The organism is Salinadaptatus halalkaliphilus, from assembly GCF_006543045.1.
In the GTDB taxonomy this organism is placed as follows: domain Archaea; phylum Halobacteriota; class Halobacteria; order Halobacteriales; family Natrialbaceae; genus Salinadaptatus; species Salinadaptatus halalkaliphilus.
In genome coordinates this window covers 1-56,065 of record NZ_RBZW01000055.1, presented here as the reverse complement: position 1 = coordinate 56,065, position 56,065 = coordinate 1, and the positions used below count along the sequence as shown (strand labels likewise).

Here is a 56,065-nt window from a genome sequence, read left to right as displayed (position 1 = left end):
GTGGCGAGCGCCTGATCATGACGATCCTCGGCCTCGAGAACATTCGCGAAGCTGTACTCTTCCCGCGAGATCGGCAGCGTCTGAGTCCGTAAGGCGAGGGCGTAATCGTTCCGTTCCGAGTTGGTGACGGAGAGGCTACCCGACTCTCGAGTGTCGAATCGCCCGTTCGATGGTTCAAAGCTGCTCGAGTCGGTCGTCACCGAGACCATTATCGGGGCCATCGTCGTCATCGTCGCCGTTCTCGATCGCGCTGGCGAGGTCGTCGCCGACGAGACTATCGCCGAGGAACTCGAAGTAGTCGCCGACGCTGTCGGTGACGTCGATGTCGATGTAGCCGTCGGGACCACTGTGCCGTCGCCGAACCGGGGCCCGCAGCGAGTCCAGCGCCTGCAATCATCGTCGTGCCCGCAGCCTCGAGCATCGTTCGCCGCATCGTACTCGATTCGTCCGATTCACCAGCGTCGCCTGATTGCCGCGTCCCGTTGTCTGCCATGTTGCATGCTAGTCGTCGGCCGAACTGGATAAACCGATATTTATTCTAGAGTGGATGATTTCATATTCTCATAGATAAAAGTGAAATTAAGATGCTTAACGTCATCCAACCATTCCAATAATCTCATACAGGAACCCTATACGTCTACATTACGGCCGATCGATCGTTCCTCGAGCCCCACCGTCGCCACGGTGTGATCGTCCGGTATCCGATGACGGTCGTCGATTCCGAGCGGTCGTCGCTTCGCGTGACCGTGATCGGTCCGGACGAGGATGTCCAGGAGCACGTCACCGAAACGCGATCACTCGGCGAGCTCACCGTCGAAACCGTGATGTCGTACTATCCGTCGACTACGCACCGGTTCGACGAGCTAACCGATCGCCAGCAGGAGGTGTTGGTGACGGCGTACGAGCAGGGGTATTACGACATTCCACGAAACGCGACGTACGAAGATATCGCCGCCGAGTTGGATTGTTCCGCGAGTTCGGTCGGCCAGATCCTTCGGCGGACCGAAGCCACGCTCGTCACTGCGACCGTCCTTGATCGGCGACTCGACTCCTGACGGCGAGCAGCGGGACGGAGTCGATCTCGCGTTGTGAACGGATCGTCGTCGCTACCACCAGCCGCCGCCGTTCTCGGGCGCTTCGCCGTGGTCTGCACCCTCGCCGTCGACGATAGCTGCGGCCAGGTCCTCACCGACGAGGTCGTCACCGAGGAACGCGAAGTGATTGCCGACGCTGTCGGTCACGTCGATGTCCGCGTAGGTATCGGCGACCTCGTCCGGGCAGTCCGAGCCGTCGGCACCGAGCGCATTGCCAGTGAGTCCGCCGTAGGCGGCACCGACCGTCGAGTCGTTCTCGGAGTGGTAGTTGCGTACTTCCCCGGCGTTGTCGGCGATACCGTCGTACCAGCTGTCGGCGAAGGTCCCGTCGACATCACAGACCATATCGCCGTTGGCAGCGGCTCCCAGCGGGGCGACCGTTTCGATTTCGTAGCCGTCCTCGAGCGCGTTGATCGTCTCGAGAACGGCACGGCCGCCCAGCGAGTGACCGACCAGCCGGATGTTGCCGCCGCCGCCGTCGTAGAAGTCCTCCGCGAGGCCTGCGACGATTTCGCCCACATTTTCGGTTTCTGCCGTCGCGCCGATGAAGTTGATCGTGGTCGCGTCCCACTGGATGCCGATGTACTCGTCCGGCTCGTAGCCGCCGTCCTCGAGCGCCTCGGCGACGTCTGCAGCCTGGCTGCGGACGGTCGAATCGCCGAACCAGCCGTGGATGAAGACGAACAGTTCGTCGACGACCGGGAGCGGATCGGGGCCGCTCCAGCCGCTGTCGATCTCTCGAACCTCGACATCGAACGTGGAGACGGCAGCCGCGGAGCCGGTACTGGCGGTGAGTCCAGCGCCGGCGGCGAGTGCTGTGCCGCCGGCCTTGAGCATCGTTCGTCGATCCGTCGTCGTTTCGTCGACTGGTTGTGTTCGTTCGTCCGGCTCGTTCGAGCGTTCGTTAGTACGGTTGGTATCCGACATGTGTCCTTCAATAGGTACCACAGCAAGTTAATTCTACTTGTTCAAAAGAGAATTAATTTATAACACGATCAGTATCGGGGGTTTCTGACTATCGACGAGAACCGGTCACGTGCTGATGAACTCGACAGTGAGATGACCGTTCTCGGCTCGAGATCGCGCCGAATCTTCAACGTTATACCGGTGCAGTGGTAACCCCGGCCAATGCGCGACGAGGCGACGGCGTTCGTCCCCGGACACATCACTGGCTTCTTCAGCGCCCACCCGGACGAGGATCCGACGAAAGCGGGTTCTCGAGGGGCAGGGGTGACGCTCACCGACGGGGTCGACGTAACGGTCGAACCGACAGCGAACTCCGACTCGACGGTCGTCCTCGACGGGGTCGAGATCGAGGTCGACCCGGTCACGACGGTGCTGGACACGCTCGAGGTCGACGCTCGTGTTCGGGCCGAATCCGACGTTCCCATCGGTGCCGGATTCGGCGTTTCGGGTGCGTTAGCGCTCGGCACGGCGCTCGCGGCGAATCACGTCTTCGAGCGGACGCTGTCGTACAACGAACTCGTGACGATCGCTCACGGGGCGGAGGTCCAGGCCGGCACCGGTCTCGGTGATGTCGTCGCCCAGGCCCACGGCGGCGTCCCGATCCGCCTCGAGCCCGGCGGGCCACACGCGAACGAGCTGGATGCGATCCCCGCTCGAGCGCGCGTCGAGTACGTCTCCTTCGGCGAACTCTCGACGGCGGACGTGCTCTCGGGTGACACCGAAGCGTTGACCGCGGCCGGCAAACAGGCGCTTTCGAGAGTCGTCGGGGAGCCGACCCTACTCTCGTTCATGTACGCCTCCCGCGAGTTCGCTTGCGAGGCCGGACTGGTGACCGATCGGATTGCCGAGACGATCGACGACGTGGCCGACGCGGACGGCCAGGCCTCGATGGCGATGCTCGGCGAGACCGTCTTCGCGCTCGGGACAGGGCTCTCAGATGCGGGCTACGATCCGGCCGTCTGCGGGACCCATCCGGCGGGCGCGATGATGCGGTAGGGCCACCCGTACGGGGGCGAAGTGTTCTCGAGGGAAACCGTGTACAGACGGACGCCGAATCGCGGCGTTCAAACCGCTGGCTCGCCGAGTCGAACGTATGAGCGACGAGCACGAAACCGAACGCGAGACCTTTTCCCACGACCCCGTCGGCCACGCCGAGGTCCGGGCCGGGATGACCGTCGGCGAACTCGCCGACGAGTACGGTAACGCCGGGGTCGGCGCGACGGACCTCCACGAGGCCGTCCGCGTCACCGAATCGATGTTCGACGACGACGTGACGGTCTTCTTCTCGCTGGCCGGTGCGATGGTCCCCGCAGGGATGCGTCGCATCGTTTCGACGTTGATTCGCGACGGTCATATCGACGTGCTGGTGACGACGGGCGCGAACCTCACCCACGATTCGATCGAGGCCATCGGCGGGAAACACCACCACGGCGAGGTGACACCCGAGGGAAAGACCGAACGAGAGCACGACGAGACGCTCCGGGACGAAGGTGTCGATCGGATATACAACGTCTATCTCCCCCAGGAGTTCTTCGCGACGTTCGAGTCCCACCTTCGCGAGGAGGTCTTTCCGCCCCTCGAGGCCGAGTGCGAGGACGAAGGTGCCGTGACGATCGAACGCCTCACTCGCGAACTCGGCAGGGCCAACGCCGCGGTCAACGAACGCGACGATATCGACGAGGAGCCGGGGATCGCCGCGGCGGCGTACGAGTCGGACGTGCCGATCTACTGTCCCGCCGTACAGGATTCCGTGCTCGGGCTGCAGGCCTGGATGTATTCCCAGACATCGCCCTTTTCGCTCGACGCGCTCGCGGACATGACCGGCCTGACCGACATCGCGTTCGACGCCGACGAGGCCGGCGCCTTCGTCGTCGGCGGCGGCGTTCCGAAGAACTTCACCCTCCAGACGATGCTCGTCACGCCCCGAGCCTACGACTACGCCGTCCAGTTGACGATGGATCCGAAACAGACCGGCGGTCTCTCCGGCGCGACCTTAGAGGAAGCCCGCTCGTGGGGCAAACTCGAGAAAGACGCCGACAACGTCTCCGTCTACGGCGACGCGACGATCTCGCTGCCGCTGGTGATCGCGGCGGCTACGGAACGACTCGAGAATCAATAACGGAATCAGTACGTTCGATACGATGTCGAACCGACATCGATACGGACGAGCGTGTTTTCGGCGTAGGCGTCGTGGTCAGCGCCGTACTTTTCGTTGATTTGCTCGCGGACCTGTGCCGTCGCGGCTTCGTCCTCGACGACCGTCGCCGTTCCGAGCAGCGTCACCATCCACTCCGTCTCGCCGGCGTCGTCGGCCTGCACCGAAAGGGCAACGCGCGGATTTTCCCGTACGTTTGCGAGCTTTCGGCCGGACGTGACGACATCGACGACGCTGTCAGCATAGCAATACCAGACTGGTGCGACGTGGGGCCGTCCGTCTGCACACGTGCCGAGATGGGCCATCAGTGGTTCGCTCTCGAGCAATCGTTCCGCTTTGGATGGGACAGTCACGCTCGCACCCAGGGCCGGGACGGGCAAAAGCGAACGCCATGGGGCTGCGACGGGAAACAATGTGACCGCTCTCGGCGAAACCGCACTCGAGATTGTCGTACTGGGTCACAGCGACTCCGGTTCGAGCGCTGTAATACCGCGTCTGAGGACGGCGAGAGCGAGGGCACCACACAGCACGTACAGCGCGAGCAACAGCCAGGTCGTCTCCGTCGGATTGTCGATCGCGAACTTCGCGACGGTGTTTGCGGGGTGTTCGGGCAACAGGGTGGCGACGACTAACGCGGCGACGATCGCGATGGAGTACAGCAACTGGGCCTGCCGGCGATCGGGCGCGTAGAGTGCGACTCCCGAACCGATGGCGACGACGAGTAGCGACAGCGCCGTGACGAGCACAAGCAACGCCGCCGAATTCCCGATTTCCGTCCCGTTTGCCGCGAGTAACGCGAGCCAGGCGACCGCCTGTATCGGCGCCAGTGCCGTCGTCGCGACGAGTTTCGCGTCGACCACGTCGACGAACGACAGCGGCGCCACCCGCAGCAATTCGAGGGTGCCGCGCTCGCGCTCTTCGATCACCGAGTCGACGACGATCGAGCCGCTGATGAACGCCGGTAAGAAGAGCAACAGCGGCACCAAGATGGTGTAGGTGAAGCCGACGTACGGACTGGCCTCGACCGCCGGCGGAATCTCGAGTGGCGTCGCCTCGAGGCGGTCGTCGTTGGCCACGCGTTCGTCGTGTTCGACGGCCTCGAGCGTTTCGCGGAGCTGGACGACCAGCAAGGTGGTCTCGAGACCCTCTTCGGGAAGCGTGGTCCTGACAACGAGCCGGCCGTCGTCGTCTCTGTTCGCATCGAGGACGGCAGTGACGTGACTCGAGCCGGATTCGAAGTCGTCGTAGGCGTCGGCGGGGTCGTCGTAGGTGATCGCCCGGAGTCCCTCCTGCTCGTTGGCCGCGGCGAGTAGGGCGTCCGTATCGTCACCGGTTATCGCGACCTCGGTCTGGTAGCCCTCGACAGAGCCGGGATCGTACATCGAGACCAGCCCGACGACCAGAAACGAGGAGAACGCGGCGATGAACAGCTGGATGGCGATCGCGAGCAGGATCGTCTTCTCGGATCGCAGCGAGCGGAGTTCGCGACGGACGAGCGCCCATCTGGCGTGCCAGACCGATCGCGAACCGAGATCGTCGGATCCGTCGGTCGGAGCCGGGGGATTCGGCCCACGCTGGACGGCCGTCTCTCGCGTGTCAGCCGTCTGCTCGTCCGCGTCACGCGACAAGGGCGATCACCCCCAGGTTGTACAGTGCGTGGACGAGCGTCGCGATCACGAACGCGACGGCGTACGCGTGCCGCCCGCGACTCGCGCCCAGCGAGCCGACGACCGCCGTGACGACGTGCAACACGAGCGGCGCGAAGAAGATGGCCAGGAACACGAGCGGCTCGCTCGAGAGCGCGGGGCCAAAGGCCGCGGCGCCGACGGTGAGATCGGGGAGCCCGACCAGCTGGACGGCGTGGGTGAATTTCTCCGCGAGGAAGAAGCCGGCCCCGGAAAAGACCCCGAGGACGGCCGCGACGCGGAGCGAGGCGTCGAACCGCGAGCGCGCGTAGCCGGCATAGACGTGAACGCTCTTGGCGAACTCTTCGATCGCGGCTGCGAGGACGAACATGACGGGCAATGCGATGGCTTCGGGGACGACAAACAGCAACGCGACCGCGAGCAACTGCGCGGCGAAGACGAACGGAATCGCGAGCATCGAGAGGACGAACGGGCTCGCGTAGGCGTGAACGCGACTCGAGATCGTATCGATCTGGCTCGTGATCGCGTCGACGATCTTGGCCGGGATCGGCTTCTGGGAGAACATATCTTCTTCGCGGTAGACGCCGATACCGACCAGAAAGCAGACGGCTGCGCCGAGGTAGAACGGGCCCGTCGAGAAGAGGAACTCGCCGATCTGGGCCGACTCGTTCTGGAGGTCCATCACGATCAGGGTAAGCGGCGAAATCAGCGCGATCGGCGTCACGTCGGTGAAGATCGCCGGCACGAACGTGTACGTCGTCAACACGACGCTGATCGTCACCGTCACGAACGTGAGTTCCTTGAACGAGCGGGCAAACATCGCGCCGACGAACGTCGCCGCCAGGAAGGCGAGCGCGATCGGCACTGCCGCCGCGATCGATTGGCCGCCGCCACCGATCGCCCGCGCGATGACGACCGTGACTGCAGCGAGACCCAGCAGATACGGCAGCGTCTTGCCGGCGACGATTTCGGGACTCGAGGCCGGCGAGACCAACAGCAGTTCGCCGCGGCGCTTGATCCGCTCGTCCATGATCGTACTGCCGTAGGCCTGGATCACGAAGTTCATCGGCACGATGAACAGAAACGCCAGCACGAGCGCCTCGAAGGGGAACGGTGGCTCGAGCGCGCCCGGCGACGTCGGCGTCGTCTGTTCCGTGACGGCACCGTCCCCGACATCGGGCACCTGGAGTGGCTCGCTCGAGTCTCCGTCGGATGCGACCGCGTCCTGTTCGCCCGTGACCCCGTCGCCGCCAGTGTCGATGCCGTCGTCGGAGTCAGCGTCTTGGCCGGGCGTTTCGGCGCCAGCGCCGTCGTCACTCGAGGCGTCGGCCGCCCCTCCGTCAGGTGTGGCCGCGCCGTCGGCAACGTCCGCAAGCGTGCGCTCCTGGTAGTTGACGGTGACCAGGACGGGATAGGCAGCCGCTTCGTCGGCTTCGTCGGCCATGCGTTGCTCGTTGTAGTCGTCGATGGCATCCCGGAAGGCGTCGTAGGCGGCCTCGCCGTGCTCGCCGGCGACGTATATCTCGCCGTCCCTGGTGAGGATAACATCCGCGTTCACGTCGCCGCCGTCGTCGTCGACCATCGAGAGTGCGATCGGTCGAAACTGCTCGCTCTCGCTGGCCACATCGTGGTATGGATCGTCCTCGTCGACGCCGACCACGTAGATTTCGTCCTCGAGGCCGAGGCCCTCGTCGGCCACCGAGAGCCCGACGACGCCGGCAACGGCGACCACCGCGAGCACGAGCAGGATCGTCTTTCGGTCGATCGTCCCGGCGCTCTTTGTCAGCTCCCAGCGGGCGATTCGCCCCACTCGAGTGGCGCTACCGGCAAGGTGGCTGGCGGCGCTGACGAGTCGGGGAGGCTGGACCGAACGGGTTGGGCCCCGATCGGCCGAGTCGTCGCTCACGGCGTCGCCGCCTCCGCTTCGGACCCGGTGGCGATCTCGAGGAAGATCTCCTCGAGGGTCGGCGTCGTCGTCCGAATGTCGGTAATCTGCCCGCCCGCCGCGTCGACGCGCTCGCGGACCGCCTCGACATCGTCCATCGACTCGACGACGTGGGTGACGGTACCGTTCTCGCGGACGACCTCGACGGCGTCGCTATCGAGGGCGCCACTGGCGTCTGCCGTCGCATCGACGCGGTACTCGGTCGTCCCGTGGGTCTCGCGAATCGCCTCGAGGGTTCCGCGAGCGACGATCTGGCCTTCGTTCATGATTACCAGCCGGTCGCAGATGCTCTCGACGTGAAAGAGGTTGTGCGCGCTGAAGACGATCGTCTTGCCCTCGTCGCTCAACTCGCGGGTAAACTCGAGGATGTAGTTCGTCGTCAGGGGATCGAGTCCGGACGCGGGTTCGTCGAAGATCAACACGTCCGGGTCGTTGACCAGCGCGCGGGCGATCGCGACCTTGCGTTTCATTCCCTTCGAGACGTTGCCGAGTCGGCGGTCGCGGTGCTCGAGGTCGAGTCGATCGAGCGTACGTTCGATCCGGTCGCTGGCGACGTCGCTGGGGACGCCATAGAGGTCGGCGAAGAACGCGAGGTAGCTGCGGGCGGTCATCTCCTCGTACAGCGGCGACGCCTCGGGAAGAAAACCGAGCCGTCGCTGCATCGCCCGTTCGCCGGGTTCGTGGCCGGCGACGACGGCGGTGCCGTCGGTCGGCTCGATGAGCCCGGCGATCATCTTCAGTGTCGTCGTCTTGCCCGCGCCGTTGGGGCCGACGACGCCGAAGACCTCGCCGCGCTCGATCGAGAACGTACTTCCCTCGACCGCGGCGAACTCCCCGTACTCCTTTCGAAGGTCGGTGACGTCGACGATCGGCATTCGTTACTCGAGACTGGCGGTCGCCTCAAAAGTCTAGTGGCAGACGACTGTCGGACACGTAACAACGAGAGAGTTGAGGCCCTTCGGCCCGTCCTCTCGGACGATGACGCGCCTTCGAACGACGCAGACCCCGTCTGGCCTCCGACTCGAGGCCTCCCAAGTTCTCGCGGTCGCCCCTGAAACTGCCTGGGACCCCCTCGTAGATACGACGCGCTGGCCGGAGTGGTCGCCGGTAGTTACGGCGGTCGAGGCCACGGACCGTCGCGTTTGCGAGGGGACGACCGGTCGCGTTCGCACACCTGGCGTCTGGCTTCCTTTTCGAGTGACGACGTGTTCGGAGCGGCGCTGGACCTGGCGGATCGGCGGCGTTCCGAGTTCCGGCCATCGAGTCGACGATCTCGGCCCGCAGCGCTGTCGCGTCGCCTTCGAACTCCCGCTACAGTCGGCCGGCACGGCACCGATCTGTCTCGCAGCGCTCGAGCGCATCGACGAGTTGTTGACGGACGACTGATACGGTTTCCTGTCCGTCAGTTCCGGCCCAACCGCGACCCGGGCGGCGGCTGGGCCGGGACATCGGGACAGTAATCGTCTGATACGGACTGCTGGATGTCGGTACCGGCGCGACCGCGAGCAAATGCGGTCGTCCTGGTGAAACGACACAGCGGTCCGTATGGCTGGCCACACCGCCGGCTTCGGATTGTCGGGAGCGCCGACGACCCCGTCGGTTAGCGCTCGCGTCGCCAGTCGGAATACCCATCGAACCGAGCGATCGAGACGGTATCGTAGTGGCGCGTCGGATCGTCCTCGAGTACCTGTCGAGCGACGATCGAACCGACCGCGGGCCCGAGTTGGATTCCGGCGGGCGTGACCGCCAGCGACAGGCCGTCGATCGAGGTCCAGCCGGCCAGAGGGCGACCGTCGGGCGTTCGCGTGCCGAAACCGAGCCACTCGTCGGTGATCGTCGCCTCCTCGAGGATGGGCACCAATCGCGTCGCTGCCTCCAGTGCACGTTGGCGGTGAGTCTCGGACGGCGTGGGATCGCTCCTCTCGAACGCGTCTCGAGCGGCCGCGTCGTCGGGCGTATACGTCAACAAGATCGTCTCGTCGCGCTTCGGATGGATACCGACGGACGACTCGTGGTGTTTGATGGCCGGCAGCGTGTACGACAGCGGTTGCTCGAGCGTCAGCGCAAACACCGGCGATGGGACGCGGTCGACCGGGAGCTCGAGGCCGGCACCCTCGAGGAGCGGTTCGGTCCACGGCCCCGCCGCACAGATCACCTCGTCAGCGGCGACGAAGCCGTCCTCGGCCGTCTCGATACCGGTCGCACGGCTGCCCTCGGTCCGAACGGCCGTCACGGTCGTCCCCGTCCGGAACGTGACGCCGCCGTCTCTCGCCCGCTCGACGAACTCGAACGCGAGCGCCTGTGGACCGAGTGTGCTGGTCTCACTCGTGACGTAGCCGTACTCGGGTTGATAGAGTGCCCCCTCGACGAGCGCCGTCTCGAGGGGCGGCAGGAGAAACCGGTCGTGTAGCGACTCGCCTGGGACGTATTCCCGAAGGGTGTGTTCGAATCGCGACGGCTGAAGGCCGGCTCGTTCTCCGTCGCCGTCGCGATCGGGGTCGTCCGCGACGAGCCGCTCGAACGCGGCGGCACTGTCCTCGGTAGTCGCGACCCGGAGCCGACCGGTGTGGACGTAGGAGGGGTCCGCCGCCGGATCGGCGAAGAAGTCGTTGTACAACCGAAACCCGTAGGCTTTCAGCCGGCGAACGGGCTCCGGACCCGCCACGCCGATCATCGCGGTGGACTTCGCGGTCGTCGCGGAAGCCAGACCCGCTCGCTCGTAGACCGTGACGTCGTCGGCGCCTCGCTCGCTCAGGTGGTAGGCGACGCTCGCCCCGACGATCCCCCCGCCGACGATCGCGTAGCTGGTTCGAGTCACCGATACGACTACTCGAGACGACGTTCACTAGACTGTGGTGGCGGTCAATCTTGCAGCCATTGGACGCCCTGCTGGGATTCAGTTTCGCCACCACCGCATACCGTTACGGTGTCATCGAGACACAGGTACACCAGTCCGTATACGGGGGTATACGGCGTCGGCTTCCCGGCACCCGCGTGATGAGTGGCGAGCAGGGTGAGCGGTGGTTCGTTTCCGAACTGCTATAGGGCTCGGTCATCTACGATTAAACAGCCAGATGTCATCTCAACAGCCCCGTTCCCGCGCCGAAACTCCTGATGCCTGTCCCGTCATCGCCTCCCTCGAGCAGATCGGTTCCCAGTGGCGACTGGCAGTCCTTCACGAACTCCTTGAGGGCGAGCAACGATTCAACGAACTCAAGCGCTCGACGGGTGCCAACGCCCGGACGCTTTCCCGCGTCCTCGACGATCTGGGCGAGACGGGGTTCGTCGAGCGCCGAATCGAGGAAGACGCCCCTATCGCGACCTACTACAGCCTCACCGACAAGGGCGAATCCCTGGAACCGGTCTTCGACGAAATCGAGTGCTGGGCCGGTAGCTGGCTCGAGGGCGACGCACTCGAGTAAAAGCGAAACCCCCTAACCCGCGCCGGGAGTCCACTCGAGCATGCAGACGGCTCCCGAAGTCGCCGTCCTCCGGCTTGGCCACCGGCCTGGACGCGACGAACGCATGACGACTCACGTCGGGCTGACCGCTCGAGCGCTGGGCGGTGACCGGGTGATCCTCCCCGACAACGCCGGCCAGTCCCAGTCGACGGTCGCGGACATCACCGACCGCTTCGGTGGTCCGTTCGAAGCCGAACTGACCGAGTCGCCGAACGCGGTGATTCGCGAGTGGGAAGGACGCGTCGTCCATCTCACCATGTACGGCGAGCGCGTCCAGGATATCGAGGACGACGTTCGACGCGCTCACCGTGACGACGGCGAAGCGCTCCTCCTCGTCGTCGGCTCGGAAAAGGTTTCCTTCGACGTCTACGAGGCAGCCGACTGGAACGTCGGCGTCACCAACCAACCCCACTCCGAAGTCGCCGGGCTGGCCGTCTTTCTCGACCGCCTGTTCGACGGTCGCGAACTCGAGCGCGAGTGGGAAGACGCCGACCAGCGCGTCGTTCCGACGGCGACGGGCAAACGCGTCGAACCAGCCGACGAGTCGTAACGAACTCCCGCGGCGACTGTGCCATCAATCGCCCGAGGGTGGGCGGAAACTATGTAGAACATGAACGTTTATACCTAATTCACGGTATCGTCCACCATGGAACTCGCGGACATCGATCAGTCGGCCAGATCGGGCAACGTTGCGCGGCTGTTCGACGAGACGGCCGCCCACCACGGCGACGAACAGGCGATGGAACATCATGGCGAACGGACGACTCACGCCGAATTGCGCGAGTGGACCGCAGAATTCGCCGGCGGCCTCCACGATCTCGGGGTAGCGCCCGGCGACCGAATGCTGTTGTTCATGCCAAACAGTCCGGCGTTTCTCGTCGCTTCGCTGGGTGCGTTCCGGGCTGGCGTGGTCATCTCGCCGGTCAACCCACAGTACAAGCGCCGCGAGGTGGCCTACCAGCTCGAGGACACCCAAGCGAAGGCGATCGTCACCCATCCGTCGCTCCGGCCGGTCGTCGATCAGGCGACCGACGACGCCGGGATGGATCCCGCGGTGATGACCGTCGAGAGCAAGTACATGGACCGCGATCTCGAGGACACCTTCTTCGAGGACGTTCGCGGCGAGCCGACGCTGGTCGAGCGCGAGGACGACGACGTGGCGTTGCTTCCCTACACCTCCGGGACGACCGGCGATCCGAAGGGCGTTCGACTCACCCACCGCAACACCCGCGCCCAGCTCTCGTGGACGCTGTCGGCCTCCAACGACTCGATCGAACCCGACGAGGTTCGCAGCCTCATCTGGCTGCCGCTGTACCACATCACCGGCTTTACCCACACCGCACTCCAACCGCTTGCCGGCGGCGGCACCTGTTACTTCCGTAGCGCCCTCGAGTGGGACGCCGAGGACTGTCTGCAACTCATCGAGGACGAAGGGATCACCCACTTCGTCGGCGTGACGACGATGTACGCCGACATGGTCGCGGCCGACACGTTCGGCGAGTACGATCTGACAAGCCTCGAGTCGGCCTCCGAAGGCGGTGCGAAGCTCTCGACCGCGGTTCAGGAGCGCTTCGAGGAGACTGCCGGCGTCGACATCTCGGAGGGGTACGGGCTCACCGAGACCCACGGCGCGACCCACACCCAATCGGGCTCGACGTTCGGCCTGCACCACGGGACGATCGGCCAACCGCTCCGGATGACCGACTGCAAGATCGTCGACGAGAACGGCGACGAGGTCCCGCCGGGAGAGGAGGGGGAACTCCTCGTGCGCGGCCCGCAGGTGATGGACGGCTACCACGACCTCCCAGCGGCGACCGACGAGGCCTTCACCGAACTCGGTTACTTCCGGACCGGTGACGTCGCCCGTCGCGACGGGAACAACTACTACGAGATCGTCGACCGGAAGAAACACGTCATCGTCACCGCCGGCTACAACGTCTACCCAAGCGAACTCGAGAATCTCCTGCTCGAGCACGATGCGATCACCGACGCCGCCGTCGTCGGGATTCCGGACGAACGGCGCAACGAGGTCCCGAAAGCCTTCGTCGTCCCCGCCGCGGACGTCGAGGCGGGGACCGACATCACCGCCGACGATATCCAAGAGTACTGTCTCGATCGTGTCGCCGGCTACAAACACCCTCGAGAAGTCGAATTCGTCGACGACCTGCCCCGGACGACCAGCGGCAAGATCCAGAAGTTCAAACTCGAGGACGACGTCTAGACTTCGTATCGCGCTCGCTCGAGGGCGATTCGACTCGTGACGGTCGAATCGCCAGCAAAACGGACGGCGTGGGTTACTCCATGACGTCCAGATCGCGGAAGTAGGTGACCGGACAGGGTGCCTGGAGGATGATCTCCTGTGAAACCGAGCCGAGGACGGCTTTTTCCGCTGGCGAGCGCCGACGGCCGCCGACGACCATCCGGTCGGCGTCGACATCGATCGCCATGTCGACGACCTTGGTGCTGACTTCGCCCAACTCGCCGCGAATCTCGTAGTCGACGCCTTCCGCCTCGAAGGTCTCGGCGAGGTCGCCGACCGGCGGTCGCTTGGTAGCGACCTCGTCCGGGTCGACGTCGTCGACGCGCGCGTCGAAGCCGAGATCCTCCCGGAACTCCTCGTACTCGTCTTCGGTGAACGCGTGACCGATCACGACCGTCGACTCGAGCGGCCCCGCGATCTCGAGGACTGTCTCGGCCAGTTCGTCGGCCCGAACCGCGTCCATCGGCCCCACCGCCAGCAGTATCGTATCGATCGCCATGCCCCACACTGGCGGTGCAACCCGCTTAAGTATTCCCGTACTTGCAGTATTGCTGGAGTGGTACGGTCGAGCGACCGCGAGACTCCATTCGGCGGCGTCGGGGCTGGTACCGGGTCGCTACTGTTGCACACGTCGATTCCGATCGGCACCGCCGGTTTGGGACAACTGCTGCTGCTGCTGAGTTCGGTGATACCGATAGCAGAGTACGAGTCGACCGAACGCAGGAATTCCTAACAGGGAAACGATGCTGTCCGATCGACCGCCGTTACTCGAGGCCGAGGTCCTGGGACATCGAGTTGCCGGCCCGTGGAACGCCTTTGACGGTGATCGTCTCGCCGTTCATAAAGGAGGCAGCGGGGCTGACGAGGAACTGGACGGCGTCGGCGATCTCCTCGGTGTGGCCGATGCGGCGATCGGTCTTCTCTCGAGCGGGCATGTCTTCGCTATCGATACCCAGCGTGTCGGCGACGCCGGGGGTCTGGATCAGACCGGGTGCGACGCAGTTGACCCGGATGCCGTCGCCGGCCCACTCGGCTGCGATCGTCTCGGTCAGACGGATGATCGCCGCCTTCGAGGCGCCGTAGTGGCTTTCGCCAGGCGCGGCGTGTTGCCCGTTGACCGACGAGAGGTTGACGATGCGTCCGCCCGACCCCTCGCGCATGACCTCGCCGGCGAGTTGCATGCAGTGGACCGTACTGTTGAGATTCAAGTCGATGATCGTCTCCCAGCCATTGGCCGAGATGTCCTCGAAGGGCGCGACGAACTCGCCGCCGGCGTTGTTGACGAGGATGTCGATGTCACCGAACTCGTCGACGGTCTCGTCGACGAACGCTTGAACCTGCTCGCGCTCGCGGACGTTACACTCGACGGCTAGCGCCTCGCCGGCGTCGTCGGCATCGTTGATCTCGTCGGCGACCGGGCCGACGCGCTCGATCGATCGAGAGCAGATCGAGACGTTCGCCCCGCTGGCTGCGAGCGTCTTCGCGATTGCCTCGCCGATTCCCTGACTGGCACCCGTAACGATCGCCGTCTCGCCGGCGACGCTGTAATCCGGTTCGTGCATGCGACTAGGTCGCTCGTCACATGTTCATAATTGTACCGGAAGGATTCGTGCCGTGCCGGAACGTCCGACCGAAGCCGGCCGCTATCGTTGACTCACCGCCGACGGCACTGGCCTAACCCAGAGTGATTGTTGCAGCCCCTTGGCAGCGATCGCCGGCGAATACTTCCGTCGTCCCCGATTACACAGAGACAGCGCGAAAGCCCACGACTGAAGTCGTGAGAGGAGGTCAGTCCTCGAGTCGTCGCTGCAACTCCTGGACCTGCGAGATCAACTCGACGGGTGGCGTCGTGTTCACGTCGATATCGGTGAGATCCGCGAGGACGGCCTTCGCTTCGGGGTCGATCGTCTCTCCGTCGGCCGTCCCGTCGTCCGCGTCACCCGGGTCGCCGCCGTCGGCGTTTGCCGGCCCGCGGAACTGGCCACTCGAGAGGTCGAAGACGGTCTGGACGGGGTCGCTCGAGGCGCCGCCTTTGGCCTCGATGGCTTTCTCCTCGCGTAAGCGTTCTAAGACGTCTCTCGAGCGGTCGACGACGGGCTCGGGGACGCCCGCGAGATCGGCGACGTGGATGCCGTAGGAGCGATCGGTCGGGCCGTCCCGCACCGTTCGTAGGAAGGTCACGTCGCCGTCGCGTTCGTCGGCCGCGACGTGGACGTTCGCGACGCGGGGGAGCTTCTCGGCGAGCCCCGTCAATTCGTGGTAGTGGGTCGCAAAGAGCGTCTTCGCCTGAATCTCGTTGTGCAGATACTCCGTCGCCGCCCAGGCGATGGAGATGCCGTCGTAGGTCGCCGTCCCCCGGCCCACCTCGTCTAAGATGACCAGCGAGTCCTCGGTCGCGGTGTGGAGAATGTTCGAGAGTTCGCTCATCTCGACCATGAACGTCGAACGGCCCTGTGCGAGTTCGTCCAGCGCGCCGACACGGGTGAAGATGCCGTCGACCAGACTGATCTCGGCCGCTTTCGCCGGCACGAAACTACCGATCTGGGCGAGCAAGACGATACACGCGACCTGGCGCATGTAGGTCGACTTGCCCGACATGTTGGGTCCGGTGACGACTAGGAACCCGCGCTCCTCGTCTGCGTGCCCTTCGGCACGGTCCTGGTCGGCAGCCGTAGCCGCCGACCCGAGTGTCACGTCGTTGGGGACGAACTCGGTCGTTTGCTCGACGACGGGGTGGCGTCCCTGCTCGATCTCGAGCCGGTCGCCACGGTGGAGATCGGGTTCGACCCACCGGTTTTCGGCGGCGTGGGTCGCCAGACTCGAGAGGGTATCGATGGTCGCGAGCGCACGGCCGATGTCCTGGAGCAGTTCGGCCTGTGTCGCGACCTCTTCGCGGAGTTCCTCGAAGAGTTCGTACTCGAGGTCGCCACGTTGCTCCTCTAATCGCATGACATCGCGCTCTTTGGCCTCGAGCTCGTCGATCGTAAACCGCTTGGAGTTTTTCAGCGTCTTGATCTCCTCGTAGTGGTCGGGGACGCCGTCGGCCGCGGACTTGCCGACCTGGATGTAGTAGCCGTCGGTCTTGTTGCGATCGACCGTGACGTGTGAAAGGCCGTGCTGGCGTTTCTCGCGGTCGGCCAGCGTCTCGAGCCACGTCTTGATCTCCTCGTGGCGCTCGATCACGTCGTCGAGATTGTTGTCGTACCCGCGCTGGAAGAGCCCGCCCTGGGTGACCGTCGACGGCGGCTCCTCGGCGAGGGCGTCCTCGAGCGTTTCCCGGAGCTTCCCGGCCGCCTCGCGGTCCGGCTGCTCGACGATCTCTGGCAGCGGCGAGTCGGCCAATTCGGGCGTCGACTCGATCGTCTCCGCGATCGCGGGCAAGACCGATAGGGTGTCCCGAACGGCGAGCAGATCCCGAGCGTCGGCACTGCCGTGGGTCGCCTTCGAGGCCAGCCGCTCGAGGTCGTAGGCCTCCCCGAGCGTCTCCTGGAGTCGCTCGCGGGCAAGCGCGGCCGTCGACAGCGCTGCGACCGACTTCTGGCGGCGCTCCAACACCTCCAGCGAGCGACGTGGTCGACAGAGCCACTCCGTGAGACGGCGGCGACCGGCGCTGGTCTCGGTGTGATCGATCGTCGCGAACAGCGAGCCCTCGGTCTCGCCTTGCATGGTTTCGGTCAACTCGAGGTTGCGCTGGGTGGTTCTATCGAGCGTGACGTGGTCCTCACCCTGGTGGGTCTGGATGCGGGTCATCGAGGCGAGCACGCCCGCACCTGTCTCTTCGACGTAGGCCAGGATCGCGCCGGCCGCGGCCAGCGTCGAGTCACCGACCGAGAGCCGCTCGACGGTTTCCTCGCCGAACTGCTCGCGAACCGCGTGGGCGCTTCGTTTCGGGGCGAACGCCTCCGTCTCGTGCAGCGTCAACGTGGCGCCGAGGCGTTCCCGAACCGTCTGGAGCAGGTCGTCGTCGGTGCGAGCCTCGGGACCGGGAAGCACCTCCACGGGACCGAACCGGTAGAGTTCGGTCAGTGCTTCGTCGATGTCCTCGGCGTCGGCGACGAGAAACCGGCCGGTCGTCACGTCGGCAAAGGCGAGGCCGTAGGCAGCCTCGGTACCGCCACCTCGACCGCCAGCAAGCGCCTCGCCGTCGACCACCGCGGCGAGATACTGGGCGTCGGCGTCGGTCGTCTCGAGCAAGGTTCCGGGCGTGACGACGCGGACGATTTCGCGGGCGTGTCCCGACTCGGTTTCGTACTGGTCGGCGACGGCAACCCGATAGCCGCGTTCGACCAGCGCCTTGAGATAGGGCGTCAGGTCGTCGATCGGCACGCCGGCCATCGGATAGGACGAGCCGTGGGAGGACTTCTGGGAGACTTTGAGATCGAGTTCCTCGCTGACCCGCTGTGCATCCTCGCCGAAAAACTCGTAGAAATCGCCACACTGCATCGCCAACAAATCGGCGTCGGTGTCTTCTTTGAGCGAGAAGAACTCACCGACGATCCCCGTCGCCTCGGTCATAGTCGCTCGAGTGTGCTCCGTGGGGTAAAGTGTGGCGGGTTTTCGATCAGACGTCAGTCGCGTCTTCGGTGTCGGCGAGATCGTCGACCGACTCGACGATCTCCGTTACGCGTCGTTTGGCCTCTTTGTTCGCCTCGACGAGATCCTCGGTTTCGTCGGCCACCTCGTCTGCACGCCCCATCACCTCGTCGGCCATACCCGAAATTTCCTCGGTGCTTGCGGCTTGATCGTCGGTCGCCGTCGCGACTTCGTCGATACCAGTTGCGGATTCCTCGATCGCGGTCTCGATCTCGGTTAGGTTCTCGACGGTCTCTTCGACCAGAGTACCGTTCTGTCGGTACAACGATCGGGTGATGGGAACGGCGTCGAAAGCGACGGTTTAACAACCCTGATCGCTCACAGATCACTCAATGGGCCACGGAAGCGACTCGGATTTACGGCGTGACCTCGGCGTCTTTGCGGTGTTTACGATCGCCTCCGGGACGATGATTGGGGCCGGAATCTTCGTCCTCCCGGGACCGGCCGCAGAGGGGGCGGGTCCCGCTTCGGCACTCTCCTTTGGAATTGCAGGTCTGATCGCACTCGTCGCGACGATGTGTGCGGTCGAACTCGCGACGGCGATGCCTCGAGCCGGCGGCCCCTATTTCTTCACGAGCCGTGCGATGGGGCCGCTCGTCGGGACCGTCGTGGGATTCGGTGCCTGGCTCGCGCTGATTTTCAAGGGGTCGTTCGCACTCGTCGGGCTTGGCTGGTACGTCACCGAGTTTTGGGCGGTTCCCGTCCTCGCGGTTGCGGTCGTCGGCGGGCTCTTGCTGACGCTGCTCAACTGGATCGGTGCGGAAGAGTCCGGCAAGCTCCAGAACGCCGTCGTCATCGGTCTCGTCGCAATTCTGGCGGTCTTCGCCGGCGGCGGATTGCTGGCGTCGAATACGGACAACTGGTCGCCGTTCGTTACGACAGGCGTCGACGGCGTGATCACGACGACCGGACTCGTCTTCATCTCCTATCTGGGGATCGTCAAGGCGACCGCGGTCGCCGAGGAGGTCAAGGATCCAGGAACGACGCTGCCGCGGGCACTGTTTGCGGCCGTGATCTTCGTGACGCTGCTGTACGTCGGCGTCATGCTGATCGTCACCGGGGTGATGCCGATCGCGGACATCGCCGATAGCTCGGCCCCGGTGGCCGAGGCTGGCGGGCTCTTCCTCGGCGCGCTCGGCGGTGCAGTCATCGCGCTCGCCGGTATCTTCGCGACGGTTTCGACCGCTAACGCAGCCGTACTCTCCTCCTCACGATTCCCCTTCGCGATGTCGCGGGACGGGCTCGTCACGCCGAAACTCAGCGAGTCGTCGGCTCGCTTTGGAACGCCGACGGTCTCTATCTGGCTGACGGGAGGGATCATGATCGTACTCGCCTTGCTGCTCGACGTCGAAATGCTCGCGAAACTGGGCGGGACCTTCGGTATCCTCGTGTTCGCGTTGCTCAACGTTACCGTCGTCTTGCTTCGCAGTTCCCGGCCGGAGTGGTACGACCCGGACTACGAGGTCCCCTTCTCGCCGATCCTCCCGCTTGCCGGCGCGGCTGCCGCACTCCTGTTGATCCCGTTCATGGGCTTGCTCTCCCAGATCACCGCCATCGGGTTCGTACTGGTTGGCGTCGGTTGGTACTACGTCCAGACTCGAACCGGTCGACCGGTCCAACCCGATCACGACATTCGCGATCAGGTCCTCGGTGCTCAGTACCAGCGCTCTCTCGAGGAAAAGCGGTCCCAGATTGGTAACCTGACCACCGGCGGTCCGCACATCCTCGTCGAGACTGTCGAGGGCGAAACGAATCCACATCTGCTCACGGCGATGCGCTCGTTCGTCGACCGCTTCGACGCCGACCTCGACGTTCTCACCGTCACGGAGGTTCCGTCCCACGTTCCGTTCGCCGAAGCAGAACACGACGTCGACGACGACTGGATGGATCACATCGAACGCGACCTCGCCTTGGACGATCACGTCGTCCTCTTCGATCACGTTCGAACGCGAGATCAGACCGACGCCCTCCTCGAGAGCGTCAACGACCGAACCGAACTGGTGCTGGTCGACTGGCAGGACCCCATCCGAAAACACCACTTACAGGAGAGCCACGTCGACGAGATTCTGCGTTCGAAGTTCCCGGTTCGACTCGCCGTCCTGAAACCGCGAGGGACCGATGAGATCAGTGACATCGTCGTCGCGACCGAGACTGGGCCCTACGATCAGGCCGAAGTCGAACTGGCCGACGCCGTTGCCACTGTAACGGGCGCGAACCTGACGCTGTTGAAGGCAATCCCCGAGGGCGCCTCCGAGGAAGCGGCGACGTCCGCCCAGGCGTACCTCGAGGACCTCACGGATCTGCTCTCGAGTCCCGCCGAGACCGAACTCCTCCACGCGGCGAGCGTCGACGACGCGCTCGTCAGGCGGGCTAATCAGGCTGATCTGCTCGTCATGGGTGCGCCCACTCGTCCCGACCGGATGAGCGAGTTCTTCGGCCAGACGACCGACTACGTCGCCGCCGAGACTGACACCTCGGTCCTCGTCGTGAAGGAACCTGGGGTACAGGTGCCAATGACGCGACGTCTCTGGCGTCGACTCCGCCGATTCGCCGATCGGGATTCGACCTAACCCTGCTTTTCCCGTCGATCACATCCGGCGACGGCCGCCTACTGTCCCGTCTGTCCGATCTCGGCCCGAGACGCACGGACCGCCACCTGCCAGGGGTATTTACCGCGGACCGTTGTAGAGGAACGACCGAGATGTCTTCGACTCGAGAGTACCGCGTGCTCGTCCCGGTCGACGTCCTCGGGGGCGAAACCGTTCCCCAAACGGTAATCGATGCGTTCGCGTCGGTCCCGGTCGTGTTGCTGGCGTATCGAGAGATACCCGACCAGATCGGGACCGATCAGGCACGCGATCAGTACGAACGACGCGCTCGCGCCGAACTCGAGGAACTTCGTGACGTGTTCGAGGACGCGGGCTGTCTCGACGTCACGACGCGACTCGTCTTTACGCACGACCGACTACAGACCTTCGAACGCGTCGCACTCGAGGCGGCGTGTGACGCGGTGGTCGTATTGAACCCCGCGCCGGTTCTCGAGTCGGTGCTCGTCGCCCTCCGCGGCGGGGTCAACCTCGAGTATATCGCCCGGTTCCTCGGCGTGTTGCTCGCCGGCACCGACCTCTCGGTGACGTTCTTTCACGTCGTCTCCGACGAAGACGAGCGCGACCAGCGGGCCGAACTCCTCGAGACTGCAGCAGCGACCCTTGCAGACACCGGCGTCGATCGGCAGCGAATCGACACCTCGCTCGTCGTCGACGGCTCTCCGACGCGGGCGATTCTCGAGGCGGCAGACGATCACGACCTGCTCGTCGTCGGCGAGAGCCGACCGTCAGTGCGTCGGTTCATCTTCAAAGACCGAGCGAAGAGCCTGGCCAAGGGCACTGTCGACCCGGTGTTGGTAATTCGCGGGGAATATCTTGAGGACGAGACGTAGCGCGATACGGACCGAGTCGACTCGTACGGGTTACTGTAGCCAGTACCGGCGCAACCGCCGCCCGGGTCGCGGTTGCGCCGGTAAATCGTTACAGCAATCCGTATCACACAGTTCGACGTACCGCCGGCACATCGGTACAGCAATCCGCATCACGACTCCTCGAGTGATGTAGGTTCCTCGGCAGCGGTGGTTTCGTCGTCCTCACCACGTCGGACGACCAGCACCGGACCGACGGACTCGGCGGCGACGCGTTCGGCCTCCTCACCGAAGACCAGCGTCCGCAACGACGGTGCGCGTTCACCCATGACGATCGCGTCGTGGTCGACTGCCGCATCGACGAGCGCCTCGAGCGGCGGCTCGTCGACCGCGAGTTCAGTTCGAACGTCGATTGCCTGATCCACAAGCGGCGTCGTAGCCGTCTCGAGCAGTTCCCGGCCGCCGGAGGCGTCGTCGGTCGCCAGAAAGAGCGTCACGGCGATATCACGGTCCCCGACGAGTTCCCCGACGAACGAGACGATCCGATCGACGGCGACATCGCCGGTCAGTGCCACGAGGAGCCGTTCGACCGGTCCCGTCGCGCCCGGGATGGCGTAGACGCCCGCGTCAGTCACGTCGGCGACGCGATCGACTGTCTGTTTTCGGTCGTGGGTGAACACGAGCCGATAGTCGGCGGTCCCCGCTTCGGCCCCGAACTCCGCTGCGAGGTCTTCGAGCGCGTCGGTCGCGCGCTCCTCGTACTGCAATCGGGCCTGGTCGGGCGGCGTCTGTTCGGGCAGGACGTGATAGCCCAACACGGTCACGTCCATCGGCTCGAGCAGATCGACGAGTCCAGCCGAGACCGATTCCCCCTCGAGTATCGCCAGTGGAACGAGTATGCGTGTCATAGTGCACCTTTCAGCTCGATGTCGCGGGCGTAGTAGACGTACCAGACGACGGTAAGAAGCATGATTCCAGCGCCGACGTATCGTGAGGCGGGTTGCATGAACGCGATCAGTGCGAAGCTACAGATCGCGCCCAGCGCCGGGACGATGGGGTAGCCGGGGACCCGGAAGTCGGGGTCGTACCACTCCGGTTCGTCGCGGCGCAACGCGATCAGCGCCACGCAGATCAGGCCGTACATGACGAGATGGAGGAACGAGGCGACCTCCGCGAGCAGTTCGACGCGTCCGGTCGCCGTCAGGACGAGGATCGGGCCGCCAGCCATCCCCAGGGCGACGTGTGGGGTGCCATAGCGGAGATTGATGCGACTCGCCCGCTGGGGTAACAACGCGTCCCTCGAGACGGCGTAGATCGACCGGGACGTGCTCAACACGGAGGCGTTGGCGCTCGACATCGTCGCCAGCAGACCACCAAAGACGATCGCAACGGCCCCGACTGGACCGAGGTAGTGGCGGCCGACCTCGACCATCGCCGTCTCCCCGAGGTCGCCAAGCGTGTCGCTCCCGAGCCCGCTGGTCGCAACGAAGATCGTCAGCACGTAGAGGACGCCGACGACGAGCACCGAGCCGACCATCGAAAGCGGCAGGTTCCGGCCCGGATCCTTCATTTCGCCAGCGACGGTCGCCACCTGTGCGAAGCCGAGGTAGGAGGTAAACACGAGCGCGGCGGTCGTGAATATGGGGAAGACTCCATCGGGTGCGAACTGCTCCGGCGTGCTCGATTCGCCCACGATTCCGGCCGCGTCGAGTCCGCCGTAGGTGAGGAAGACGACCAGAATCGAGAGCAACAGCGCGACGATTCCGTTCTGGAGCTTCGCCGCGTTCTCGGTCCCGGTGACGTTGAGGACGGTAAACCCCGCGCCGAACAGCAGGGCGATCGGAATGACCAGTCCCTCCCCGACCGCGATCCCGAGTTCGGCCAGCGTATCGACCGCGTAGTAACCGAAGCCGACGAGATAGAAGGCCGTCGCGAAGACCAGCCCGAACCACAGCGAGAGGCCGACGACGGCCCCAGCGAGCGTTCCCAGCCCGCGCGAGATGAAGTAGTAGCCGCCGCCACTCTTTGGCATCGCCGTCGCCAGTTCCGAGGCCGGCAACGCGACGAGCAGGGCGACGACGGCCCCAATGGCGAACGACGCCGACGCCGCGGGTCCGGCTTGATCCGCCGCCAGGCCGGGAAAGACAAAGATCCCCGCGCCGATCATCGTCCCGATACCGATCGCGAGCCCGCCGGTCAGGCCGAGCGTCCGCTCGAGTTCGCTGTCGTCGGTGATCGTCGCCTCGTCAGTCTCGATCGTCGGTTCGATCTGCGGGGATTCGCCCTCGATGTTGGCCCCCTCGGGCGGCGACGATGTTTCACCCATGTCGACTTCGTTTTTCGCAGAACGTATATTCTTGCTGTTGATTCCCACGCCGCCATCGGTCCGGCCTGTCGAGATCGATCAGAACAACAATCCACCCAGCGGGACCGCCTCGTCGGGTTCGACGAGCACTGGATACTCCTGGTCTCCTGGCACACAGACCGTCAGCGCTTCGGATTTGAAACCCGCGATCCGAACCGATCCCAGGTTCGTCGCACACAACACCTGTCGACCCTCGAGGTCGTCGGGATCGTAGTGGTGATCGAGCTGTGCGGCCGACTGGATCTCACCGTGGTCATCGCCCAGATCGATCCACAATTTCGTCATCTTCGGCTTGTTCGCCTCGGGGAAGGCCTCGGCCTCGAGGACGGATCCAACGCGAATTTCGACGTCGAACGGATTCTCGACCATACAGTAGAACGCACGGGTGTCGATAAAAAATCGACGAACGCGACGATGTGTGATACGGTTTACTGGAACAGACTTCCTGCGTGGAGAATTGGATTCGAGGTTATCTTGTCATCAGTAGCGAACGACCACTCCAGCGACCCAGTGAACGCATCTATCGCACGGAACTTCCCATCCCTACTGCCAAAATAGAGCCGTCCATCGCTGAGTAGTGGCCTGGACGGAATGCGACCGTCAGTGCTGTACTCCCAGCGCAGTCGGTCGTAATCAGGTTCGAACTCGGAGGATTGTTCGTCACTCATCGTCGCACACCCGCTGCTAATGACGGCGGTTGGGATCGTCGACAGCAGCCTGCGTCGGCTCAGCGCGGTGTCGTTGGAACTCATTACGAAGGGCGCTCGAGCGCGTAAATGTAGGTGTCGTTGCTTCCGAAGTAGATGGTGTCGTCGGTGACGACCGGTGTCGAATGGACTGCATTGCCCGTTTTGAACGTCCACTGGAGCTCACCAGTTGCAGCGTCAAACGCCCGGAGATAGCCGTGATTTTCGCCGATATAGACGGTGCCCTCGGTGACCAGGGGATCGGAGTTGATCCCACCACCGACCTCGTCACTCGTCCAGACGAATGCGCCCGTCTCGATGTCCACTGCGTACACCATACTGTTTCGACCGCCGAAATACGCGATTCCGTCGACGATCGCTGGCGCGGAATTGAGTCCACGGTGCGTATCTATCGACCAGATCTCACGTCCGTCGTGACGGTCGATCGCATAAAAATGAGTATCCCTCTCTCCAACCAAATCCTCTGATCCAACCAGAATCCGGTCTTCATAAATGGCTGCTTCTACATCTACGTGTCCGCCGGCCGAAAACTTCCACACCTGTTCGCCCGTGTCGGCCTCGAGTGCGTAAAGTGAATCGTCCCGACTGCCGACGTAGACGATGCCGTCGTGGACGGTTGGACCGGTGAAGACGCCGCCATCGGTCTCGTAGGCCCACTGTTCGGTGCCAGTGTCAGCGGAAACGGCGTAGACGTGCGCATCGGAGCTACCGACGTATACAGTTCCAGTATTGACCGTAGGGTCGCTACTCCAGATGCTATCGCCGGTCTCGAACTCCCATCGTTTCGTTCGGTCAATCTCGAGAGCGTAGAGAGTAGAATCGAGACTGCTAACGTACACAACACCATCGTCGACCGTCGGACTCGACCAGATCCCATCTTCAGCTTCGAATGCCCAATTGAGCGCGCCTGTGGACGGATCGAGAGCACGAAGACGACCATCCATACTCCCAACGAGTAGATGACCATCACTGATCGTTGGCGACGAGGCGACGCGACCATCGGTGCCGTACTCCCAGCGCAATCGGTCGTAATCGGGTTCGAACTCGGAGCTTTGTTCGTCACTCATCGTCGTACACCCGCCGCTGATGACGGCAGCTGGAATCGCCGACAGCAGTTCTCGTCGGGTAGGGTTCATGGCAGTCGTGGAGGTTGAACGCGAGTTCGTGCTGGTAAAATACCTCCGAATAGAAGTGGCACTGTCGTTGTTCTCGTTATTCCTCCCGCTTGATGGCGTAGATGTACGTGTCGTTGCTGCCGACGTAGACGGTGGTATCCGTCACGACTGGTGACGATCCTATTTTATTCGCAGTTTGGAACGCCCAATTCTGATCGCCAGTTTCAGCGTTGAGAACGTGAAGATACCCTCTACTTGCTCCAATATAGACGTAGCCATCCGTAACCGCTGGTCGCGAATCGATATGGCCTTCTATTGCGTCGCTTTTCCAGTATTTATCACCAGTTTTCGCATTGACTGCATAGAACGCTGGAACGTCAGTGGTTCCAAAATACACGGTATCTTCAGAGACGCGTGGTGGTCCGGTGATCGAGTTACCAGTGTTGTACGACCAGACTTCGTATCCATCGCGGCTATCCAAAGCATAAAAATTCCCGTCTCTAGAGCCAAGAAGCACTAAGTCATTTACAATTTCTGCTTTTGTAAATATTGGTCCATTAGTCGAATATTTCCACTCGATACCGCCACTGTTCGCATCAAGCGCATACAATGAACCGTCAGTGCTGCCGATGAAGATGACTCCATTATCTACTGCTGGTTTCGCTATTACACGACCTTGCGTCGGCTGTACCCATTGCTGCGTTCCGGACGTAGCGTCGACCGCATATACATTCTCATCGGAACTCCCAATGTAAACTATCCCGTTATGAATCGTAGGGCTACTAGTGATAGTGTCGTCGGTTTGGAACCGCCACTGTTCTCTACCTGACGTATCGATAGCGTAGAGGTTGTGATCACGACTTCCAATGTAAATTGTATCTTCGGATATTGCCGGATCCGACCAAATCGACCCTCCGACTTCGAATTTCCATTGTAGCGATCCAGTAGCCGCATCCAGTGACCTGAGACACCGATCATGGCTTCCAACGTATAACTGTCCGTCTTTGCTTATCGGTGACGAGGTTACTCGATCATCAGTGCCGTACTCCCAGCGCAATCGGTCGTAATCGGGTTCGAACTCGGAGCTTTGTTCGTCACTCCTCCTAGTACACCCGCCGCTAATGACGGCGGCTGGAATCGTCGATAGCAGGTTGCGTCGGGTCAGCGCAGTATCGTTAGGGCTCATTTCGACGGGTGCTCGATCGCGTAAATGTAGGTGTCGTTACTCCCGAAATAGATGGTGTCGTCGGTGACGACCGGTGACGAATGGACTGCATTTCCTGTTTCGAATTTCCAGTTATGGGTTCCAGATTTGGCATCGAACGCGTGAAGGTATCCGACTCGATCACCGAGATATGCAACTCCGTCTACGATAACTGGATCTGCATTAATCGGGCTGATTGGTGTCTCGTTGGCCCAGTTCACGCCGCCGGTTTCGGGGTCCAATGCATAGAGCGACGAGAATCGAGTTGCGACGTATACGGTATCTCTCCAAATCGTTGGTGCTGAATTAATCTTGCTGCCTGTATCCAGCGACCAGTTTTCGCTCCCATCCTCCCGATCGATCGCGTAGAAACGCCCATCTTTCGATCCGACGAAGACCTGGTTTCCGCTGACAGCTGCCTCAACATCGACGTGACCTTCGGTCGAAAACTCCCACACTTGTTCACCCGTGTCCCCCTCGAGTGCGTAGAGTGAATCGTCTTGACTGCCGACGTAGACGATGCCGTCGTGGACGGTTGGACCGGCGAAGATGCCACCATCGGTCTCGTACGCCCACTGTTCGGTGCCTGTGTCAGCGGAAACGGCGTAGACGTGCGCATCCGAGCTACCGACGTATACGGTCCCACTGTCAATCGTGGGATGGCTACTCCAGATGCTGTCGCCGGTCTCGAACTCCCATCGTTTTGTTCCGTCAGTCTCGAGAGCGTAGAGAGTAGAATCGAGACTGCTAACGTACACAACACCATCGTCGACCATCGGACTCGACCAGATCCCATCTTCAGCTTCGAATGCCCAATTGAGCGCGCCTGTGGACGGATCGAGAGCACGAAGACGACCATCCATACTCCCAACGAGTAGATGACCATCACTGATCGTTGGCGACGAGGCGACGCGACCATCGGTGCCGTACTCCCAGCGCAATCGGTCGTAATCGGGTTCGAACTCGGAGCTTTGTGTGTCACTCCTCTTAGTACACCCGCCGCTGATGACGGCGGCTGGAATCGTCGACAGCAGGGAGCGGCGATTGATATTCACGACCTGATGGTCAGTCCTTATTCGGACGTTGTAGCGCGACGCGGAATGCTGCTTCGATCTGTCAATTCGGTGGCAAGGTGTCTGCTACCGGGACGATCAGGGCTTCCGCCGGTGGGAATGGTGCGTCCGGATCGTCGATCGGTTCACCGTCCGCGTCGAAGCCGACCGTTACTCGCGGCGTCGTGGGAAGGAGTTCGCTCGCGCTCCAGCCGATTTCCAGCGCCTCGAGGGTCTCTTCGATTCGTTCACGATACTGGTTCCAGAGGTCGGCATCGGGACCAGTTCGAAGCATCGCCTGGAACTGCGTCAGCGGCGCGATATTGTACGGCGTCGCTCCTGCACTCGCTCTCATGTGGAATGCGAACATCGATCGGTTCCACAACTGCTTCGGCTCGTAGTCCATATCTTCTTTCTTGCGTAGGGTGCCATCCACGTACGTGTACAGCGACGGATACTGGCTCGCATCCCAGACCCTGGCGTACCGGCGACCGTCGGCGAGGACGATGAAGTCGATGAACGTCCACGTTCTGGGAACGGCTGTCGATGCGTTGAGGAAGAATTCGACCCGCTGTGGGGCACTCATCAACGCTAGTCTAGCAGCCGTCTCGCCGATCGTCCCCCAGTCCCAGATGTCACTGATGAATCCGGGAGCATCGGTGCTTAGCCGCTCTGAGATGTCCTGCATAAATCCAGCCACACCGCCCCTGATCGAGTTCGTCGAGGACGCTTCCGGTAATGTACCCCTCGTAGTCGACCAGGTGACAGTGCCGAAGGACGAGCACGTACTCGTCAGTCCCGTTCTCCGACAGTTCCGTTGCTGTCTCGAGCTGGCCGTCCTCCGACGAGATCGTTCTTTCGTTGCGGTTGGTATCGACTCCCTCGGAGACGGCGATCGGTGACTCAGTCATTCACTTCACCTCCGAGGTCGAACGCCTCGCCATCGATCGTATACCGAAACTGTCCGTCACCGAGCACCTCAAAGGTGTACGAGACTTCGGCTCCGTCGGCGAATTCGACCGTCCCTGCCTCGAAATCCTCGCCGTGTTCCTCGAGCGTCCTGTTCACGACCGCCCCGTGGTTTCGGTGGAGTTTTCGCTGCTTGGTTCGACTCGCGGCCGATTCGCTCTCGGATTTGTCGTCGGTCAACCTGATATCGTCGAACGCGACGAGTCCCTCGTATTCGAATCGCCGGTCGGTATCGAGTCGGTGATACCACGGTGGATGGTCCTCGAGGTACCAGACGATTTCGAGGAGCCAGGCGCTCTCGAGGATGTCGTCGTCGAGATCGGACAGATCCCATCGAAGTCGAGTAGGTGTGAGTTGTGAAACCGTCTTCTCCGTAGACTCTTCGACAGGGAGTACTCCTCTGGAACTCGTCTGGATGGATGCGTCCGTCTCACTGTGATCGACGTCATCGAGATCGTATTGTTCTTCCAACTCATCTACGGATTTCGTGTCGGAGTCGGAGTGTGTTTGCGCATGAGCGTCCGTAGATAGCGCAGTGTGGTACAGTCGGAACGTGAATACCAGATCCGACTCTGTTTCTGCTGCGTACCCCATGACGTGGGCCATCAGATACGGATGTTCGGTAAAATCTGCCTTTTTCACGCGTTTTTTGTTTATAATTCGCGGATGACGGCCACCATCAATTTCGACACCAAGTGCGTGCGAACCGACCTGGACCGTGCTTGGCATCTCCTCGTCGCTGATACGCTCGAGATCATTTCTAAAAGTCGTTTTCCATCCGTCACGACCATCACTAAACTCGCCGAGTTGGACGACGCTATCGTCGTTCGACGCCGCTGCTCGGCCGCTCGCAACTCCACCGAGTGTGAAGGACGCGCCCACTGCAGGGATACTTTTCAGTAATGTTCGCCTCTTACCTGACTGAATATTATTGTTGGTCACATCCAGTGAATACAACCAATAATTTATACTCTTTTCTATTATAAAAATTATATATTTCTGGTGGGATTAAGGGTTGGCATGTATACCATTCTCCGGGAGGTATTCGGGCCGCTTCGGGCCCGTAGCTAACGATCGTCCAGTATCTGCCATAACGATCTACCAATCCAGGGGCTGTCGCCGTCGAACCGATCCTATCGGTCGCCATCACGGATCGACGGAGTGTGACTCCAAGACAACTACTCGAGTGCGAGTAGCGAACGACTGTCGTGTATCGCCCCGGCGGTTCTTAGCGATCGACCGAGTGATTGACCGCGCCGGGCCCCTGTCCCACGTCGTAGTGGTGCTCGATCGCTCGCGAGAGGAAGTCCGTGGCGCCCTCGACGGCGTCCTCGAGGTCATCCCCTCGAGCCAGTCGCGCCGCGATGGCAGCCGCGAGCGTACAGCCCGAGCCGTGGGTCGCGTCGGTGTCGACGCGCTCGTGTTCGAACGTCTCCACTACCGGGCCGTCTGCAGCCGCGACGACGAGGACGTCCCGAATCGTCTCGCCGGGGACGTGGCCGCCTTTGACGAGTGCGGCGTCGGCACCGAGCTCGAGCAGTTGCTCGCCGGCGGCTCGCGCGCTATCGACGTCCGCGACGTTGACGCCGGTCAGCACCTCGGCTTCGTCGGCGTTTGGCGTCACGACCGCCGCGTCGGCGATCAGGTCTTCGTAGGCGCGCTCGGCCGACTCCTCGAGCAGCCGATCGCCCGACGTCGCGACCATGACGGGATCGACGACGAGCGGAAACTCGAAGTCGGGAGCGCGCTCGGCGACGAGTTCGACGACGGCTGTCGTCGCGAGCATCCCGGTCTTGGCCGCGCCGATGTCGAAGTCGCCGACGACGGCGTCGATCTGGGCCGCGATCTCCTCGGTCGGGAGCACGAACGACGACTCGACGCCGCGGGTGTGCTGGGCCGTGGCGGCCGTGATCGCCGCGGTCCCGAAGACCTCGTGGGTCGCGAACGTCGCGAGGTCGGCCTGGATGCCGGCGCCGCCGCCGGAGTCGCTGCCGGCGATGGTCAGCGCGACCGGACGCGTCTCGGGTGTGGGGGAGCTCATAGGGAAGTGTATTCGACGATTATACAAATCGGTGATGGTCCAGTTCACTCTCGAGCTCAGATGATCCCGACGACCGAGAGCCCGTATACCGACGCGAGGACGAGCGCGACCGTCCAGACGGCGATCCCCACCGTCATCCACCACGCGACCGACCGGCTCGAGCTGCCGGCGACGAGTGCGACGAGGGTCGCGATGTGGACGCCCGTGAGGACGGGACTGGCGAGCGAGAGGCCTGGGAGGCCGTACTGGTCCCAGAGACGGCGTGCTCTGGCGTACCGATCGGGTCGCTCGTCGGACTCACCGCCGCGGCGGTCGCGCCACCACCGCCGAAGCCGGGACTCGAAGCCGATCAAGAGGTAGACCGAGCCGACGTTCCCGACGAAGGCGGCGACGCCGGTCAGGAGCGGATCAAGGCCGATCCCGATTCCGACGGGGACGACGACCAGAATTTCGATCACCGGAATCGCGGCGAAGACGACGACGAGGACGTACTGCAACAGGCCGGTCGCCTCCTCGAGTCGCGTGCCGACGTCGACGAGCAGCGGGACCAGGGAGGAGTTCCCAGCGACTGCAGCGGGGAGGAGCGGGGTCACCACGTCGGTACAGATTTGCTACCGTGTCGTGAAAAACCGTCTCATTCGCCTGCCAGCGCCGCGTAGGCCGCCCAGGAGGGATCGACGCTCGGGTGGGGGAGTGGGTCGCCGTCGACGACCACGCGGGACTCGTCGCTCGAGGCAGGCCTCACGCTCCCGATCTCGGCGACGACGGTGTTGCGAGCCTCGAGTGCCTCGACCACGTCGTCGACACCGCTGGGTTCGACGGCGATCACGAGCGCGCCACAGCTGGTCGCCGCCCAGGGATCGATCTCGAGGGCCTCACAGACTTCGGCGACGCCGGGGCGCATCGGGACGGCTGCACGATCGATTTCGAACTGCAGAGCGGTTCCTTCAGTTCGCCTATTGGCCCCCTCGGCCATCTCGTTGAGCGCGCCCGCGAGCCCACCCTCGGTCACGTCGTGCATCGCTTGGACGGGGCCCGCGGCGGCCACAGTGAGCGCGTCGCGGACGCAGTGGACCTCCGCGAGGCGATCCTGTGCGTCTGCAACGACGGCGTCGGGGAGATCGAGCTGGTCACCGTAGAGCGTGCTGAGGAGGCCCACCGATTCGACCGCCGGGCCGGTCGTCAGGAGGAGTCGGTCGCCCGATCGAGCGCCGTCGGGGCGGACGATCGCCTCGTGGTCGCCGACGCCCATCGCGGTCGCCGCGCCGACCCACGGGTAGGACGGATCGGAGTAGCGGGCAGTGTGACCGGTGACCACCGAGACGCCGAGGTCGACACACTCCTCGTGGATCGTCTCCCAGACCGTCGCGAACTGGTCGTCGGTCATCGCCTCGGGGAGCGTAAAACAGATCGAGAGATGGGACGGCGCAACGGCGCTGACGGCGACGTCCGCGAGCACGAGATCGATAGCGAATCGAGCCGCCCGCTCGAGGCCCAGCGGCGGGAGGATCGAGACGGGATCCGTCGCGGTAACGAGCGCTCGTCCGTCGATATCCAGCACGCCGAAGTCAACACCGTGTGTCGGTCCGAGGGCGACATCGTCACGGTCGGCACCGAGGTTCGTCGCGACGTGGCGCTCGAAGAACGACCGATCGATCTTGCCGAGTTCACTCACGCCAGAGCAGTCAGGCTGCTCACAGATAGCGATACTGGTTTCACACCGACGGGAGCCCACGACTATCTGTCGATCTATGGTGTAATCAATCATGGTTGCCCTCTTCGACCGAAGTAATGCCGAGCGATTACGCACAACTGTAAAAAGCAACCCACAGTAAGGTGGGTATGAATGGCGTATTCCGTCATGTCCGAGCGTCACTCGGACCTCGAGTTTTCGATGTCGGAGCTGACGGGCGCGCTAGGAGATTCGGTTACCGTCCTGCCGCTCCTCGTGGCCCTGGCTGTGACGACGAGCGTCTCGATCCCCCACGTGCTGATCGGCTTCGGCGTCTTCCAGATCGTCTGGGGACTGTACTACGGGATGCCGATGTCGATCGAGCCGATGAAGGCCCTGATCGGACTGGCGATCGTCGGGACGCTCTCCTATCCGGAACTGGCCGCTGCCGGACTGCTCGCCGGCGTCGTCTTGCTCGTCGTCGGCCGCTTCGGTCTGGTCGGTCGACTCGAGCGCGCCGTCGGCGAGCCAGTCATCCGGGGCGTGCAACTGGCCGTCGCCCTCCTCCTGCTCGAGGCCGCGATCGGGCTCTCGGTCGAGAACGTCTCGGTCGCCGCTGGCGGACTCGCCATCGTCGCGGTGCTCGCACTGGTGGGCTATCGCCACTCGAGCGTGCTGGTCGTGCTCGGACTCGGCGCCGCGGCCGCCGTCGCCACAGTTGGAATGCCGACGCCGCGAGTACCCGAGGCCGCGATCTTCCCGGCTGGTGTGCCGTCGATGTCTCCCGCAGCACTCGAGGGGACCGTCGCCCAGCTGGGGATGACGATCGGGAACGCGGCCATCGCGACCGCGCTGTTGTGCGGTGATCTCTACGATCGGAACGTCTCCGCCGACTCGCTCTCAACGAGCATGGGCGTGACGTGTCTCGCGGCGGTCCCGTTCGGCGCGATTCCGATGTGTCACGGCAGTGGCGGACTGGCGGGCAAGTTTGCCTTCGGCGCCCGGACCGCGGGCGCGAACGTCCTGCTCGGGATCGGCTACCTCGCACTCGCCCTGGTCGCCACCGGTGCCTTGCTCACCGCCTTCCCGATGGCGCTTCTGGGCGTCCTGCTCGTCGTCGTCGCGCTCGAGCTCGGGCAGGCGGCGTTCGCACCGATCACCGACGGACGATCGCTCGCAGTGGTCGCCAGCGTCGGCGTCGTTGGCCTCGCGGTCAACGTCGGCGTCGCGTTCGTCCTCGGCGCCGTCGCGTTCTGGGCGCTGTCCCGCCGAACGTAACAGGGTCGCTCACATCCGCTCGGTCCCACAAACCAGGCGGGCTTTTAATCGCTCGGTACCTACGCCGGGGCAATGCCTGCGAGCTGGGCCGATCTCTTCGAGCGCGCCGCGTCGTACGATGTCGACCTCGAGACGCTTCGAGAAACAGCCACAACACGCGAGGACGGAGCCGAGACCGATGGCTGAGGGCGACCAGCCCGACCCGGCCCGCGTCGTCGCGGCCGCCGACGTGCTCGCGGTCGATCTTCTTGTTGGCGACGACGCCCGCGAGGCGCTCGATCACGTGCGGCGCCACTCCTGGGTCGATCTCGTCGCCAGTGACGAACTGCTCGCACAAACCGAGTCGCTCGTCGCTGACCTGGCCGAACCGGCGCTCGCGGCCGATCACCGCGAGCGACTCGAGGCCGCCCGGGTCGCCGTCGACCAACCCCCGGACGATCACCCGGCGCTGGCCTCGGCCTATCGGGGAGACGCGGCTCATCTGTTGACTTACGACGAGACGCTGACGTCGGCGAAAGCCGGACTCTCGATGCAACCCCGGCTCTCGGTGAGCGTCCGCCCGCCGGATGCCTTCGCGACGCTGTTCGACCCCGAACGCCTCTACGAGGCCGTCGAGGGCGGGACGTATCCGGGGCCGGATCTCGATCCGCGAGCGTAGCTTTCGTCGAGCGGCGGTTGGATCGCGACATCACTCGGGTTTTCGGGCTTCGATCCGTGCGGAGACGATCGGCAGTTCCTCGCTCCACTGGCCCGCCTCGGTGATCGAGACGTCGACGAACCCCGTCTCGGCGAGCAGCCGTTCGAACCGCTCGACCGTCGTTGCGCCGCCGACACACTCGGCAACTGCATCCGGATTGTCGCGGATCTCACGGGGCAACTCCTCGGTCGCGAGGAGGTCCGACACCGAGAGCCGGCCGCCGGGCTCGAGCACGCGAAACGCCTCTGCGAGGACCTGGGGCTTGTCCGGCGAGAGGTTGATCACGCAGTTCGAAATGATCGCGTCGACGGTCGCGTCGGCGACAGGGAGGTGTTCGATCTCGCCCAGACGAAAGTCGACGGTGTCGAACTCGCTCTCGCGGGCGTTCTCCCGGGCGCGCTCGATCATCTCGGCGGTCATATCAACGCCGATCACCTGGCCGTCGGCGCCGACCTCGCGTGCGGCGAGAAAGCAATCGAAGCCGCCGCCGGAGCCGAGATCGAGGACCGTCTCGCCGGCCTCGAGCCGAGAAATCGCGACCGGGTTGCCACAGCCGAGGCCGAGGTTCGAGCCGTCGGGCGCCTCCGACAGGTCGTCCGGGTCGTAGCCGAGATCGCTCGCTCGAGCGGGATCGGCCTCGACGGCGGTGTCGGTCTCGATCGCGGTCTCCTCGCCGTCGCCGGTCGACGATCCACAACAGTCGCCGGCGCTGGCCGCGACATCGCCGTACTCTTTGCGGACGTGCGCTCGTCTGTCCGCCGCTGCAGTGTCGTCGCCGATCGTGTCGGTACCACCGGCGGCGGTCGTCGTCTCGGTATCGGTCGTCTCTTCGGGTGGTGTCTCTGTATCAGTCATACTGGGATCACTGGTCGCTGGGCACGTCAACGGCTGCCGCGACGTCGAGCAGTTCGAAGACGGCGGTGTCGGCGATTCGGTAGTACGTCCATTTTCCCTTCTTGCGGGTCTTGACCAGTCCCGCGTCTCTGAGCGTCCGGAGATGCGTCGCGACCGTCGACTGGGGCGCCTCGAGGACGACCTGTAACTCACAGACGCAGAGTTCGCCCTCCCGAAGCGCCTCGAGCAGTCGGACGCGGTGGTCGTTCGCCAGCGCTCCGAAGACCGTCGCTTGCGTCCCGGCCACATCGTCGTCGGGCCGGCGCGCCTCGAGTCCGGCGACGGGATCGGGTTCGTCCTCGTGCAGCTGTTCGATCGTTCGACAGGCTGCCTCGAGCGTCTCGTCGGTCATTCTCGTATCTGGTTTTCACGATGTGATTTATCGAAGCAAACCGTCTCAGTGCTGGTCGTCATTGCAGTTCTCATATCGTGCTCTTCCGATATAACTCTTTGCTAGCCACGTGCGGTTGGACATACAGGTGCTCCTAATTGCTGCTGTGGGAGTAAGCGGCCAGACGAAGGACGTAGGCCGGCAGCCTCGAGTAGGATAGATCGGGGATTTTCGATTTACTCGTCGTACTCGGCGTACCACTCCGCGAAGGTCGACAGCGCGCGGCCGCGATGGGAGATCGCGTTTTTCTCCTCGACGTCCATCTCGGCCAGCGTCTGGCCGTTGTACTCGAAGATCGGATCGTAGCCGAACCCACCCTCGCCCCGCGGTGGGACGATCGTGCCCGCGAGTGAGCCGTCGAAGGTTTCGGTTCCGTTTTCGTCGGCGAACGCGAGCACCGTCCGGAAGCGCGCCCGTCGGTCGTCCTCGAGTTCGACCAGCCGCCAGAGTCGTTCGACGCCGACGGTGTCCTCGACGTAGGCCGAGTACGGCCCCGGAAACCCGCCGAGTGCGTCGACGAACAGCCCCGTGTCGCCTACCAAAACCGGTTCGTCGTTTCCGACCGCTTCGTAGGCTTCCCGAGCGCCGTGGGTGGCGATCGCCTCGAGCGAGTCGCTTTGAACCTCGGTGTAATCGTACTCGAGTTGCTCGACCGAGGCGAGCCCCTCGAGATATGCGCGAGCCTCGCGAACTTTGCCCTCGTTGCCGGTGACGAACCGAACGGCCATGTGCCAGCGGGCGTGCTCCGTGGGAATATAGGCGTCGGTCGAACTCGAACGCGTCGTGCGTTTCCGACTCCAGTAGAGTCAAGTGTCCCAGCGCGAATGCCATCCGCAGGTCGTTTTCAATTGCAATGGCAGTATCGTGATACGGTACTCGTTCTGTGTACGCTTGCGTTTTTCGTAACCTACTTTGCGAGGGTGGCAGTTAGCCCGGTGGTTCCGTTCATTACGGACGATTTTACGATTTCGAACACGCAGATTGGGGTCGCGCTGTCGGGGATGTGGATCGCCTACGGCCTCACGCAGTACCCAAGCGGCGTCCTCGCGGATCGGTTCGGGGAGAAACGCATCATCCTCCTTTCGGTCGGCGGGACGGCGACACTGAGTTTTATCGCCGCCATCGCACCGGCCTTTGCTGTGCTCTTTCTGGGCTTGGTCGGCCTCGGTGGACTCGCTGGACTCCACTACACCGTCGCGTCGGCGCTGCTGTCGCGCACCTACGACGACATCGGAACGGCGATCGGCCTCCACTCCCTCGGCGCACCGGCCGCCGGACTGCTCGCACCGATCGCCTCGGCCTGGATCGGCGTTCGCTACGGCTGGCGGCCCGCAGTTGCCCTCGTCGTTCTCGTCGCTGTGCCGATATTCGTCGCCTTTCTGTGGTACGTGAAACCGACGCCACCGCGTCGTCCGGAACAGGGGTCGGACCAACCAGCGGGTATCGAACTGTTCACGTCGTTTCTCTTGCGGCCGACGATTGCGTTCGCTGCACTCGTCGCCATCATCGCGATGTTCGTCATCAACGGGCTCATATCGTTTCTTCCGACGTTTTTAGTCGAATTTCACGGATACTCGCCGACAGTGGCCGGCGCCGTCTTCTCGGCGTATTTTATCGTCAGGGCTGGTGCCCAGACTGGGGTCGGTGCCATCTCGGATCGCTTCGATCGCGATTTCGTGGTAAGCGGCTGTTTGCTACTGGGAACCGTCGGCCTCGCCCTGTTTCTCGTCGGTCCCGCCTTCCTCGTCGTTGGCGCGGCCGTTCTCCTCTTTGGCATCGGAAACAGCTTCTTTGCTGCCCAGGAACCAAAAATACTCGATAGCCTGTCCGAGACGGACCGTAACGCCGGATTCGGCGTCTTTCGGACGGTGTACGTGGTCGGAGGGTCGACCGGATCGATCGGCGTCGGCGCGCTCGCGGACTTCGTCGGGTGGCACCAGACGTTCGTCGTACTCGTCGTGCTCTTTGCGGTTTCGTTCGGTCTCGTCACCCTGAACCGCGTCTTCGGAATCTACAACTGAGAACGGTCATTTTCGTCCGACTCCGAGGCACCCTCCGTGCTGTCGCTGTACACCCGGGCCTCGAGGTAGGCCTCGAGTTCGTCGCGAACGTCGCCCAGCCACGCCTCGCCCTCGTGGGTCGGTCGCCGATTCATCGCACCGTGTAACAGCGTCACGAGCGTTTCAGCGACGCCGTCCGGCTCACACTCTTGGAAGCGGCCCTGATCGATGCCGGCCTGGATCATGTCGCTGACGTATCGCACGAAGACCTCGTCGCTTCGGGTGAAGTAGCACCGGTAGGCCTCGTCGTAGACCGCTCGCGTGCGGAGTTCGACCAGCGTCGAGAGAAACTGCCGGCGCTCGGCCGGAATGTCGTCGCTGCTGGCCCACTCGATAAACCGCTCGAGGCGGCCCCGAGGATCGGTAATCGCTTCGTCGACGAGTTGCCGCTCGAATCGCTCGAGCATGTAGCCGAGACAGGCGATGACGAGGTCGTCCTTGCTGTCGTAGTGGCGATAGACCAGCGACGGGCTCTTCTCGAACTCCTCGCCGATCGCGTTGATCGTCAGATCGGCGTACCCCTCGTCTCGCAAACAACGGTAGGTCGCCGCCAGAATCTCTTCTCGAGTGCCGTCGGGATCGCTAAATACGTCGTCGCTCACACCTGGGCCTCCGCAGGCCGACCGTGTGGTTGCCCCATACAGCACGCCACGTGACGGACGAGCAAAAACGTCTTGACTGAATAGTCAATCACAAAAGCTATAGGAAGGCCAACACAGTAGCCGACAATGAACGAGATCGTTCCTGATACGTTCGGTCGGTCGATCTCGACCGGGCGATTGGTCCCCGTCAGGCGCTCGATCGCCAGCAGACACTCCGGTGGGGGTGCCGTCGGTGGCCGTTGACCGACGATCAGTTCGAACACTCGCCGTCCTCGTCGTTGCGCTCGTCGGACTGACTGCCGGTGGGCCTGCCGTCGCCGGCCAGGATCTCGGCTCCGGCAGCTCCGGTGAACTGACTCGCGGCGAGCCCGATCTGGACGCGTTCCTCCCCGAGCCCGAACTCGGGGCCGGGACCGAAGCGAGCCTCGAGATTCAGGTCCACAACAACGGCGACCTCAGCCTCGGCACCGACCGCGACCGGGTGACGACCGCCCGCGGGACGAGCGTCGAGATCGTCGACGAGGGTCCCTTCGACGTCAAATCCGGCACGGCAAGTCTCGGCTCGGTCACCGAAGGCCAGAGCCAGACGACGACCCAACGAATCGCCGCGCCAGAGGACCTCGAACCCGGCGAACACGATATTACGGTCGAACTCAGCTACGATTACACGCGCCAGGTCTCGGGTTCCGGCGTCGTCTACGACCGGAGCGGTCGCGACCTCGTGACGCTGACGATCGAGGTCCCCAACGAACCCCGGTTCGATATCGGCGAGGTCGACACCGAGGTCGAACCGGGCGGCGACGGACCGGCAACCCTCGAGATCGAAAACGTCGGCTCCGAAACCGCCTCCCAGGCTCGCGCGACGATCACCGGCGGTGGCGGCGTCACCGTCGACGGCGAGGCCGCCGATGCAGTGCTTGGCGACCTCGAGGCCGGCGAGTCCGAAACGGTTACCGTCGATGTCGCCATCGACGAGGCCGCAAGCGGCGGCGCGAAACCGCTCGATGTCGCGGTTACCTACCGCGACAGCGCCGGCGTCGAACGGGAGGCGATCCCGGAGATGGCCACCCTCGCCCCGGCACCCGAACAAACGTTCTCGATCACCGCGCTCGAGGACACGCTCGCGGTCGGCTACGACGGCACGGTCGCCGGCGAGATCACCAACGAGGGGCCACGGACGGTCGACGACGCCGTGTTGATCGTCGAGCCGATGTCCGAGTCGCTGTTCGTCGAGGATACCCGCTATGCTCTCCCCGAGATCGAACCCGGCGAGAGGGCCGCGTTTCGGTATCCGACGGATGTCAGCGGCCAAGCCGACGCCGGTCCACGGCAACTTCGATTCAGCGTCGAGTACACCGCCGGCGATCGATCGACCCTGACCGACGGTCCCATCTCCGAACGCGTCGTCATCGACGACCACGCCGACGAGTTCTCGCTGCTCGGCGACGGCATCTCGGTCCAACAGGGTGACTCGAGCGAGTTTACCCTCGAGATCACCAACGAGCGCGAGGAGACGCTGTCGAACATCGACGCGATGTTGTACACCGATAGCCCGCTGGCGACGATCAACGACGAAGCCTACGTCGACGAACTCGCGCCCGGCGAGTCCGCCGAACTCACCTTCGACGTTCAGGCGGCGCCGAACGCGCCGACCGAAACCCACCCGGTCGAACTCGACTTCGAGTACGATACCGAACGCGGCGAGACGGTGCTGTCGGACGTCTACCAGCATCCGATCGAGGTCGAACCCGGCGAGGACGACGGTGGAATCGGCATCGGCGGTATCGTCGTCCGGCTGATGGCACTGGCCACCGTGATCGGCATCGCCGGCACGCTGTGGTGGCGGCGACGGTGAGCCGAATCGATGACCGATCCTGATCGGCTCTTTGGCTACGAATCCGACGGCGACTCGAGCGCCCCGTCATCCGAAGACGCCGACGACCGAACGCCCGACGAGACCATTCGAAGCGGTGACGACGACCACGGCGACGATCCGTTCACTCGGCGAGTAAACCCGCTAATTACGAACCGGCCCTGGACCGTGGTCGTCGTCTTTCTGGTCCTCACGGGACTGTTCCTCGGCGCTGCCGGCCTCGGCGGTGGCGGACAAGAAGACGGCGGCGCCGACCAGTTCACCGAGGACTCACCTGCCCAAGAAGCGTTCGACGACATGCAGGAAAACTTCGATCGCCAGACCCGCGATAGCGGCGGGACTAGCGCCCAGCTGCTGATCGAAGACGAGCGCAACGTCCTCTCGAAGCCGAACCTGTTACGGATGCTCGAGTTGCAGGATCGTGTCGAGCAAACCGACGGGCTGCGGGTCAGTTCGACGACGAGTCCGGCCTCGCTGACCGCCCAGCAACTCGAGGAAAACGCGACGACGGCCGAACAGCAGTACCGGGCCGTCGAGCGGGCATCGAATCGCCAGCTCGAGGCGGCGATCGTCGAGGCCGACGAGCAGGCGGGACTGCCGGTGAGTACGGACTTTACGCGCGAATCGGCCTCGGCGAGCGTCGCCCAGATGGCGATCACCTACGATACGCCGCCGATGGCGGATACGAGCAACCACGCCCAGTACCAGTTCGAAACCGAGGCGATCGCCGACGATATCGACGGCTTCGACACCGGGGAGAACGTCCTCATCTTCGGTGATGCGATCCTCCAAGAGGAAACCATCCAGTTGACCACCGACACCGCGATCGTCGTCTTCCCGGCGGCGATACTGCTGATCATGTTCTTCCTCTTGGTTGCCTACCGCGATCCGATCGACCTCGGTCTCGGGTTGGCCGCGCTCGTGATGACGTTGATCTGGACGTTCGGCTTCATGGGCATCGCGAACATTCCGTTTTCGGACTCGCTGGTCGTCGTCTTCCCGCTGCTTTTGGCCGTCGGGATCGACTTCGGTATCCACATCATCAACCGCTATCGCGAGGAGCGGGCTACGGGTGCGTCGATCGGTGACTCGATGGGGATCACGACCACACAGCTGACGACGGCGTTTCTGATCGTCACGCTGACGACCGTCTTCAGTTTCGCGGCGAATCTCGTGAGTTCGATGGACGGACTCCAGCAGTTCGGCATCGTCGCCGCCTTCGGGATGATCTTTACCTTCCTCATCTTCGGCGTCTTCCTCCCGGCCGGGAAGGTGGGTTTCGACCGCCTGCGCGAGGGAACGCGGTTCCCCCGTTTCGGGACGACGCCGCTTGGCAGCGAGGACTCGCTTCTCGGCCGAGTACTCCCCGTCGGCGTTCGAATCGCCCAGATCGCCCCCGTCCTATTTCTCGTTGGGATATTACTCGTCGGCCTGGGCGCCGGCGCCTACGGTACCGGCGTCGACACCGAGTTCGACAACGAGGCGTTTTTCCCCGAAGACGAGCGCCTCGAGCAGTACGAGGCCCTCCCCGGCCCGCTTGCACCCGGTGACTACACGTTCCTGACGTTTCTCGACTACATGGAGGAGGACTTCGAACAGGGCTTTCAGGACTCCGTAACGATATACGTCGAGGACAGGGAGTTGCGCTCCGATCGCGGACTCACGGCGATCGACCGCGCACTCGACGACCCCGACGACGCGTTCGAAACCGACGGCCGACAAGCCGACGCCGACACGATCATCGACGTCGTCGACTCGCAAGCCGCCGCCGATCCCGAGTTCGACGAGACGGTCAGACGCCACGACTCGAGCGGCGACGGCATTCCCGATCGGAACGTCGATGCGGTCTACGACGAACTGTTCGACTCCGCTGCCGGCGACGAGGCGGCCAACCAGCTGACGACCGACCGAACCGCCACGCGAATGACGGTCCAGGTCGATGTCGACGCCGAACAGGAAGAAGCCGTCGCCGCCGCCGAGGAACTCGCCGACGAGATGGCCCTCGATGCGACCGCGACGGGCCAACTCGTCATCTTCGAGGCCGTCATCGACGACACCCTCGAGTCGTCGATCAACAGCCTGATCGTCGCGTTCGTTCTGACGACGGTCTTTCTCGTGGTCTCGTACTGGTGGCTCGAGGGGCGAGCGATTTACGGCGTGATCAACGTCGTGCCCGTCCTCGTGACCGTCGCCCTGCTCGCGGGTTCGATGCGGTACTTCGACGTACCGTTGAGCCCGATCAACGCGCCGATCCTCTCGGTCTCGATCGGCCTCGGGGTGGATTATACCGTTCACTTCATGCACCGGTTCGTCGACGAGTTCGAGACCGGCAAGGACATCGAGCAAGCCCTGCTGACGACCGTCCAGGGAACCGGCGGCGCGCTCACCGGCAGCATGCTCACGACGGTCTGTGGGCTGGGCGTCCTGTACGTCGCCTTGATCCCGCTGATCATGGAGTTCGGTATCCTGCTCGCACTCGGGGTCTTCTACGCCTGGCTCACCTCGCTGCTCGTGGTCCCCTCGACGGTCGTCGTCTGGGACCGCCTCGAGACCCAGTACGACTTGCGAGGGCGTCTTCCGGGGCGTTGAGGGCGTCGCGTGGCGAGTGAAACCGGACATCGTCGATGGTGGACGAACCTCGAAGCGTTCAAGCATGTTCGACCCCCGACGTACGAACCGTTGAATGGTCGACCCCGACGACGTAAAATCGAAACTGAACGAGCTCTCCGAATCGGTCGAAACGACCTCGAGTGCGACGAGCTTCCTCGGACGGCTGGCCGCCCTGGCTGTACTCGTGGGTGTGGGCTACGTCTTGCGTCCGTTCTTTCACGGGCCGGTGTACGCGATGGTCTACAGCCCCGGCGGCGCGATCGTCCTCGGGCTGACCGGCATCGCCGCGATCGCGCTGTTCTTACAGCCACGCTTTGGCGACGATTTGATCGACTCGATCGCGACGAAGGGTCGGATCGTCGGCTTCGTCTTTGCGGTCTCGCTCGTGCTCGCGTTGCTGGTCGGCATCCCAGCCGGCATGCTCGAGCAGCGGACGATGGCCGAGCAGACGATGGACGAGGCGGTCGAACTCGAGGAGTTTCCCGAAGTGAACGAGGACAACGCCCGCGTCATCACGCGGGATGTCTCTGACGTGCAAACGCGGGGCTCGGTCTCCTATCGCCAGCACAGACTCGGCGACAGCGATATTGCCCGCATGGAAGACGGCAGTCTGGCCTGGTCCTACGCCATCGAGCCCGACGACCTGCGCAACCGGCTCATAGAGCACCAGCGCGGCGTCGTGATGAACGAGATGACGAACATCGATACGCGGACGACCGAGACGGTCGACGATCAGGAGTTTACCTACGGCGAGGGGATGGCGCTCCACCGCTCGGCCGACTGGAACATGAAACAGGGCCACTTCTGGAGCCAGTACAACGACGATCCCGTCGAATTCATCCACGACGGCGACGCCTACATGTACTATCCGAAGACGGGCCACGAGTGGCACTTCTCGCCGATCCCCCACACCACGCCGACCTGGGACGGCGGCGCGCTCGTCCACACCGACGGCACCATCGAACACCTCTCGCCCGAGGAGACCCAGGATCACCCGGTCCTCGAGGGCCAGCGTCTCTATCCCCTCGACGTGAGCGAACGGGAGATGCAGTCGCTTGGCTACCGCAACGGCATCGTCAACCAGATGGACGTGATCGGCGCCCACGAAGATCAGGTCGAGGTCGCCGGCATGCCCTCGGGCGCCGGCAACAGCCAGCCGTTTGTCGTCGACCTCGAGGGCGAACAGCTGTCCTACGTCACCGCGATGGAACCCTACGGCGAAGACACCCGCGGCCTCGACGAGGTCTGGTTCGTCGACGCGACGACCGGCGAGTTCGAGTACTACGGCACCGGCGGCGACACGCTCACCGGCGCCGAGCGAGCGATGGGGATCGTCCGCAGCGAGGACACCCAGACCGGCTGGGGCGACGACTTCGAGGTCGTCGAACCCATCCCCGTGACCGTCGACGACGAACTCTGGTGGCACTCGAAGGTCGTCCCGATCGACAATACGGACGTCTCGCGGAACGTCTTCGTCAACGCCCACAGCGGCGACGCAGTGGAAGTCCACGGCGACGACGCGATCGCAGAGTTCCTCGCCGGCGACGATCCCGACGAGGTAGCGGAGGTCGGCGATGTCGATCAGGAGCCCGCCCCCGACGAACCCGCCGTCGACTACTACGTCGTCATCTACGACGAGGACGGCGACGAACTCGAGCGCATCCCGATCGAACCCGGCCAGGATGTCAGCCTCGTCTCCGAGACGGAGTAGCTGCGTTCCGTTCACAAAGAGCGGATTACCCGCTGTTCTCGCTCGAAAACTCACACCGTTCCATTCTCGCTCAGGGACCAGCGCCTTCCTCGTCTCGCTCGAGGACGTGACGCAGGACCGAGGGGACCGAATCCGGACGAACGTGCCCGAATCACAACCCTTTCGCCCGCACACCCGAGAGATCCAGTCGTGGACGCTGCTCGTGAAGACCGTCCCGATAGCCCTCACAGCTGGTTGGTCGCCGGGGCTGGTGCCGTCGCGATGGTTTTTACTTTCGGCACGCCGCTGTCCTACGGCGTCTTTCGGGAGCCGTTTAGCGACGCCTTCGCTATCTCGCCGGTCGCGCTGTCGGGCGTCTTCGCCGTCATGCTCTGTACGTTCTACATCGGCTCCGGGATCGTCGGCGTCTTCGCGGCCAGGCTTCCGGCTCGAGGCGTGATCCTCGTGTCGACGGCTGCAACGGCTGCGATCGCTCCGTCGCTCTATCTCGTCGACTCGCTGCTCGGGCTGACGATCGTGTTTTCGATACTCGGTCTCACGCTCGGCACCGTCTTCGTGTTGCTGGCATCGATCGTCCCGCGGTGGTTCGAACGACGCCGCGGCGCGGCGACGGGACTCATCTTCGTCGGCAACGGACTCGGGCTTTTTCTGTTACCCCCGATCTGGCAGCGGGCGATCGCGGCGTTCGGCGTTCGGCAGGGATTCGTGCTCGTCCTCTCGGTGACGACCGCCGCGTTTCTCGTCACCGGACTGCTCTGTCGGCGACCGACGTGGGCCGACCACTCGAGTACGACGTTTCGCGAACTTCGAGAGTGGCTCGGCCGTCTGGGGCGGACGCGGACGTTTCAGCTGCTGTTCGTCGGTATCGGCGCCGGGTTCGCGTGGTACCAGCTCCTGGCAGCCTACGCGGTCGATCTGTTCGCCGCGCGCGGACTGACGGAGGCGGGCGCCTCGTTCGCGTTCGGGCTTATCGGCGGCGTCAGCATCGCCTCGCGGATCGGCGGCGGCTACGTGGCGGATGTCGTCGGCTCGAGGCGCGCCTTCCTCGCGTCGCTGGCCTGTGCCGCCCTCGGCATCGCGCTGTTCGTCGCCCCCCAACCGCCAGCGCTTCTCGCTGGAATCGTCCTGGTCGGTCTCGGTCTCGGTGGCTGTGCAACCCTGTACATTCCGCTGCTCATGGGGATCTACGATCCCGAAAAGGACACCGCCATCGTCGGGATCTTCAACGTCGCTGCGGGGATCGGATCGCTTGGAATGCCCCCACTCGGGACCGCGAGCATCGCCTATACGGACGGCTACACGCTCGCGATCGGGCTGACCTTCCTCGTGGCGCTCGTGGCGTTCTGGACCGTCGCCGCCGGCACGGCCCGCTCGTGAGACGGTTTACTGTCCGTCATTTCCGGCGTATCCGCGACCCGGGCGGCGGGTGCGCCGGTAAACCGTTACAGTAATCCGTATGAGCCGAATGGCACACCTTCAAGAGTATTGACTCGAACCCACGGGTATGCGACTCGAGGAGTACTGGGGCGTCGGGCCGAAGACGCGCGCGCTTCTTGTCGAAGAATTGGGCCGCGAACGGGCGATCCAGGCGATCGAGACCGGTGACGTACGGGCGCTCGCCGACGCCGGCCTCGCCCGCGGCCGAGCGACCCGCATCCTGCGGCGCGCGACCGGCGGCGACGGGATGGCGATTCTGGCCACCAGCGACGCCCACGCGGCCTACAAGGACGTCCTCGAGCTGGCGGTCGATCACGCCGTCACGCAGCGAGCGGCCGATCGCATTCGCGTGCTGACGCCGCTGACCAGCCGCGAAGCGATGGACGACCGCCTCGAGGACGTGCTCGCGGCCCGTGACGCCTGGGCCGCCCTTCCCGAGGACGATCGCGAGGCCGTCCTCGAGGCCTACGAGCGATACGACGACCGCGACGGCAGCGACCACGCCGCGGTCGAGGCCGCCCTCGCGCTGTGTGACGCCGGCGTCGAGTCGGGCCCCTTCGAGACGATCGCCGACCTCGAGCGGGAACGGCTCGCCGCGGCGGCCGATGCCCTCGCCGGCCTCGAGAACGGACGCGTCCGGGAGGGTGTCGACGACGAACTCGATCGACTCCGGACGGCGCTGGGGACGATCGAGGATCTCGACGCGAACGCGCTCGAGGTGATCGACCAGCTTCGATCCGAGGGCGTCCGCGATGTCGACCAGTTCCAGGAGGCCTTCGAGGACCACCTCGTGACCGAGACCGCCGTCACGATCGACCGCGTTCGCGAGGCGATGCCAACGGACGCGACCGACGCGACGGACTTCGTTCGCGAGACGTTGCGAGGCCTCCGCCGTGATCTCACCGCGGCGATCGACGAGCACGAGGCGACCGTGACGACCGACCTCGAGACAACGCTCGAGGCCGAACGGGAGCCGATCGAGGCGGCGATCACCGCCGTCGACGAGATCGCCTTACAGCTCTCGCTGGCCCGGTTCGCGCTCGCCTACGACTGTACGCGACCGACGTTCGTCGAGGACGGCGAGCCAGCAGTGTCGGTCGTCGACGCGCGGAATCTGACGATCGGGGCCGCCGACGACGACGCCGTCCAGCCGATTACCTACGCGCTTGGTGACCACGGCATCGCCGAGGCGCCCGACGGCGTCGACTCGGTGCCGGCCCACGAGCGCGTCGCCGTCCTGACGGGGGCAAACAGCGGCGGGAAGACGACGCTGCTCGAGACCTGCTGTCAGGTCGTTCTGCTGGCGATGATGGGATTGCCGGTGCCGGCCGAGCGAGCGACGGTGACGCCCGTCGACACCCTCGTCTTCCACCGTCGACACGCGAGTTTCAACGCCGGCGTCCTCGAGTCGACGCTGCGCTCGGTCGTGCCGCCGCTTGCCACGGAGGGACGGACGCTCATGTTGGTCGACGAGTTCGAAGCGATCACCGAACCCGGCAGCGCGGCCGACCTGCTCCACGGACTGGTCACCCTCACCGTCGATCGCGACGCGCTGGGGGTGTTCGTTACCCACCTCGCGGACGATCTGGAGCCGCTGCCGCCGGAAGCCCGCGTCGACGGCATCTTCGCGGAGGGTTTGAATCCGGACCTCGAGTTGCTCGTCGACTACCAACCGCGGTTCGACACGGTCGGGCGGTCGACGCCGGAGTTTATCGTCTCGCGACTCGTCGCGAACGCCGACGACCGTGGCGAGCGTGCGGGCTTCGAGACCCTGGCCGAAGCGGTCGGCAACGATATCGTCCAGCGGACGCTTGCCGATACCCGCTGGCAGGAGTGATCGGCGACTAGAGACTGTCGCTATCGGTTTCATTCCCACTCCTCGTCGTCGAACCACTCGCTTTGGGGATGTCTCGAGTGAGTTCTCTCGCTTCCATTCTCCGTCGATGAGTCGATCGTCTCCTCACCCGAGTAAGTGTAGACGGTCCCGTCTTCGTCCTCGCAGACGCGTGACTCGAGATAGGCCTGTGCCGAGCGCCGCGAAAGTGCGCCCATCTCGACGAGATCGCCGAGTACGGTCTTGGTCGCGCGAAACCAGGTCTCGACCGCCCGATCGGTCGCCGATTCGCTCTCGACGATCGCGCCACGACCCTCCTCGCGGCCGTCGGCCCACTCGAGCCAGCAGACGCGATAGGCTGTCACGGTGTAGTTCTCGCCGGGTCTGACGAGATACAGTGCCTCGTGGATGCAGGGCTCGAGGTGAGCTGTGAGTATGCGGTCGCGGGCGACCGAGTCCGCCAGAAGGGGGGCTTCGACCGCGCCGTCGGCGAGGGGCGTCTCGGGGCCGATCGCGTCGACGAGTGCGAGATCCTGCCCGCCCCAGTGGCTGTAGCGCAGATCGTAGAGCCGGTCGGGTCGCCGGTAAGCGACGAGCGCTCTATGCCCCATCACGCTCACCGGGCAGTCGGGATCGATCCTCGAGGGCCAGCTCGCGGGTGCTCGTACCGTCGTCCATCGCTCACCCTGGCTGCTTGCCCGTACTTGAACCTCAGGACAGTCGGTTGCAGAACGGACCGGCAAATCGTTGACTCTCTCCCGTCATCGACCGACACCTGTTGCTCGACCGGAACGTCGAAATCCCCGTCCCGCCTACAGGCATTCGAAACCGATGGAAACGATCTACGATGCGGTGGTGTTCGACAACGACGGCGTCCTGACGACGCCGACCGATCGGACGGTCCTGCGCCAGGCGGTGTCGGACGCCTTCCGAGATGTCGGCGTCACCGATCCCGCGACCGACCACGTCGAGACGCTCCTGAGACCGACGCCGTCCTCGATTCGGTCGGTCGCCTCGAGTCACGATATCGACCCCCCCCGCGGCTGTGGCGCGCCCGCGAACGAGCGGCGATCGACGCCCAGCGTGAGGTACTCGCGACAGGGACCAAACGAGCGTACGACGACGTGGGCGCAGTTTCAGCGCTCGAGGTGCCGACCGGCATCGTCAGCAACAACCAACACGAGACCATCGAAAACGTCCTCGAGTACGCCGATGTCGGCGACTACGACGTCTGGTACGACCTCTCGCTCGAGCCGATCTACGAACTCGAGTCGCTCGAGGGCCTCGTCGAACTCCTGTAGGCGGCGTGGTCGACGAGCAGCGCCAGCAGAAAGCAGCCGATCGCGAGATAGACGAAGATGCCGACGACGAACTGCCAGAAGCCAAGCAGGGCCAGTCCGACGACGCCGGCAATCGTCACCGCTGGTCGCCGGGTACCGACTCCGAGACCGGCCAGGAGGGTCGCGCCGGCGATGAGTGCGAACAGGACGAGTCGGCCACGATCGTATCCCGGCTGGGCCAGATAATAGCGGAAGACGGCGAACACACCGAGGACGGTCCCAGCAGCGAACGCCCTCGAGATGGTCGCGGTGGAAACGGACGAACGCATCGACCGTATCAGTACCAGGCCCCACCCGAGGAGACGTTGATATCCTGGCCCGTCACGTGGTCGGCTCCCGAACTCGCGAGGTGGAGCGTCAGCTCGGCGACCTCTTCGGGCGGCACCAGTTCGCGGATCGCCAGATTCTCGAGGACCTCGCCTTTGGCCTCCTCGTAGTCGACGCCGCGTTCGTCGGCCTGGCGTTGGAACACGTTTTCGATGCGCTCACCCTCGACGGGCCCGGGACAGATCGCGTTCGCGGTAACGTTGTCCTGACCGAATTCGAACGCTAACGCCCGCGTAATTCCGATCACACCCATCTTCGAAGCCGCGTAGGGGGTCCGATTTGGATACGGGCGTTTGCCGCCGATCGACGAGATGTTGATAATAGTGCCGTTCTCGGAGTCCCGAAGGTGGGGCGACGCTTCGCGGACCGCGCGAGCGATCCCGACGACGTTGACGTCCAGCGTCTCGAGCCACTCGTCGTCGGAGGTGTCTTCGATCGGTGCTGTCGGCCCGGCGATACCAGCGTTGTTCACCAGACAGTCGACTCCACCGAACTCCGCGACGGTGGTGTCGATAGCGTCGGCAACCGACTCCTCGTCGGTGACGTCGGTCTCGACAGCGAGCGTCCGGTCGGGTGCGTCGATCAGTTCTTCGGTCTCGTAAATCCCGTCGCTGCGTGCGGCGAGTGTCACGTCTGCGCCCGCCTCGGCGAAGGTGATCGCGATTTCCCGGCCGATTCCCTGACTCGCACCCGTCACGAACACTGTGGTATTCTCATGCATACTCCTGTGATCACAAACGAGACGCAAAAGCCTTCCTCCACGATCTGCTCGAGGGGCAAACGGCGATCCAGTCGTACCGTGACACCGGCAACCCGTACGGGCGGCCCCGAGCATCATTACCGTCGAGAAAAATATGCAGGTATGCAAGCTGCAGCGTTTACAGCATTGACCGGCCCCGACGGCGTCGAGGTTATCGACCAACCCGAACCGCAACCCGGCCCCGACGAGGCGGTCCTCGACGTCGGCGCGTGTGCGATCAACCGCCACGACCTCTGGATCCTCGAGGGGGAGTCGGCGATGGTCGGCGAGGGCGCCTTGCCGTTCGTCACCGGACTGGATGTCGCCGGTACCGTTCGAGCGGTCGGCACGGACGTCCGTGGTGTCGAACCCGGTGACGAGGTCTTGCTCTGTCCGAACGAGACCTGTGGCTCCTGTCGGTTCTGTCGGGAAGGACCCGAGAATCGTTGCGAGCGCTTCTCGCTCTATCACGGCGGTCTCGCAGAGCAAGCCTGCGTCCAGGCGGATCGACTCCTCGCGCTCCCCGAGGGCGTCGACGCGAGGACCGCGGCTGCAATCCCGACGGCCTATATGACCGCCGCCCACATGCTCCGCCGGGCCGATGTCGGTCCGAGCGATCTCGTCTTCGTTCCCGGCGCGACCGGCGGCGTCGGCGTCGCGGCGATTCAACTCGCCGATATCCGTGGTGCTCGAACGATCGGGACCTCCTCCTCGGCGTCGAAACTCGAGGCCGTCAGCGATCTCGGCCTCGATCACGCCATCCAGGCCACCGACCCCGACGCGATCCGCGAGCAGGTCGAACCGATCGGCCAGCCCGACGCCGTGATGAACCACCTCGGCGGCGAGTACACCAACCTCGGCGTCCGTGTCATGCGCCGCGGTGGAACGATGGCCATCTGTGGCCGCACCGCTGGCGGTAGTTCGTCGATCCACCTCACCGACCTCTTTTTGAACCACAAGGAGGTCGTCGGCTCGACGATGGGGACCCAGGACGACCTTCGCCGACTCCTCGACCTCGTCGCCGTCGGCGAGCTCGAACCGGTGATCGATTCGACCTACCCGCTCGCCGAAACCGACGCAGCCTTCGCCGCGATGACCGAACGCGAGAGCGTCGGCAAGCTCGTCGTCGAACCATAACGGTCGGCCGACGTTGCCACCTCGAGTAACTACCTCCCGGTTCCCACCACGGGCCGATGTCGCTCGAGCCGCGTTCGGAGACGAATTCGTTGACCAGGCTGGTAGATTCGTCTCCCGTTTCGTCGTAGGACGTTTTCAGACGCTCCGAAACCGATATCGTAGCTGTGTCGACGGGACAATTACCATCTGTTCTTCCCAATAGCTATATTACGTCGCTGGACAAATATACGATATACTATGGGGGGCGATGCCAATACCGACATCGAGCAGATGATGACGGCAGTAGTCGTGGAATACCTCGAGCGCGACCTCGTCACTCCCGAGGGACGCCGTCGGGCGCAGCGACATCTCACGAACGACGAGCCAGCCGCGGCCCTCGATCTCGTTCTCGAAGATAACAAACGAAATCGACCGGAAGACACAGTTATCTGCTCGGAATCTATCGACTGACCGCAGCCGTATGACACGCCGTTGGTTCGCGTGTCCCCACACGAAGTGGTCATACTGCCGGATAGCAGACAGTGTATCGTCAGCCTGGCACGACCGGTCCTGGGGCCGTGCCTTCTCGTAACACATCGTAGGCATACCATCGGTTTCTGCTATGAAATTCGCAAGACTGCGGAGGGGTGCAACATGCAGCAAGTCCCCCTTCACGATTTTCGGCCGATTTTGGAATCGGGAATTCTGCCCGTAAACGGACAGACAAGTACGCAAACGTCGGTTTTCCACGCTGCCACAGTTCGACAAGGAGCGAAGTCCGCCCTCCCCGATTTGAACGGGGGACTGCGTCTCGGAATAAAGTGATCCTCGCTTCGCCTTCTGTCGGTTCGAGGTAACCATGATGAAGGAACTCGAACCCCTCGCACCTGGGGAAGCCAAGGAGATGTTCTTGGCGGAACGGTGCGGTCAAGTTTCGGACCGAACGGTACAGGCAGACGATTACCGCCTCCGTCATTTCATCGACTGGCTCGATGAGAACGGCATCGACAATCTGAACGACCTCGATGGTCGGACGCTTCACAAGTTCCGACTGTGGCGGAAAGAGGATGGGGATCTCAACAAGGTCAGTCTTCGGACGCAACTCAAGTCGCTGAGAGTATTCATCAACTGGTGCGAGTCGGTTGATGCCGTCCAAGAAGGACTCCATGAGAAGATCCTACTCCCGTCCCCCTCGAAGGAAGAGGAACGTCGAGAGGAAACCCTTCGGACGGGTCAAGCCGAGGAAATTCTCGAATACCTCCGTCAGTTCGAGTATGCTTCGAGGGAGCACGCCCTTCTCGAAGTGTTATGGCATACTGGCCTCCGAATCGGGGCCGTCTATGGTCTGGATCTCGATGACTACGATCCCGAGGAGGAACGTCTCGAACTTCACCATAGACCAGAGACGGGTACTGCTCTCAAGAACAAATCTGAAGGTGAGCGGATGATCGCTCTCAGCCGGTACGTCTGTGAGGTACTGGACGACTGGATCGAGCATAATCGAATCGACATAACAGACGAACACGGCCGTAAACCACTGTTTACGTCCGAACAGGGTCGACTGACCATCTCGACCATGAGAGAGCGAGTCTATACGGTCACTCGACCTTGCTACTACGGAGACGGGTGTCCTCACGATCGGGCTCCCGAAGACTGTGAGGCGACGAGATACGGGTATCGAAGTAAGTGCCCCTCGAGCGTCTCACCTCACTCGATACGGAGGGGTGCTATCACCCACTTCCTGACCAAGGACGTTCCTGAACAGGTAGTCTCCGATCGAATGAACGTCGACCAGAAGGTACTCGACAAGCACTATGACAAACGGAGTGAAGAGGTGAAGGTCGAACAGCGGCGAGGATATCTCGATAATATCTAACCCTACCGCTGTCTTCGGATTATACTTCCGCTTTGGTTGGATCCCATTTATGACTTAGTGGCAGAGACATGATCATATGGTTTCGTTATCAGATGTGCCGGAGGTTGTGTATACAAACGACGAGATTATCGATCGACTATTTTCCTATCTGAACGAAGGACAAATCCAAGAAGTAGTTGAACGTAGCTTAGAGTCGGAAGAATCAGATAAAGGAGGCGGGATTGACAAAATAATCCAACTGCGGTATTCCAAAACAGCGGAGGATGAGGAGGAACAAGAGCTCATTCGTGAACTGGACCCGATCGGGAAGTTTGCTATTCTCCACCGGCACCTTCAGGATGCCGATGACATCACAGAGTTTGAAGCATTGTCACCGAGAAAACGGTCTGAACTTGAGGAGGGAGAATTCATCCAGACCAGAAGTAGAATAACGTCAACTCCGATTACCGAACTTCAAGGAATGATGGAGGAGGTGATGCCATATTTTGATATGTTCGATATTGATACCACTTTTGAGGAGGAAGGTCAGGAGTTCACTATGGACGATATAAAACAGTTTCTTGACCAATTAGGTTCAGGTGAAGATATTTACCGATTAGATGCCTCTTCCGATAGTTTAGATGCAAACATTGTGTTCTCCTCAGAAGATACAGTTGGTGACTTGTCTTCAGAGTATACAGAATACTATGTTCTCGGGCGGGTTGAATACCTCTTTGATGAAGGTGAAGAAGAGTGGCTGATTGATATTATGGACGTGATGCCAGGTAGCGATCGAGACTCACGTCAAAACCGCCGGATGTTCTTGAAGCAGATGACTTCTGGTTCCTCTAAACTGTTAGAGAAGGATATCGATGAATCGGACTTCAAGATCGGATACCCTGATATTCGAATCAGACCCATGGCTATTTATCTATATTGAACGGCATATCATCCCCGTGTGATTGTTACGAGGTGATGAGACCAAGCGTAGGAGCGTTAGGGCGGGTTCTCTCTCGATGGAGGGGTATCGATTAAGGAGACTATGAGCACGACTCATGAATCGCTCTCGAACGCTAACGGAATTCACCATGATTTTATGTAAAATCCATCTCTCATCATATCTATGACCGGATTGAAATCCGAATATCATGATCGGAGGATCTTGGAGAACATAGCCGAAGTGGAGTCAGAAGAACGCCCATTCACTCATGAAACGGCAGGTGTTGAGTATGAGGATATCATCGACAATTTTGTCTTGGAAGATTATGGGAAGAGCCCGGTCCTCTACGTACCGCGTAGAATGGATGAACTAGCGAAGAACGATTATCTAACCAACGTGTACGATGGAGGATCAAACACTGTCAATGCATATCGGCTCACCTCGAAGGGGTGGAATGTAGTTGACTTACCAGAACCGGAGACGCCAGTTGAAGACCTGGAATGAGCGACACGCCAATTGTCTATTTCTGAGTTTCAAGCATTACTGACCCAACTTCGCTACTGTTCGAGAGCACTCGCCTTCTGACTGTCAGGGTCGTTCAGAACCCCAACGTCTTTGAGCATCTGAATAATTGCCTTGTCCCGCTTTCGTATCTCACCCAGAAGGGCTGTTTTCCGTTCATGAGACCCGTGTTCAGTAGTAATCGTCTCAACCAGGCCCGAGACGTTCATCACGTAATCACTGGCTCTCGAGACGATATGTAGCTCTATAGCGATCCTCATGGCCAATCTTCGGTCGAGATAGTCCACGTCGCCTGTGTTTGATCGGATTCGATCCTCGATGGTGGCGGCAGTCTCTCGAACAAACTGTTTCTGCTCCGGCTCGAGCGACTGGTAGTAATTCTCGGGATCGGCATGAAGCCCGTGAGTTGTTCGGTTCTGATTCCCCTCGGGTGCGCCGGTCGAACACCCTCCGTGATACTTACAGCGCCCTTCGCCGAGGTGATCGGTCCCCTTGCCAGCCGGGTTCTTGCAGTACCCGACAAACCTTGTCTGCCCTTCATGGGATCGGTTGGTCCGTTTCCCGTTGCAGTATTCACCCGGCTCCACTGTCGGTACTTCACCCGGCTTCTCACCGATCAATTCTTGCTCTTTCTCGAGGCTCATCGAATCACCCGTCTATGGGGTTGAATCGTGAAATAGGGGTTCGGGGATCGTTTGGGCGGGGCCGGACACTTTGATAGATCATGTTAGAACAATAGCAAGAAACAACCTACAAGATTCCGGGATTTTCTCCTTAATCCTCATCCCGAAGGTATATTTCAACGTTTCCGCTGGTTTGCGGACTATCATCGGCAGGGTCATACCGAACTGTCCAGCGTCCACTGGTCACATTTTCAAACTCCCAGACTCCTGAATCCTCGACACCTTCACTCAAAACAATCTCCCCTTCTGGGTCCTCTAATACGACGTGAGTACGGAAGCCATAGTTATTCTCAACTTCGATTCGAATTATCTGACCATCCTCAACTTCGAATCGTTCTGTTTCTCTTGTCGGGAGCCCTAAATCCACAGCCTTCTCACCCTTATCCGGGCTGGTTAGTTCTTGCCTTGTTGAACGCAAGACGGCATCGGGGTGGGGTTGCTGATCTACAATTTCACGGCGTTAGAGACGGCTTTTCGACCTCAGAAGATGCAGTAG

56 protein-coding genes and 1 pseudogene (1 of these 57 cut by a window edge) are annotated in these 56,065 nt (G+C 62.9%); 24 read left to right on the top strand and 33 right to left on the bottom strand.

Annotated elements, in window-relative coordinates; translation table 11 throughout:
• Positions 1–92 carry the 3' end of an aspartate--tRNA(Asn) ligase gene (gene aspS, locus D8Y22_RS15715; RefSeq protein WP_141465642.1) on the top strand. The gene continues 1,213 nt to the left of window position 1, outside the view, so the window shows 92 of its 1,305 coding nt (coding positions 1,214–1,305); its start codon lies beyond the left edge, outside the window; it ends in the stop codon at positions 90–92.
• Positions 93–174: 82 nt separating this feature from the next.
• Here the strand turns inward: aspS and D8Y22_RS15710 are convergent, their stop codons facing one another.
• Positions 175–393, bottom strand: a complete 219-nt coding sequence (locus tag D8Y22_RS15710) for a hypothetical protein (RefSeq protein ID WP_141465641.1) — start codon at positions 391–393, stop codon at positions 175–177.
• A 248-nt stretch (positions 394–641) separates the two neighbouring features.
• Here D8Y22_RS15710 and D8Y22_RS15705 point away from each other — a divergent pair, with 248 nt between their 5' ends.
• Complete coding sequence (locus D8Y22_RS15705) at positions 642–1,055, top strand: helix-turn-helix domain-containing protein (RefSeq protein WP_449421058.1); 414 nt, start codon at positions 642–644, stop codon at positions 1,053–1,055.
• Between the two features lie 51 nt (positions 1,056–1,106).
• Here D8Y22_RS15705 and D8Y22_RS15700 read toward each other — a convergent pair whose 3' ends face one another.
• Complete coding sequence (locus D8Y22_RS15700; protein WP_141465640.1) at positions 1,107–2,021, bottom strand: alpha/beta hydrolase family protein; 915 nt, start codon at positions 2,019–2,021, stop codon at positions 1,107–1,109.
• Between the two features lie 201 nt (positions 2,022–2,222).
• Here D8Y22_RS15700 and D8Y22_RS15695 point away from each other — a divergent pair, with 201 nt between their 5' ends.
• Both D8Y22_RS15695 and D8Y22_RS15690 read left to right on the top strand, forming a co-directional pair.
• Complete coding sequence (locus D8Y22_RS15695) at positions 2,223–3,056, top strand: pantoate kinase (protein WP_141465639.1); 834 nt, start codon at positions 2,223–2,225, stop codon at positions 3,054–3,056.
• 97 nt (positions 3,057–3,153) lie between these two features.
• Positions 3,154–4,179 carry a deoxyhypusine synthase gene (locus tag D8Y22_RS15690; protein WP_141465638.1) on the top strand — a complete coding sequence of 342 codons (1,026 nt, stop codon included), beginning with the start codon at positions 3,154–3,156 and terminating at the stop codon, positions 4,177–4,179.
• A 5-nt stretch (positions 4,180–4,184) separates the two neighbouring features.
• On the opposite strand, the gene D8Y22_RS15685 is transcribed toward D8Y22_RS15690, so the two are convergent.
• The 4 genes from D8Y22_RS15685 to D8Y22_RS15670 form a co-directional block, all read right to left on the bottom strand.
• Entirely contained in the window at positions 4,185–4,568 is a 384-nt protein-coding gene (locus D8Y22_RS15685) for a pyridoxamine 5'-phosphate oxidase family protein (protein ID WP_141465637.1), read from the bottom strand.
• 105 nt (positions 4,569–4,673) lie between these two features.
• Entirely contained in the window at positions 4,674–5,843 is a 1,170-nt protein-coding gene (locus D8Y22_RS15680; RefSeq protein ID WP_141465636.1) for an ABC transporter permease, read from the bottom strand.
• The gene (locus D8Y22_RS15675; RefSeq protein ID WP_246084470.1) at positions 5,833–7,767 is read right to left on the bottom strand and encodes a PrsW family intramembrane metalloprotease; all 1,935 of its coding nucleotides are present in this window, start codon (positions 7,765–7,767) and stop codon (positions 5,833–5,835) included. The genes D8Y22_RS15680 and D8Y22_RS15675 overlap by 11 nt, the downstream gene beginning before the upstream one ends.
• Positions 7,764–8,681, bottom strand: a complete 918-nt coding sequence (locus D8Y22_RS15670) for an ABC transporter ATP-binding protein (RefSeq protein WP_141465635.1) — start codon at positions 8,679–8,681, stop codon at positions 7,764–7,766. The genes D8Y22_RS15675 and D8Y22_RS15670 overlap by 4 nt, the downstream gene beginning before the upstream one ends.
• A 103-nt stretch (positions 8,682–8,784) precedes the next feature.
• Here D8Y22_RS15670 and D8Y22_RS15665 point away from each other — a divergent pair, with 103 nt between their 5' ends.
• On the top strand, positions 8,785–9,192 hold the full coding sequence (locus D8Y22_RS15665) for an SRPBCC family protein (RefSeq protein WP_141465634.1): 408 nt from the start codon (positions 8,785–8,787) through the stop codon (positions 9,190–9,192).
• Positions 9,193–9,406: 214 nt separating this feature from the next.
• On the opposite strand, the gene D8Y22_RS15660 is transcribed toward D8Y22_RS15665, so the two are convergent.
• Positions 9,407–10,624 carry an NAD(P)/FAD-dependent oxidoreductase gene (locus tag D8Y22_RS15660; RefSeq protein ID WP_141465633.1) on the bottom strand — a complete coding sequence of 406 codons (1,218 nt, stop codon included), beginning with the start codon at positions 10,622–10,624 and terminating at the stop codon, positions 9,407–9,409.
• 256 nt (positions 10,625–10,880) lie between these two features.
• On the opposite strand from D8Y22_RS15660, the gene D8Y22_RS15655 reads away from it, so the two are divergent.
• The 3 genes from D8Y22_RS15655 (at position 10,881) to D8Y22_RS15645 (ending at position 13,488) form a co-directional block, all read left to right on the top strand.
• Positions 10,881–11,228: a winged helix-turn-helix transcriptional regulator gene (locus tag D8Y22_RS15655; protein ID WP_141465632.1), complete on the top strand. Its 348-nt coding sequence runs from the start codon at positions 10,881–10,883 to the stop codon at positions 11,226–11,228.
• A 40-nt stretch (positions 11,229–11,268) separates the two neighbouring features.
• Positions 11,269–11,817, top strand: coding sequence for a tRNA (cytidine(56)-2'-O)-methyltransferase (locus D8Y22_RS15650; RefSeq protein WP_141465631.1), 549 nt, complete (start codon positions 11,269–11,271; stop codon positions 11,815–11,817).
• 96 nt (positions 11,818–11,913) lie between these two features.
• Positions 11,914–13,488, top strand: a complete 1,575-nt coding sequence (locus D8Y22_RS15645; protein WP_141465630.1) for a class I adenylate-forming enzyme family protein — start codon at positions 11,914–11,916, stop codon at positions 13,486–13,488.
• A 73-nt stretch (positions 13,489–13,561) separates the two neighbouring features.
• Here the strand turns inward: D8Y22_RS15645 and D8Y22_RS15640 are convergent, their stop codons facing one another.
• From D8Y22_RS15640 to D8Y22_RS15625, 4 genes are all read right to left on the bottom strand, one after another.
• Positions 13,562–14,026: a universal stress protein gene (locus D8Y22_RS15640; protein ID WP_141465629.1), complete on the bottom strand. Its 465-nt coding sequence runs from the start codon at positions 14,024–14,026 to the stop codon at positions 13,562–13,564.
• A 265-nt stretch (positions 14,027–14,291) separates the two neighbouring features.
• Entirely contained in the window at positions 14,292–15,089 is a 798-nt protein-coding gene (locus D8Y22_RS15635) for an SDR family NAD(P)-dependent oxidoreductase (protein ID WP_141465628.1), read from the bottom strand.
• Between the two features lie 226 nt (positions 15,090–15,315).
• Positions 15,316–18,042: a DNA mismatch repair protein MutS gene (mutS, locus tag D8Y22_RS15630; protein WP_141465627.1), complete on the bottom strand. Its 2,727-nt coding sequence runs from the start codon at positions 18,040–18,042 to the stop codon at positions 15,316–15,318.
• Between the two features lie 46 nt (positions 18,043–18,088).
• Complete coding sequence (locus D8Y22_RS15625; protein WP_141465626.1) at positions 18,089–18,385, bottom strand: methyl-accepting chemotaxis domain-containing protein; 297 nt, start codon at positions 18,383–18,385, stop codon at positions 18,089–18,091.
• A 67-nt stretch (positions 18,386–18,452) separates the two neighbouring features.
• On the opposite strand from D8Y22_RS15625, the gene D8Y22_RS15620 reads away from it, so the two are divergent.
• Both D8Y22_RS15620 and D8Y22_RS15615 read left to right on the top strand, forming a co-directional pair.
• Positions 18,453–20,690 carry an amino acid transporter gene (locus D8Y22_RS15620; protein WP_141465625.1) on the top strand — a complete coding sequence of 746 codons (2,238 nt, stop codon included), beginning with the start codon at positions 18,453–18,455 and terminating at the stop codon, positions 20,688–20,690.
• A gap of 131 nt (positions 20,691–20,821) precedes the next feature.
• Complete coding sequence (locus tag D8Y22_RS15615) at positions 20,822–21,559, top strand: universal stress protein (RefSeq protein ID WP_141465624.1); 738 nt, start codon at positions 20,822–20,824, stop codon at positions 21,557–21,559.
• A 149-nt stretch (positions 21,560–21,708) separates the two neighbouring features.
• Here the strand turns inward: D8Y22_RS15615 and D8Y22_RS15610 are convergent, their stop codons facing one another.
• The 13 genes and pseudogenes from D8Y22_RS15610 to D8Y22_RS15550 all read right to left on the bottom strand — a co-directional run bounded on the left by D8Y22_RS15610 (position 21,709) and on the right by D8Y22_RS15550 (position 32,663).
• Complete coding sequence (locus tag D8Y22_RS15610) at positions 21,709–22,443, bottom strand: universal stress protein (RefSeq protein ID WP_141465623.1); 735 nt, start codon at positions 22,441–22,443, stop codon at positions 21,709–21,711.
• A complete protein-coding gene (locus tag D8Y22_RS15605; protein ID WP_141465622.1) occupies positions 22,440–23,861 on the bottom strand; it encodes an APC family permease in 1,422 nt (473 codons plus the stop codon). The genes D8Y22_RS15610 and D8Y22_RS15605 overlap by 4 nt, the downstream gene beginning before the upstream one ends.
• A 78-nt stretch (positions 23,862–23,939) precedes the next feature.
• Complete coding sequence (locus tag D8Y22_RS15600; RefSeq protein WP_141465621.1) at positions 23,940–24,269, bottom strand: tRNA-binding protein; 330 nt, start codon at positions 24,267–24,269, stop codon at positions 23,940–23,942.
• A gap of 59 nt (positions 24,270–24,328) precedes the next feature.
• Positions 24,329–24,652 carry an outer membrane protein assembly factor BamB family protein gene (locus D8Y22_RS15595; protein ID WP_141465620.1) on the bottom strand — a complete coding sequence of 108 codons (324 nt, stop codon included), beginning with the start codon at positions 24,650–24,652 and terminating at the stop codon, positions 24,329–24,331.
• The gene (locus D8Y22_RS15590; protein WP_174811877.1) at positions 24,652–25,674 is read right to left on the bottom strand and encodes an outer membrane protein assembly factor BamB family protein; all 1,023 of its coding nucleotides are present in this window, start codon (positions 25,672–25,674) and stop codon (positions 24,652–24,654) included. Before D8Y22_RS15590 ends, D8Y22_RS15595 begins: the two co-directional genes overlap by 1 nt.
• Positions 25,675–25,819: 145 nt before the next feature.
• Entirely contained in the window at positions 25,820–26,908 is a 1,089-nt protein-coding gene (locus tag D8Y22_RS15585; protein WP_141465618.1) for an outer membrane protein assembly factor BamB family protein, read from the bottom strand.
• Positions 26,905–27,981 (bottom strand): outer membrane protein assembly factor BamB family protein, encoded by a 1,077-nt coding sequence (locus D8Y22_RS15580; RefSeq protein WP_246084469.1) that lies wholly within the window; start codon positions 27,979–27,981, stop codon positions 26,905–26,907. Before D8Y22_RS15580 ends, D8Y22_RS15585 begins: the two co-directional genes overlap by 4 nt.
• A 61-nt stretch (positions 27,982–28,042) precedes the next feature.
• The gene (locus D8Y22_RS15575; RefSeq protein ID WP_141465616.1) at positions 28,043–28,666 is read right to left on the bottom strand and encodes a hypothetical protein; all 624 of its coding nucleotides are present in this window, start codon (positions 28,664–28,666) and stop codon (positions 28,043–28,045) included.
• Positions 28,614–28,889 (bottom strand): hypothetical protein, encoded by a 276-nt coding sequence (locus D8Y22_RS15570; RefSeq protein WP_141465615.1) that lies wholly within the window; start codon positions 28,887–28,889, stop codon positions 28,614–28,616. The genes D8Y22_RS15575 and D8Y22_RS15570 overlap by 53 nt, the downstream gene beginning before the upstream one ends.
• Positions 28,882–29,418, bottom strand: coding sequence for a hypothetical protein (locus tag D8Y22_RS15565; protein ID WP_141465614.1), 537 nt, complete (start codon positions 29,416–29,418; stop codon positions 28,882–28,884). The genes D8Y22_RS15570 and D8Y22_RS15565 overlap by 8 nt, the downstream gene beginning before the upstream one ends.
• Before the next feature lie 763 nt (positions 29,419–30,181).
• Positions 30,182–30,988, bottom strand: a pseudogene (gene thiD, locus D8Y22_RS15560) (bifunctional hydroxymethylpyrimidine kinase/phosphomethylpyrimidine kinase); the annotation flags it as partial.
• Positions 30,989–31,044: 56 nt separating this feature from the next.
• Positions 31,045–31,581 carry a small multi-drug export protein gene (locus tag D8Y22_RS15555; RefSeq protein WP_141465612.1) on the bottom strand — a complete coding sequence of 179 codons (537 nt, stop codon included), beginning with the start codon at positions 31,579–31,581 and terminating at the stop codon, positions 31,045–31,047.
• A gap of 41 nt (positions 31,582–31,622) precedes the next feature.
• A complete protein-coding gene (locus D8Y22_RS15550; RefSeq protein WP_141465611.1) occupies positions 31,623–32,663 on the bottom strand; it encodes a HypE family hydrogenase expression/formation protein in 1,041 nt (346 codons plus the stop codon).
• A 171-nt stretch (positions 32,664–32,834) separates the two neighbouring features.
• Between D8Y22_RS15550 and D8Y22_RS15545 the strand changes: the two genes are divergently transcribed.
• Entirely contained in the window at positions 32,835–33,938 is a 1,104-nt protein-coding gene (locus tag D8Y22_RS15545; protein ID WP_141465610.1) for a putative sulfate/molybdate transporter, read from the top strand.
• A 178-nt stretch (positions 33,939–34,116) separates the two neighbouring features.
• Positions 34,117–34,596, top strand: coding sequence for a DUF7384 family protein (locus D8Y22_RS15540; RefSeq protein ID WP_141465609.1), 480 nt, complete (start codon positions 34,117–34,119; stop codon positions 34,594–34,596).
• 30 nt (positions 34,597–34,626) lie between these two features.
• On the opposite strand, the gene arsM is transcribed toward D8Y22_RS15540, so the two are convergent.
• The 3 genes from arsM to D8Y22_RS15525 all read right to left on the bottom strand — a co-directional run bounded on the left by arsM (position 34,627) and on the right by D8Y22_RS15525 (position 36,648).
• Positions 34,627–35,490, bottom strand: coding sequence for an arsenite methyltransferase (gene arsM / locus D8Y22_RS15535; RefSeq protein WP_141465608.1), 864 nt, complete (start codon positions 35,488–35,490; stop codon positions 34,627–34,629).
• A gap of 7 nt (positions 35,491–35,497) precedes the next feature.
• A complete protein-coding gene (locus D8Y22_RS15530) occupies positions 35,498–35,881 on the bottom strand; it encodes an ArsR/SmtB family transcription factor (RefSeq protein ID WP_141465607.1) in 384 nt (127 codons plus the stop codon).
• Between the two features lie 215 nt (positions 35,882–36,096).
• Positions 36,097–36,648 (bottom strand): XTP/dITP diphosphatase, encoded by a 552-nt coding sequence (locus D8Y22_RS15525; RefSeq protein ID WP_141465606.1) that lies wholly within the window; start codon positions 36,646–36,648, stop codon positions 36,097–36,099.
• A 120-nt stretch (positions 36,649–36,768) separates the two neighbouring features.
• Between D8Y22_RS15525 and D8Y22_RS15520 the strand changes: the two genes are divergently transcribed.
• Positions 36,769–37,941 carry an MFS transporter gene (locus D8Y22_RS15520; protein ID WP_141465605.1) on the top strand — a complete coding sequence of 391 codons (1,173 nt, stop codon included), beginning with the start codon at positions 36,769–36,771 and terminating at the stop codon, positions 37,939–37,941.
• Here D8Y22_RS15520 and D8Y22_RS15515 read toward each other — a convergent pair.
• Complete coding sequence (locus D8Y22_RS15515) at positions 37,932–38,582, bottom strand: TetR/AcrR family transcriptional regulator (RefSeq protein ID WP_141465604.1); 651 nt, start codon at positions 38,580–38,582, stop codon at positions 37,932–37,934. The two genes, D8Y22_RS15520 and D8Y22_RS15515, sit on opposite strands and share 10 nt — an antisense overlap.
• A gap of 232 nt (positions 38,583–38,814) precedes the next feature.
• Between D8Y22_RS15515 and D8Y22_RS15510 the strand changes: the two genes are divergently transcribed.
• The 5 genes from D8Y22_RS15510 (at position 38,815) to D8Y22_RS15490 (ending at position 48,050) form a co-directional block, all read left to right on the top strand.
• The gene (locus D8Y22_RS15510; RefSeq protein ID WP_246084468.1) at positions 38,815–40,437 is read left to right on the top strand and encodes a COG1361 S-layer family protein; all 1,623 of its coding nucleotides are present in this window, start codon (positions 38,815–38,817) and stop codon (positions 40,435–40,437) included.
• 9 nt (positions 40,438–40,446) lie between these two features.
• Positions 40,447–43,044: an efflux RND transporter permease subunit gene (locus D8Y22_RS15505; protein ID WP_141465602.1), complete on the top strand. Its 2,598-nt coding sequence runs from the start codon at positions 40,447–40,449 to the stop codon at positions 43,042–43,044.
• A gap of 94 nt (positions 43,045–43,138) precedes the next feature.
• Positions 43,139–44,776 carry a hypothetical protein gene (locus D8Y22_RS15500; RefSeq protein ID WP_246084467.1) on the top strand — a complete coding sequence of 546 codons (1,638 nt, stop codon included), beginning with the start codon at positions 43,139–43,141 and terminating at the stop codon, positions 44,774–44,776.
• 261 nt (positions 44,777–45,037) lie between these two features.
• Positions 45,038–46,153, top strand: a complete 1,116-nt coding sequence (locus D8Y22_RS15495; RefSeq protein WP_141465773.1) for an MFS transporter — start codon at positions 45,038–45,040, stop codon at positions 46,151–46,153.
• 127 nt (positions 46,154–46,280) lie between these two features.
• Positions 46,281–48,050, top strand: coding sequence for a MutS-related protein (locus tag D8Y22_RS15490; protein ID WP_141465601.1), 1,770 nt, complete (start codon positions 46,281–46,283; stop codon positions 48,048–48,050).
• A gap of 29 nt (positions 48,051–48,079) precedes the next feature.
• On the opposite strand, the gene D8Y22_RS15485 is transcribed toward D8Y22_RS15490, so the two are convergent.
• On the bottom strand, positions 48,080–48,658 hold the full coding sequence (locus tag D8Y22_RS15485; RefSeq protein WP_246084465.1) for a DUF6735 family protein: 579 nt from the start codon (positions 48,656–48,658) through the stop codon (positions 48,080–48,082).
• Positions 48,659–49,171: 513 nt separating this feature from the next.
• Between D8Y22_RS15485 and D8Y22_RS22920 the strand changes: the two genes are divergently transcribed.
• Positions 49,172–49,348, top strand: coding sequence for a hypothetical protein (locus D8Y22_RS22920; protein WP_246084464.1), 177 nt, complete (start codon positions 49,172–49,174; stop codon positions 49,346–49,348).
• Here the strand turns inward: D8Y22_RS22920 and D8Y22_RS15475 are convergent.
• Together D8Y22_RS15475 and D8Y22_RS15470 are read right to left on the bottom strand one after the other, a co-directional pair.
• Positions 49,306–49,656 carry a hypothetical protein gene (locus D8Y22_RS15475; protein ID WP_141465600.1) on the bottom strand — a complete coding sequence of 117 codons (351 nt, stop codon included), beginning with the start codon at positions 49,654–49,656 and terminating at the stop codon, positions 49,306–49,308. The two genes, D8Y22_RS22920 and D8Y22_RS15475, sit on opposite strands and share 43 nt — an antisense overlap.
• Before the next feature lie 8 nt (positions 49,657–49,664).
• Positions 49,665–50,435, bottom strand: coding sequence for an SDR family NAD(P)-dependent oxidoreductase (locus tag D8Y22_RS15470; RefSeq protein WP_141465599.1), 771 nt, complete (start codon positions 50,433–50,435; stop codon positions 49,665–49,667).
• Positions 50,436–50,576: 141 nt separating this feature from the next.
• On the opposite strand from D8Y22_RS15470, the gene D8Y22_RS15465 reads away from it, so the two are divergent.
• The 5 genes from D8Y22_RS15465 to D8Y22_RS15445 all read left to right on the top strand — a co-directional run bounded on the left by D8Y22_RS15465 (position 50,577) and on the right by D8Y22_RS15445 (position 54,868).
• On the top strand, positions 50,577–51,590 hold the full coding sequence (locus tag D8Y22_RS15465) for a zinc-binding dehydrogenase (protein WP_141465598.1): 1,014 nt from the start codon (positions 50,577–50,579) through the stop codon (positions 51,588–51,590).
• Between the two features lie 237 nt (positions 51,591–51,827).
• A complete protein-coding gene (locus tag D8Y22_RS15460; protein ID WP_141465597.1) occupies positions 51,828–52,040 on the top strand; it encodes a hypothetical protein in 213 nt (70 codons plus the stop codon).
• A gap of 388 nt (positions 52,041–52,428) precedes the next feature.
• The gene (locus D8Y22_RS15455; protein WP_141465596.1) at positions 52,429–53,445 is read left to right on the top strand and encodes a tyrosine-type recombinase/integrase; all 1,017 of its coding nucleotides are present in this window, start codon (positions 52,429–52,431) and stop codon (positions 53,443–53,445) included.
• Between the two features lie 76 nt (positions 53,446–53,521).
• Positions 53,522–54,364 carry a DUF6414 family protein gene (locus D8Y22_RS15450; protein WP_141465595.1) on the top strand — a complete coding sequence of 281 codons (843 nt, stop codon included), beginning with the start codon at positions 53,522–53,524 and terminating at the stop codon, positions 54,362–54,364.
• A 183-nt stretch (positions 54,365–54,547) separates the two neighbouring features.
• Positions 54,548–54,868 (top strand): hypothetical protein, encoded by a 321-nt coding sequence (locus tag D8Y22_RS15445; RefSeq protein ID WP_141465594.1) that lies wholly within the window; start codon positions 54,548–54,550, stop codon positions 54,866–54,868.
• Between the two features lie 53 nt (positions 54,869–54,921).
• Here the strand turns inward: D8Y22_RS15445 and D8Y22_RS22915 are convergent, their stop codons facing one another.
• Both D8Y22_RS22915 and D8Y22_RS15435 read right to left on the bottom strand, forming a co-directional pair.
• Positions 54,922–55,530: a hypothetical protein gene (locus D8Y22_RS22915; RefSeq protein WP_246084463.1), complete on the bottom strand. Its 609-nt coding sequence runs from the start codon at positions 55,528–55,530 to the stop codon at positions 54,922–54,924.
• 130 nt (positions 55,531–55,660) lie between these two features.
• Positions 55,661–55,936: a hypothetical protein gene (locus tag D8Y22_RS15435; RefSeq protein WP_141465593.1), complete on the bottom strand. Its 276-nt coding sequence runs from the start codon at positions 55,934–55,936 to the stop codon at positions 55,661–55,663.
• Positions 55,937–56,065: the final 129 nt, after the last annotated feature.

Excerpts from the sequence above, each read along its gene's own strand:
- D8Y22_RS15585 (WP_141465618.1), bottom strand. The coding sequence starts at position 26,908 with ATGAGCCCTAACGATACTGCGCTGACCCGACGCAACCTGCTATCGACG.
- D8Y22_RS15600 (WP_141465621.1), bottom strand. The coding sequence starts at position 24,269 with ATGGTCGAGAATCCGTTCGACGTCGAAATTCGCGTTGGATCCGTCCTC.
- D8Y22_RS15525 (WP_141465606.1), bottom strand. The coding sequence starts at position 36,648 with ATGGCCGTTCGGTTCGTCACCGGCAACGAGGGCAAAGTTCGCGAGGCT.
- D8Y22_RS15500 (WP_246084467.1), top strand. The coding sequence starts at position 43,139 with ATGGTCGACCCCGACGACGTAAAATCGAAACTGAACGAGCTCTCCGAA.
- D8Y22_RS22915 (WP_246084463.1), bottom strand. The coding sequence starts at position 55,530 with ATGAGCCTCGAGAAAGAGCAAGAATTGATCGGTGAGAAGCCGGGTGAA.
- D8Y22_RS15470 (WP_141465599.1), bottom strand. The coding sequence starts at position 50,435 with ATGCATGAGAATACCACAGTGTTCGTGACGGGTGCGAGTCAGGGAATC.
- D8Y22_RS15575 (WP_141465616.1), bottom strand. The coding sequence starts at position 28,666 with ATGCAGGACATCTCAGAGCGGCTAAGCACCGATGCTCCCGGATTCATC.
- D8Y22_RS15590 (WP_174811877.1), bottom strand. The coding sequence starts at position 25,674 with ATGAGTGACGAACAAAGCTCCGAGTTCGAACCCGATTACGACCGATTG.
- D8Y22_RS15455 (WP_141465596.1), top strand. The coding sequence starts at position 52,429 with ATGATGAAGGAACTCGAACCCCTCGCACCTGGGGAAGCCAAGGAGATG.
- D8Y22_RS15495 (WP_141465773.1), top strand. The coding sequence starts at position 45,038 with ATGGTTTTTACTTTCGGCACGCCGCTGTCCTACGGCGTCTTTCGGGAG.
- D8Y22_RS15615 (WP_141465624.1), top strand. The coding sequence starts at position 20,822 with ATGTCTTCGACTCGAGAGTACCGCGTGCTCGTCCCGGTCGACGTCCTC.
- D8Y22_RS15530 (WP_141465607.1), bottom strand. The coding sequence starts at position 35,881 with ATGACCGACGAGACGCTCGAGGCAGCCTGTCGAACGATCGAACAGCTG.
- D8Y22_RS15620 (WP_141465625.1), top strand. The coding sequence starts at position 18,453 with ATGGGCCACGGAAGCGACTCGGATTTACGGCGTGACCTCGGCGTCTTT.
- arsM (WP_141465608.1), bottom strand. The coding sequence starts at position 35,490 with ATGACTGATACAGAGACACCACCCGAAGAGACGACCGATACCGAGACG.
- D8Y22_RS15640 (WP_141465629.1), bottom strand. The coding sequence starts at position 14,026 with ATGGCGATCGATACGATACTGCTGGCGGTGGGGCCGATGGACGCGGTT.
- D8Y22_RS15570 (WP_141465615.1), bottom strand. The coding sequence starts at position 28,889 with ATGACTGAGTCACCGATCGCCGTCTCCGAGGGAGTCGATACCAACCGC.
- D8Y22_RS15610 (WP_141465623.1), bottom strand. The coding sequence starts at position 22,443 with ATGACACGCATACTCGTTCCACTGGCGATACTCGAGGGGGAATCGGTC.
- D8Y22_RS15645 (WP_141465630.1), top strand. The coding sequence starts at position 11,914 with ATGGAACTCGCGGACATCGATCAGTCGGCCAGATCGGGCAACGTTGCG.
- D8Y22_RS15670 (WP_141465635.1), bottom strand. The coding sequence starts at position 8,681 with ATGCCGATCGTCGACGTCACCGACCTTCGAAAGGAGTACGGGGAGTTC.
- D8Y22_RS15695 (WP_141465639.1), top strand. The coding sequence starts at position 2,223 with ATGCGCGACGAGGCGACGGCGTTCGTCCCCGGACACATCACTGGCTTC.
- D8Y22_RS15665 (WP_141465634.1), top strand. The coding sequence starts at position 8,785 with ATGACGCGCCTTCGAACGACGCAGACCCCGTCTGGCCTCCGACTCGAG.
- D8Y22_RS15460 (WP_141465597.1), top strand. The coding sequence starts at position 51,828 with ATGGGGGGCGATGCCAATACCGACATCGAGCAGATGATGACGGCAGTA.
- D8Y22_RS15655 (WP_141465632.1), top strand. The coding sequence starts at position 10,881 with ATGTCATCTCAACAGCCCCGTTCCCGCGCCGAAACTCCTGATGCCTGT.
- D8Y22_RS15505 (WP_141465602.1), top strand. The coding sequence starts at position 40,447 with ATGACCGATCCTGATCGGCTCTTTGGCTACGAATCCGACGGCGACTCG.
- D8Y22_RS15700 (WP_141465640.1), bottom strand. The coding sequence starts at position 2,021 with ATGTCGGATACCAACCGTACTAACGAACGCTCGAACGAGCCGGACGAA.
- mutS (WP_141465627.1), bottom strand. The coding sequence starts at position 18,042 with ATGACCGAGGCGACGGGGATCGTCGGTGAGTTCTTCTCGCTCAAAGAA.
- D8Y22_RS15635 (WP_141465628.1), bottom strand. The coding sequence starts at position 15,089 with ATGCACGAACCGGATTACAGCGTCGCCGGCGAGACGGCGATCGTTACG.
- D8Y22_RS15475 (WP_141465600.1), bottom strand. The coding sequence starts at position 49,656 with ATGCGTTCGTCCGTTTCCACCGCGACCATCTCGAGGGCGTTCGCTGCT.
- D8Y22_RS15540 (WP_141465609.1), top strand. The coding sequence starts at position 34,117 with ATGGCTGAGGGCGACCAGCCCGACCCGGCCCGCGTCGTCGCGGCCGCC.
- D8Y22_RS15545 (WP_141465610.1), top strand. The coding sequence starts at position 32,835 with ATGGCGTATTCCGTCATGTCCGAGCGTCACTCGGACCTCGAGTTTTCG.
- D8Y22_RS15690 (WP_141465638.1), top strand. The coding sequence starts at position 3,154 with ATGAGCGACGAGCACGAAACCGAACGCGAGACCTTTTCCCACGACCCC.
- D8Y22_RS15485 (WP_246084465.1), bottom strand. The coding sequence starts at position 48,658 with ATGGGGCATAGAGCGCTCGTCGCTTACCGGCGACCCGACCGGCTCTAC.
- D8Y22_RS15445 (WP_141465594.1), top strand. The coding sequence starts at position 54,548 with ATGACCGGATTGAAATCCGAATATCATGATCGGAGGATCTTGGAGAAC.
- D8Y22_RS15605 (WP_141465622.1), bottom strand. The coding sequence starts at position 23,861 with ATGGGTGAAACATCGTCGCCGCCCGAGGGGGCCAACATCGAGGGCGAA.
- D8Y22_RS15465 (WP_141465598.1), top strand. The coding sequence starts at position 50,577 with ATGCAAGCTGCAGCGTTTACAGCATTGACCGGCCCCGACGGCGTCGAG.
- D8Y22_RS15650 (WP_141465631.1), top strand. The coding sequence starts at position 11,269 with ATGCAGACGGCTCCCGAAGTCGCCGTCCTCCGGCTTGGCCACCGGCCT.
- D8Y22_RS15595 (WP_141465620.1), bottom strand. The coding sequence starts at position 24,652 with ATGAGTTCCAACGACACCGCGCTGAGCCGACGCAGGCTGCTGTCGACG.
- D8Y22_RS15450 (WP_141465595.1), top strand. The coding sequence starts at position 53,522 with ATGGTTTCGTTATCAGATGTGCCGGAGGTTGTGTATACAAACGACGAG.
- D8Y22_RS15490 (WP_141465601.1), top strand. The coding sequence starts at position 46,281 with ATGCGACTCGAGGAGTACTGGGGCGTCGGGCCGAAGACGCGCGCGCTT.